The organism is Dyadobacter sp. SRI_021 (assembly GCF_057586235.1).
In genome coordinates this window covers 460,011-517,681 of the sequence record NZ_JBYCZM010000006.1, presented here as the reverse complement: position 1 = coordinate 517,681, position 57,671 = coordinate 460,011, and the positions used below count along the sequence as shown (strand labels likewise).

58 protein-coding genes and 1 pseudogene (2 of these 59 cut by a window edge) are annotated in these 57,671 nt (G+C 48.5%); 37 read left to right on the top strand and 22 right to left on the bottom strand.

Annotated features, from left to right (window positions below):
- The 5 genes from AC2YIT_RS21200 to AC2YIT_RS21180 form a co-directional block, all read right to left on the bottom strand.
- Positions 1–1,362: the 5' portion of a RagB/SusD family nutrient uptake outer membrane protein gene (locus AC2YIT_RS21200; RefSeq protein ID WP_487280512.1), read on the bottom strand. 3 nt of this gene lie to the left of the window's left edge; the window shows 1,362 of its 1,365 coding nt (coding positions 1–1,362); it begins with the start codon at positions 1,360–1,362; the stop codon falls past the left edge of the window.
- 4 nt (positions 1,363–1,366) lie between these two features.
- On the bottom strand, positions 1,367–4,924 hold the full coding sequence (locus AC2YIT_RS21195) for a SusC/RagA family TonB-linked outer membrane protein (RefSeq protein ID WP_487280511.1): 3,558 nt from the start codon (positions 4,922–4,924) through the stop codon (positions 1,367–1,369).
- A gap of 123 nt (positions 4,925–5,047) precedes the next feature.
- A complete protein-coding gene (locus AC2YIT_RS21190; protein WP_487280510.1) occupies positions 5,048–6,220 on the bottom strand; it encodes a FecR family protein in 1,173 nt (390 codons plus the stop codon).
- 66 nt (positions 6,221–6,286) lie between these two features.
- Positions 6,287–6,871 (bottom strand): RNA polymerase sigma factor, encoded by a 585-nt coding sequence (locus AC2YIT_RS21185; RefSeq protein WP_487280509.1) that lies wholly within the window; start codon positions 6,869–6,871, stop codon positions 6,287–6,289.
- 349 nt (positions 6,872–7,220) lie between these two features.
- On the bottom strand, positions 7,221–7,601 hold the full coding sequence (locus AC2YIT_RS21180; RefSeq protein WP_487280508.1) for a hypothetical protein: 381 nt from the start codon (positions 7,599–7,601) through the stop codon (positions 7,221–7,223).
- Between the two features lie 240 nt (positions 7,602–7,841).
- Between AC2YIT_RS21180 and AC2YIT_RS21175 the strand changes: the two genes are divergently transcribed.
- From AC2YIT_RS21175 to AC2YIT_RS21165, 3 genes are all read left to right on the top strand, one after another.
- A complete protein-coding gene (locus AC2YIT_RS21175) occupies positions 7,842–8,645 on the top strand; it encodes a LytR/AlgR family response regulator transcription factor (RefSeq protein ID WP_487280507.1) in 804 nt (267 codons plus the stop codon).
- 206 nt (positions 8,646–8,851) lie between these two features.
- On the top strand, positions 8,852–9,493 hold the full coding sequence (locus AC2YIT_RS21170) for a LuxR C-terminal-related transcriptional regulator (RefSeq protein WP_487280506.1): 642 nt from the start codon (positions 8,852–8,854) through the stop codon (positions 9,491–9,493).
- Between the two features lie 165 nt (positions 9,494–9,658).
- Positions 9,659–9,925 carry a hypothetical protein gene (locus tag AC2YIT_RS21165; RefSeq protein WP_487280505.1) on the top strand — a complete coding sequence of 89 codons (267 nt, stop codon included), beginning with the start codon at positions 9,659–9,661 and terminating at the stop codon, positions 9,923–9,925.
- 330 nt (positions 9,926–10,255) lie between these two features.
- Here the strand turns inward: AC2YIT_RS21165 and AC2YIT_RS21160 are convergent, their stop codons facing one another.
- From AC2YIT_RS21160 to AC2YIT_RS21125, 8 genes are all read right to left on the bottom strand, one after another.
- A complete protein-coding gene (locus tag AC2YIT_RS21160) occupies positions 10,256–10,975 on the bottom strand; it encodes a GNAT family N-acetyltransferase (protein WP_487280504.1) in 720 nt (239 codons plus the stop codon).
- Positions 10,976–11,049: 74 nt separating this feature from the next.
- Complete coding sequence (locus AC2YIT_RS21155) at positions 11,050–11,529, bottom strand: hypothetical protein (protein ID WP_487280503.1); 480 nt, start codon at positions 11,527–11,529, stop codon at positions 11,050–11,052.
- A gap of 11 nt (positions 11,530–11,540) precedes the next feature.
- A complete protein-coding gene (locus tag AC2YIT_RS21150; protein ID WP_487280502.1) occupies positions 11,541–12,071 on the bottom strand; it encodes a hypothetical protein in 531 nt (176 codons plus the stop codon).
- Between the two features lie 82 nt (positions 12,072–12,153).
- Positions 12,154–14,400: a DNA/RNA non-specific endonuclease gene (locus AC2YIT_RS21145; RefSeq protein ID WP_487280501.1), complete on the bottom strand. Its 2,247-nt coding sequence runs from the start codon at positions 14,398–14,400 to the stop codon at positions 12,154–12,156.
- 142 nt (positions 14,401–14,542) lie between these two features.
- The gene (locus AC2YIT_RS21140; RefSeq protein ID WP_487280500.1) at positions 14,543–15,508 is read right to left on the bottom strand and encodes a hypothetical protein; all 966 of its coding nucleotides are present in this window, start codon (positions 15,506–15,508) and stop codon (positions 14,543–14,545) included.
- Positions 15,509–15,516: 8 nt separating this feature from the next.
- Positions 15,517–15,930 (bottom strand): hypothetical protein, encoded by a 414-nt coding sequence (locus AC2YIT_RS21135; RefSeq protein ID WP_487280499.1) that lies wholly within the window; start codon positions 15,928–15,930, stop codon positions 15,517–15,519.
- A 403-nt stretch (positions 15,931–16,333) separates the two neighbouring features.
- Entirely contained in the window at positions 16,334–16,819 is a 486-nt protein-coding gene (locus AC2YIT_RS21130; protein ID WP_487280498.1) for a hypothetical protein, read from the bottom strand.
- A 10-nt stretch (positions 16,820–16,829) separates the two neighbouring features.
- Positions 16,830–17,945, bottom strand: coding sequence for a C10 family peptidase (locus tag AC2YIT_RS21125; RefSeq protein ID WP_487280497.1), 1,116 nt, complete (start codon positions 17,943–17,945; stop codon positions 16,830–16,832).
- Between the two features lie 986 nt (positions 17,946–18,931).
- Here AC2YIT_RS21125 and AC2YIT_RS21120 point away from each other — a divergent pair.
- The 8 genes from AC2YIT_RS21120 to AC2YIT_RS21085 all read left to right on the top strand — a co-directional run bounded on the left by AC2YIT_RS21120 (position 18,932) and on the right by AC2YIT_RS21085 (position 25,010).
- Positions 18,932–19,324: a single-stranded DNA-binding protein gene (locus tag AC2YIT_RS21120; protein WP_487280496.1), complete on the top strand. Its 393-nt coding sequence runs from the start codon at positions 18,932–18,934 to the stop codon at positions 19,322–19,324.
- Positions 19,325–19,335: 11 nt separating this feature from the next.
- Positions 19,336–19,815, top strand: a complete 480-nt coding sequence (locus AC2YIT_RS21115; protein WP_487280495.1) for a molecular chaperone DnaJ — start codon at positions 19,336–19,338, stop codon at positions 19,813–19,815.
- A 145-nt stretch (positions 19,816–19,960) separates the two neighbouring features.
- Positions 19,961–20,179, top strand: a complete 219-nt coding sequence (locus tag AC2YIT_RS21110) for a hypothetical protein (protein WP_487280494.1) — start codon at positions 19,961–19,963, stop codon at positions 20,177–20,179.
- 15 nt (positions 20,180–20,194) lie between these two features.
- Positions 20,195–20,458 carry a hypothetical protein gene (locus tag AC2YIT_RS21105; RefSeq protein ID WP_487280493.1) on the top strand — a complete coding sequence of 88 codons (264 nt, stop codon included), beginning with the start codon at positions 20,195–20,197 and terminating at the stop codon, positions 20,456–20,458.
- Positions 20,459–20,497: 39 nt separating this feature from the next.
- Positions 20,498–22,336: a ParB/RepB/Spo0J family partition protein gene (locus AC2YIT_RS21100; RefSeq protein WP_487280492.1), complete on the top strand. Its 1,839-nt coding sequence runs from the start codon at positions 20,498–20,500 to the stop codon at positions 22,334–22,336.
- A gap of 607 nt (positions 22,337–22,943) precedes the next feature.
- Complete coding sequence (locus AC2YIT_RS21095; RefSeq protein WP_487280491.1) at positions 22,944–23,483, top strand: hypothetical protein; 540 nt, start codon at positions 22,944–22,946, stop codon at positions 23,481–23,483.
- Between the two features lie 415 nt (positions 23,484–23,898).
- Positions 23,899–24,270: a response regulator gene (locus tag AC2YIT_RS21090; RefSeq protein ID WP_487280490.1), complete on the top strand. Its 372-nt coding sequence runs from the start codon at positions 23,899–23,901 to the stop codon at positions 24,268–24,270.
- Between the two features lie 269 nt (positions 24,271–24,539).
- A complete protein-coding gene (locus tag AC2YIT_RS21085; RefSeq protein WP_487280489.1) occupies positions 24,540–25,010 on the top strand; it encodes a JAB domain-containing protein in 471 nt (156 codons plus the stop codon).
- Positions 25,011–25,686: 676 nt separating this feature from the next.
- Here the strand turns inward: AC2YIT_RS21085 and AC2YIT_RS21080 are convergent.
- Entirely contained in the window at positions 25,687–25,971 is a 285-nt protein-coding gene (locus tag AC2YIT_RS21080) for a hypothetical protein (protein ID WP_487280488.1), read from the bottom strand.
- Positions 25,972–26,179: 208 nt separating this feature from the next.
- On the opposite strand from AC2YIT_RS21080, the gene AC2YIT_RS21075 reads away from it, so the two are divergent.
- The 13 genes from AC2YIT_RS21075 (at position 26,180) to AC2YIT_RS21015 (ending at position 39,227) form a co-directional block, all read left to right on the top strand.
- Positions 26,180–26,791: a TetR/AcrR family transcriptional regulator gene (locus AC2YIT_RS21075; protein ID WP_487280487.1), complete on the top strand. Its 612-nt coding sequence runs from the start codon at positions 26,180–26,182 to the stop codon at positions 26,789–26,791.
- 234 nt (positions 26,792–27,025) lie between these two features.
- Positions 27,026–27,442, top strand: a complete 417-nt coding sequence (locus tag AC2YIT_RS21070; RefSeq protein ID WP_487280486.1) for a hypothetical protein — start codon at positions 27,026–27,028, stop codon at positions 27,440–27,442.
- A gap of 113 nt (positions 27,443–27,555) precedes the next feature.
- Positions 27,556–28,473: a toprim domain-containing protein gene (locus AC2YIT_RS21065; protein WP_487280485.1), complete on the top strand. Its 918-nt coding sequence runs from the start codon at positions 27,556–27,558 to the stop codon at positions 28,471–28,473.
- 210 nt (positions 28,474–28,683) lie between these two features.
- A complete protein-coding gene (locus AC2YIT_RS21060; RefSeq protein ID WP_487280546.1) occupies positions 28,684–29,073 on the top strand; it encodes a plasmid mobilization protein in 390 nt (129 codons plus the stop codon).
- Positions 29,061–30,377: a relaxase/mobilization nuclease domain-containing protein gene (locus AC2YIT_RS21055; RefSeq protein ID WP_487280484.1), complete on the top strand. Its 1,317-nt coding sequence runs from the start codon at positions 29,061–29,063 to the stop codon at positions 30,375–30,377. Before AC2YIT_RS21060 ends, AC2YIT_RS21055 begins: the two co-directional genes overlap by 13 nt.
- Positions 30,378–30,390: 13 nt before the next feature.
- Positions 30,391–32,373: a conjugal transfer protein MobC gene (mobC, locus tag AC2YIT_RS21050; protein WP_487280483.1), complete on the top strand. Its 1,983-nt coding sequence runs from the start codon at positions 30,391–30,393 to the stop codon at positions 32,371–32,373.
- A 215-nt stretch (positions 32,374–32,588) separates the two neighbouring features.
- Positions 32,589–32,816 (top strand): hypothetical protein, encoded by a 228-nt coding sequence (locus AC2YIT_RS21045; RefSeq protein WP_487280482.1) that lies wholly within the window; start codon positions 32,589–32,591, stop codon positions 32,814–32,816.
- Between the two features lie 111 nt (positions 32,817–32,927).
- Positions 32,928–33,266 carry a hypothetical protein gene (locus AC2YIT_RS21040; RefSeq protein WP_487280481.1) on the top strand — a complete coding sequence of 113 codons (339 nt, stop codon included), beginning with the start codon at positions 32,928–32,930 and terminating at the stop codon, positions 33,264–33,266.
- A gap of 234 nt (positions 33,267–33,500) precedes the next feature.
- On the top strand, positions 33,501–34,193 hold the full coding sequence (locus AC2YIT_RS21035) for an ATP-grasp domain-containing protein (protein WP_487280480.1): 693 nt from the start codon (positions 33,501–33,503) through the stop codon (positions 34,191–34,193).
- A 3-nt stretch (positions 34,194–34,196) separates the two neighbouring features.
- Positions 34,197–34,994 carry a hypothetical protein gene (locus AC2YIT_RS21030; RefSeq protein ID WP_487280479.1) on the top strand — a complete coding sequence of 266 codons (798 nt, stop codon included), beginning with the start codon at positions 34,197–34,199 and terminating at the stop codon, positions 34,992–34,994.
- Between the two features lie 83 nt (positions 34,995–35,077).
- Complete coding sequence (locus AC2YIT_RS21025; protein ID WP_487280478.1) at positions 35,078–37,627, top strand: TIR domain-containing protein; 2,550 nt, start codon at positions 35,078–35,080, stop codon at positions 37,625–37,627.
- A 252-nt stretch (positions 37,628–37,879) separates the two neighbouring features.
- Positions 37,880–38,242, top strand: coding sequence for a TIR domain-containing protein (locus AC2YIT_RS21020; protein WP_487280477.1), 363 nt, complete (start codon positions 37,880–37,882; stop codon positions 38,240–38,242).
- A gap of 10 nt (positions 38,243–38,252) precedes the next feature.
- Positions 38,253–39,227, top strand: coding sequence for a caspase family protein (locus tag AC2YIT_RS21015; protein ID WP_487280476.1), 975 nt, complete (start codon positions 38,253–38,255; stop codon positions 39,225–39,227).
- Between the two features lie 193 nt (positions 39,228–39,420).
- On the opposite strand, the pseudogene AC2YIT_RS21010 reads toward AC2YIT_RS21015, so the two are convergent.
- The 3 genes and pseudogenes from AC2YIT_RS21010 to AC2YIT_RS21000 form a co-directional block, all read right to left on the bottom strand.
- A pseudogene (locus tag AC2YIT_RS21010) lies at positions 39,421–39,798 on the bottom strand (DUF2200 domain-containing protein).
- Between the two features lie 240 nt (positions 39,799–40,038).
- Positions 40,039–40,521 carry a VOC family protein gene (locus tag AC2YIT_RS21005; RefSeq protein WP_487280475.1) on the bottom strand — a complete coding sequence of 161 codons (483 nt, stop codon included), beginning with the start codon at positions 40,519–40,521 and terminating at the stop codon, positions 40,039–40,041.
- A gap of 39 nt (positions 40,522–40,560) precedes the next feature.
- Positions 40,561–40,821: a DUF6965 family protein gene (locus AC2YIT_RS21000; protein WP_487280474.1), complete on the bottom strand. Its 261-nt coding sequence runs from the start codon at positions 40,819–40,821 to the stop codon at positions 40,561–40,563.
- 818 nt (positions 40,822–41,639) lie between these two features.
- On the opposite strand from AC2YIT_RS21000, the gene AC2YIT_RS20995 reads away from it, so the two are divergent.
- The 3 genes from AC2YIT_RS20995 to AC2YIT_RS20985 are packed head-to-tail and all read left to right on the top strand — an operon-like array spanning position 41,640 to position 44,062.
- Positions 41,640–42,854 carry a hypothetical protein gene (locus AC2YIT_RS20995; protein ID WP_487280473.1) on the top strand — a complete coding sequence of 405 codons (1,215 nt, stop codon included), beginning with the start codon at positions 41,640–41,642 and terminating at the stop codon, positions 42,852–42,854.
- Entirely contained in the window at positions 42,836–43,594 is a 759-nt protein-coding gene (locus AC2YIT_RS20990) for a class II glutamine amidotransferase (protein ID WP_487280472.1), read from the top strand. The genes AC2YIT_RS20995 and AC2YIT_RS20990 overlap by 19 nt, the downstream gene beginning before the upstream one ends.
- Positions 43,595–43,651: 57 nt before the next feature.
- Positions 43,652–44,062 carry a hypothetical protein gene (locus tag AC2YIT_RS20985; protein WP_487280471.1) on the top strand — a complete coding sequence of 137 codons (411 nt, stop codon included), beginning with the start codon at positions 43,652–43,654 and terminating at the stop codon, positions 44,060–44,062.
- A gap of 67 nt (positions 44,063–44,129) precedes the next feature.
- Here the strand turns inward: AC2YIT_RS20985 and AC2YIT_RS20980 are convergent, their stop codons facing one another.
- A complete protein-coding gene (locus AC2YIT_RS20980; protein WP_487280545.1) occupies positions 44,130–44,198 on the bottom strand; it encodes a hypothetical protein in 69 nt (22 codons plus the stop codon).
- Positions 44,199–44,206: 8 nt separating this feature from the next.
- Here AC2YIT_RS20980 and AC2YIT_RS20975 point away from each other — a divergent pair, with 8 nt between their 5' ends.
- The 10 genes from AC2YIT_RS20975 (at position 44,207) to AC2YIT_RS20930 (ending at position 55,286) form a co-directional block, all read left to right on the top strand.
- Entirely contained in the window at positions 44,207–44,344 is a 138-nt protein-coding gene (locus tag AC2YIT_RS20975) for a hypothetical protein (protein ID WP_487280470.1), read from the top strand.
- A 66-nt stretch (positions 44,345–44,410) separates the two neighbouring features.
- A complete protein-coding gene (locus tag AC2YIT_RS20970; protein WP_487280469.1) occupies positions 44,411–45,199 on the top strand; it encodes a hypothetical protein in 789 nt (262 codons plus the stop codon).
- Between the two features lie 535 nt (positions 45,200–45,734).
- Complete coding sequence (locus tag AC2YIT_RS20965) at positions 45,735–47,045, top strand: site-specific integrase (RefSeq protein WP_487280468.1); 1,311 nt, start codon at positions 45,735–45,737, stop codon at positions 47,043–47,045.
- A 445-nt stretch (positions 47,046–47,490) separates the two neighbouring features.
- A complete protein-coding gene (locus AC2YIT_RS20960) occupies positions 47,491–47,643 on the top strand; it encodes a CcmD family protein (protein ID WP_487280544.1) in 153 nt (50 codons plus the stop codon).
- Between the two features lie 1,010 nt (positions 47,644–48,653).
- Positions 48,654–49,646, top strand: a complete 993-nt coding sequence (locus tag AC2YIT_RS20955) for an alpha/beta hydrolase (RefSeq protein ID WP_487280467.1) — start codon at positions 48,654–48,656, stop codon at positions 49,644–49,646.
- Positions 49,647–49,688: 42 nt separating this feature from the next.
- Positions 49,689–50,495 carry an alpha/beta fold hydrolase gene (locus tag AC2YIT_RS20950; RefSeq protein ID WP_487280466.1) on the top strand — a complete coding sequence of 269 codons (807 nt, stop codon included), beginning with the start codon at positions 49,689–49,691 and terminating at the stop codon, positions 50,493–50,495.
- 117 nt (positions 50,496–50,612) lie between these two features.
- Positions 50,613–51,596 (top strand): bestrophin family protein, encoded by a 984-nt coding sequence (locus tag AC2YIT_RS20945; RefSeq protein ID WP_487280465.1) that lies wholly within the window; start codon positions 50,613–50,615, stop codon positions 51,594–51,596.
- Positions 51,597–51,613: 17 nt separating this feature from the next.
- Positions 51,614–52,621, top strand: coding sequence for a hypothetical protein (locus AC2YIT_RS20940; RefSeq protein ID WP_487280464.1), 1,008 nt, complete (start codon positions 51,614–51,616; stop codon positions 52,619–52,621).
- Positions 52,622–52,720: 99 nt separating this feature from the next.
- Positions 52,721–54,802: a sigma-54-dependent Fis family transcriptional regulator gene (locus AC2YIT_RS20935; RefSeq protein ID WP_487280463.1), complete on the top strand. Its 2,082-nt coding sequence runs from the start codon at positions 52,721–52,723 to the stop codon at positions 54,800–54,802.
- 166 nt (positions 54,803–54,968) lie between these two features.
- Positions 54,969–55,286, top strand: coding sequence for a YciI family protein (locus AC2YIT_RS20930; protein WP_487280462.1), 318 nt, complete (start codon positions 54,969–54,971; stop codon positions 55,284–55,286).
- A 74-nt stretch (positions 55,287–55,360) separates the two neighbouring features.
- On the opposite strand, the gene AC2YIT_RS20925 is transcribed toward AC2YIT_RS20930, so the two are convergent.
- The 4 genes from AC2YIT_RS20925 to AC2YIT_RS20910 form a co-directional block, all read right to left on the bottom strand.
- On the bottom strand, positions 55,361–55,711 hold the full coding sequence (locus tag AC2YIT_RS20925; RefSeq protein ID WP_487280461.1) for a YciI family protein: 351 nt from the start codon (positions 55,709–55,711) through the stop codon (positions 55,361–55,363).
- A gap of 138 nt (positions 55,712–55,849) precedes the next feature.
- Complete coding sequence (locus AC2YIT_RS20920) at positions 55,850–56,728, bottom strand: pirin family protein (protein ID WP_487280460.1); 879 nt, start codon at positions 56,726–56,728, stop codon at positions 55,850–55,852.
- An 84-nt stretch (positions 56,729–56,812) separates the two neighbouring features.
- Positions 56,813–56,983, bottom strand: a complete 171-nt coding sequence (locus AC2YIT_RS20915; RefSeq protein WP_454523976.1) for a hypothetical protein — start codon at positions 56,981–56,983, stop codon at positions 56,813–56,815.
- Positions 56,984–57,039: 56 nt separating this feature from the next.
- Positions 57,040–57,671 carry the 3' portion of an SDR family oxidoreductase gene (locus AC2YIT_RS20910; RefSeq protein WP_487280459.1) on the bottom strand. It continues 118 nt past the right edge of the window, so the window shows 632 of its 750 coding nt (coding positions 119–750); the start codon falls outside the window, past its right edge; it ends in the stop codon at positions 57,040–57,042.

Genomic DNA, 57,671 nt, shown 5'->3' with positions numbered 1-57,671 from the left:
TTCCCAACCGGGATTCTGCTCCATGCCATAATCCCTGACCACATAATCCGGGATCGGAAACGTATAGCGTTCGTCGCCTGGCGTTAGCTTATATTGTTTTCCTTCTATTGCTCTTGTCAAGGTTATAGCATATTCACTTTCCTGGTTCAACCTGCGCAAATCGCTCCACCTGATGCCGCGCAGCAGAAGCTCCTTTCGCCTTTCGCTAAGCACGATGAAAAGTGCCTCCTGCTTGTTTTGTGCTCGTAAAGGTTTGAATGTGCCGGCACGATACCGCTTGACGAGCAGTGCGTTCACATCATTCATGGCGGCTGCCACATCGCCCAATCGGGCTCGGCTCTCGGCCCGGATCAGGTATAGTTCGTCTGTTGCCACCCCTGAAAAAGTGGAAGCGATGCCAAAATAGTGCCCGCGAAAGCTTTGTGTAGAATCAGCATTTTGAACAAAGAACAGTCCTTTGCGCAAATCATTGTTACCGTACAGCCCATACAGCACCGGGTCAATCTTGCCACCGGGTTCGTAAAAGGAAAAATAATTGGCTGACAGCCCGCCATGAAGGATTACCTCCCCGTTAAATTGCGGGAAAGGGTAGCGCTGTGCGCTGTCAATCTCATTAAAGTCCATTAAGTGATCATACAGTTGTAGCGCGGAATCCGCGTACGCACCAGCCAGTTCATATTCGGCCATATTAAGATAGCATCGGGCTAACAGGCCGTACGCCGCAGGCCGTGACGCATCTGTTTTGAAACCGGGGATGTCTGGCAAAAGGTGTGCCGCTCTTTTCAGATCCGTTGTTATCCGGTTGTATGTTTCCTGAACCGTTGCCCTTGTAACTACGGTGTTCAGATCAGAGGACATCCTTAAATGTATCCCGGCTTTGGTAAGGCTCTGCGGACCGTAGGGCGGGGCAAAAACCTCTGCAAGGTTTAAAAACGCCCGGGACCTAAACAACAGTGCCCCCCCTTCAATTCGGTTGTGTTCACTGGTATTGTCGGTCGTCGGCGCGATTTGATTGACCGCTTCAAGTACGACATTACATTGCGTAATCTGCTGATAGCCTAAGTCCCACTCAGTCGCCCCATTTTGCCCGGCATAAGGATTACCCCATATATAGCCCCGCTGAAAAGTCTGCTCCTGGGAACGCCAGTCTTCGTCGGTAACGTAGCAATCTCCTGCCGCCACCTCGGCAATACCGCGGTAGTCATACCCGAAAACGGGTGTGCTGTTAAGTAGTAGCCGGAGATCGGCCAGGGTTGTCGGGACAATCATTTGGATATTACGCTTTTCGTCCAGCCAATCCTTCTCACAGCTGCTTAAAACTATCGCCAGCGAAAGCATTAAAAGTAAGTATTGTTTTTTCATTTGATTAGAAATTAGCCCGTATGCCTAATGCAATACTGCGGGGAGTGGGGATCAAATTGCCATAATCCGGGTCAATCCTGTGCCGGTTCGACCGCCAAAGGATTCCGACATTGTTCAGGTAGGTGTAAACTTCCGCCGAACCAATCCATGAACCTTTTTTACCCACGTACTGATAACTAAGCTGGATATCCTGCAAACGGATGTGGTCTCCTTTTTCTACGAGCGCGCTGCTCCGGCTGTAAAACAGATTCCGGGATGAATTGGACGGATAGACCATCGACGGCACATCTGTTTTCGCTTCATCGCCTGGCTGTTGCCACCTAAACGAATAATCGCTGTGGCTGGTATTGTTGGTAATCAGATTGCCGTAATTGACCGATGTTCTCCGGAAATAATAACCCAGCTTATAGCTGATGTTAAAGGAAAGCTGCAATGGGCCGTAGTGAATCGTGTTACGTATCGCGCCAAAGACTGGGGGCGTAGCCCTGCCATGGTACACCAGGCTGTCCAAAGGGCTTTGTAAAAGCGCGCTGTATACATTTGAAGCTTCCCCGTTCAGGTATCCCAGGGGGTCTCCTTTCTCTGCCGAAAGACCTGCCCAACGGTAACTGTAAATACCAAACAGCGGTTTACCCACTATGGGGGTGTAGACTATCGAAGATGCGAGCATGCCGCTGTAGTCGGTAAAAACATTACTTACGTCCGGCTTTAACGAATAGTCTGTGATGCGGTCATAGACATAGTTCAGGAAAAAAGTCATGTCCCAGCCAAAGCGTTTGTTTCGGAAAGCGCTCACATTCAGCTCCACGTCCAGTCCTCTTCCTTTCATGCCCGCAATGTTACCCTTGTAAGTGGCAAAACCGGTCGTTGCATTGAGCGGACCATAACCCATCAAATCAGTTCCCTTTTTCATGTAATAGTCTATGCTTCCCGAAAAGACCTGGCTTCTTGTTTTGAAATCAACTCCAAGGTTGACCACACGGTTTTTCTCCCACCTGAGCTTGCTATTGGGCGGGTTCACCAGCGTAGCATACGGTTGCCTGACCCAGTAAGAATTGCCCGCATAACGCGCGGTGGTAAAGGCTGTGACCGTATTATCGAAATTGCCGTTATAACCATAGGTCGCCCGGACTTTCAGCAGGCTGAACAATACAGGACCAAAGGGCTCCTGCGTCAGGTTCCATGATACCCCTGCTGACCAGAGCGGCACGCCCCGTTGGTTGCTCTCTACACCGAACAAATTGGATTCGTCTCGCCGCACGCTTACAGACAAGGTGTATTTTGAATCGTAAGTGTATGCCGCGTTTCCAAAATAAGACCGGAAGCGATCTTCAGTGCCTGATATTGCCGAAGGCACGGAGATGCTTGCGCTCGAGGTCGGCAGCGTTTGAAATGTCGAATCATAATTTACCGTCGCAAACGATCCAATGCTGCCGTCATAGCCATAAAACAAGGCGCTATATCCGGCTGTGCTCACCCTTCGAACATCGATCCCAGCTAAGGCATTAACTGCATGTTTGCCAAACGCCCGGTCGGCCGTCAGCTGGAACCGGCCATTATGTGCGGTCAGTTGGTCGTCGCTGGTCGAAAGGATATCGCCCAACGGAATATTTCGGACGATACCGCTGGCAGTCACCTGCGAAAACCTGTTGATCATGTTTCGGGTGTAGTAGCTTTGCTGGGTCTGCAAATTCCTGTACGCCGTTTGTTGTCCCTGGTATTGGTACCTGAGCTCCGCGCTGACTCCCGGCAACAAGGTATATTTGACACTGCTATTGACCCGGTTGGAGCGCTGCCTGCTGGACTGATCTGCCAGTGCCAGCTCTTCCAGGGGCCTGTATGCCCAATCCAGCAATCCGCCTGCCGTAGCCCGCTGCTTGTACGAAGTACGGTAGTCCTTGATGATCTCGGTGGCGTTACCCTCGTCATCAGCAAGCCGGGTATAGGGAAACACTTCCATAGAGCTGCTTGCTCCAAGGTTCTTTGCAACTTGGTTAACCTGATTTTTGCTTTGGGTGAAGATCAGATTTACCGAGGCTTCCAGGTTTCGGACCGGCCTGAAAACATTGTTCACATTCAGCGAAAAGCGTTCATAACCGTTACCCTTTTGCGCTGCTATATTTTTGTCATACCCGGCCGAAACAAAATAGCTGTGCTTGTCTGTTCCTCCGTTCAGGCTAAGGGCATATTGCTGGTTAACCGACCGCTGGTACAGGTACTTATCAATGTCATTGCGCACATCGTATTTCCTGAGCGCGTCGATTTTTTCCTGAGCCTGCGCTTCCGTAATACTACCCGAGCGCTGTTCAGCCAGAATCTCTGCCACCGGGGAAACCGGTCGCCGGGTTGTCGTGTTTGCCAGGTCGGAGTTATATTTCCCTTTTGAGAACAAGTCTGTTTCCATGTCGATAAACTCGCCCACCGACATTTTCGGGAGATAGAATTGATCAGGCTTGCCGCCCACCGTAACGTTACTGTTCACTGCAACTTTAGGTTTGGTGTTCCAGTTCCCTCTCTTGGTCGTAATAACGATGACGCCGTTTCCGGCCCTGACGCCCCAGATCGAAGCCGCCGCCGCGTCTTTCAGGATCGATACGCTCTCTATATCGTTAGGATTAATGCTGTTTATGTTTCCCTCGAAAGGAAAATTGTCTACCACGATCAGAGGTTCTTCGTTGGCAAGGATCGTACTGCGTCCCCGGATGCTCAGTTTCGTTGTACCTGTCCGCTCGTCAAATAGCAGCGAAGGCACAATCGCTTTCAATCGTGACAGTACGTCCGTACTGACCTGACGGTTGTAAAGCTTGTTGTCCACGAAACCAAATGACCCCGTCGCCCGCTCGGCCGGGACCAGCTCAAACCCCGTGTTCAGGATCGCAACTTCGGCCAGTTTAAGATTGGCTTCTCTTAATGTAACGTCTATCTGGCTCCGTCCCTGGACCGCAATTTCTGCCGGCTCATAGCCGATCATACTGAAACGCAAAACAGATTCCGCTTCGATACCTGAAAGCTCGTACCAGCCCTGCTCGCTGGTGATCGTTCCAGTCCTGGTCCCCTTGACCAGCACGCTCACACCGGGCAGCGGCGCGCCCGTAGAATCCCTAACGGTACCCCTTATACTTTGCCCTGGGTCAGGCTGCGGTTTCGTCGCTTTTGGCTCTGCGGCCTGCCTGGCTTTCGGACTCAGCAGGATCGTCTTGCCATCGATTTCGTAGTTGAAAGGCTGCTGCTCGAAGACCCTGGGCAGTAAGCTTTCCACGGTCACGTTCTTGGCTTGTACGGTAACCGGCCGGGCCTCTTTGAGCAGGGCAGCATCATAAAGGAAGGCATAGCCGCTTTGCCTGCCAATCTGCTCGATCACCCTTTCCAGCGGCTGGTCTTTGACCGAAAGGCTGACCTTCTGCGAGAAAGTCTCTGCCGCCCGCGTGACGGTAATGACTGTCAGTAATAATAGAGTGAGCTTCACCGTCCATAAATGTTTATGTGAAGATTTTGTTTGTAAATGCCAGGAAGGCGGGTGCAATACGCCCCTTACATCCTTGACATGCGTGTCAGAATGCATAAATTTGCATGGTTAGGTATTTGACTTATTGGTTTCAGACATTCCCATAGCTCACAAGACCTGACCCGCCGGAAGTGTTGCAAGCGCTTCCGGCTTTTTTGTCCTGGAGCTGTATCGTATTGCTTATCGCTCCATAAACAGCCTCCTTTCTTTTATTTGAAGTTTAACCCCACTTGTCTTTTCGATCATCCTGATCAGCTCCGACAGCCTGACCTGCCGCGGCAAGGTTCCATTAAATTGTTTGTCGGGAATACCCGCCGTATCCACTTCCACATCATACCAGCGGCCGATCTCCCTGAGCATCGCTTTCATATCTGTCCGCTGGAAACGGAACTGCCCCTGCTTCCAGGCCAGGGCGGCCTGGGCGTCCACCGGTCGCGTGGTGACCATGGAGCCCTGTACCCTTGCCTGGCTGCCCGGCGAGAGCAGACGGGTGCTGTGTTGTCTGGTTTCCGTTACGCTTACCGCTCCTTCCAGAAGCGTCGTGATACTCGCCCCCTCCTGCGGGTAGGCATTGATATTGAAATGCGTGCCCAGCACCTTAATCTGTTGCCCAGGGCTTTCGACCAGGAAGGGGCGCTGCTCGTCTTTGGCTACTTCAAAGTACGCTTCCCCGGTAAGCTCGACCAGCCGCATCTTATCGCTGAACTGTACCGGGTAACGCAGCTGCGTGGCCGCATTCAGCCAGACTTTTGTCCCGTCCGAAAGCGTCAGCCGGTAGGTTCCCCCGTTAGGCGTGGTCAGTGTGTTGTGAGCTGATGCCGCCTGCTGCTGATTTGCAGGCGCCTGGTAACGCAGCCCTTCGCCTTGCAGGCTGTGGATCGTTACCCCTGCATCGCCGCTTATCTCGTCTTCGAGCTCATCGTCCAACCCGATCACGCGGCCGTCCGAGAGCGTCAGCGTAGCCTTGTCCGATGCGGGCGCGGCGTCGTTTTGTGCCAAGGCTTGCTCTTGCCGGCTCTGTTCCCTTTCTTTTGCCAGGAAATAGCTGCCCGCAGCACTGCAAAGCAGTATGGCCGCGGCAACCCGGAAAGACCAGTGGCGGTAAAAAGGCCGCTCTTTTGTCCGCTGCTTAATGCTGCGAAACACCCGGGCGTCAAGCCGGGCAATGGTATCCCGCTGTATGTGCTCGTCGATTTCCACCGGGGATTCCAGCGCCTGCCGGATCAAATCGGTAAGCTCGCCTTTATTGCTCTCTTCGCCAAAATATTCAAGGATGCGCAACACATCTTCCGCCGAATGATGATCTGCCAGGTAACGCCGGAACACGGCCCGGATGTCTTCGTATTTGTCCAAGTTCTATCCCTTTTTCTGCTAATACGTCTGGCAGAAAAAAAGTAACGGTTCCCTTTTGATTTTTTTTTAATCGGCCAGCTGTAACGATAGCCAGATGACCAGCGGCAAGCTGCTTCTTAAAAAGTAGCCGCGCAAAAACTGGTTGGCCTTGACCAGGTGTTCATTGATCGTTGATCTGGATATCCCCAGTATGCTGCCTACCTCATCGTAACTTTTGCCTTCAAGTTTGCAGAGGATATAGACCTTTCGCCGCTGAGGCGGCAACAGTTCAACCGCCGCCCAAAGCAGCTTCCTTTCCTCGGCTGCCATGAATTGTTCCTCTACATGGCTGTAAAACTGTTCTGAAAATGGAGTGTCCTGTATCTGTAACCTGCGGTCCCTGGCAGCTCTTCTGAAAATGTCGTATACCATATTGGTACCGATCCGCGTCAGGTAGCCTTGAAACCGTTGTTCGGGATCGATACTCTCCCTGGTATCCCAAATTTTCAGGAACACATCATGGGCAACGTCCTCGGCCTGCTCCCGAGATTTCAGCATCCTGACCAAATTGGCAAACAGCGGCCGCTTGTACCGGTCGTATAACAGCGCAAAAGCCGCTGAATCCCCATCCTTCAGCCTGGCTATCGTTTCCTTTTCGGTTACTGGGCTCATATTCTCTGCTGCATGTTAGGATCCGGATCTCTTTATCGTTCAAGTTAAGCAACCGCGCGCTTACATAAAACAGCACCGGCACGTTTATAAAAATCGTATCAATACTTACCCAAAAAATTCAATAAGGCTCTAAAACAGAGGGCGTAATTCCCGGCGTATCGCAGTCAATCGTCTGGCTTCCAGCTCAAAATTATAGCCGGGCCGTTTTAGTCAGGCCCGGCTATAAAGCACTATTACGAACTATCCTATCTATGTAGCGATAGATATGAGCACACGAAGCTAAGCATTTTCCCATGCTATAAAACTGACCTTCGTCAGTTTTAGCTCCTATCCCGTTGTAGCTTAAACGTCAGGCATAACGTATCTGGAACCGTAATGTTCCCGTCGCCGAAATCCCCGTCGCCTCATTGTAGCTCGCCGTGATCAGGTTCCCCGAATCCATCCATTTACTGATCCGCAATTCCGGTGCGGTTTCTGTTGGGTCCAGGTAAACAGGGAGCCGGTTGGCAACTGCCATGCCCACGTTTGCCGCCAGATAGGCCACATAAACCTCGTCCATCCCGTCCAGGTAAGTGGTCTGGGCGGTGTCCAGGGTGAAATTTGCCTTGACCCAGTCGCGGAAAATAGTCCGGATCAGGTCGGCTTCGATCAGAAGACTCGCGTCCGGCAACGCATACAACTCAGCCGTCTTGGCGGCAACGCCGTCGCTGGTAAATGGTTGTTTAGCCATGGAGTGATTTGGATTAATTGAATAATAGAATCAGGTAAGTAGATCAATTGTATCTATAAGTTACAAATTGACTTGTAACTATTCAAGCATTTTCGCTTTTTTGCGTAGTTGTATTCTTACATAGATGTAAAGTCAAGCTACAAAATAGCTTGTAGTGAAGTTGTTAAAGTCTTTTGTCGTTTGATTGGAATGCGCTTGAATAGTTCTGTTGCTCTTAGGTTATCTACTTTCACATCCTGTTTGCCCCACTTGTTTGCGGCCCTGGTCGGCGCCAATATCATTGTACTTTTTGGGGTTAAGATCACTTTCCTGGAGGCATTGCTGCATCCGGAGTATTACAAAGCCATGGCCGGCAGCCTTCCCATTGCGCTGCTGCTGGTCGCCTTTGTTTCCTTTGTAACCCGTAAACTGGACGCCCGCTGGCGCTGGGCTGTAAGCCCCCTGCATCGCGGCCTGGCGCAGCTTGCCTTCGGCCTGCTGCCCGCTGCATTGGCCGCATTCCTGCTGGCTGCCCTGTACTTCCGTATCCGCGGCGTAAGTATCCTTGACACGCCCTACCTGCGTTTTGACTTCCCGGTCATCCTGCTGCTGATCGCAGTGATGAACCTGCTGTTCGTCATCGAATCGCTGTACAAGGCCTTTACAAGGAATGTGGAAACAGAAAAAGTGCCGGTTAGCGAAACCGTCGCGGAACCGTCGTTGCCCGCCAAGCAGGCATTAACCGTCTATAAAGGGAATCAGGTGCTACGCTTGCCGCTTGCCTCGATTGCTTACCTGGTATCGGAGGATGATTACCGCTACCTGCACACTTTTGAGGGGGAGAAATACCTGGTGTCCCAGACGCTCGATGAGCTGGAAACGATCTTGCCGGTTGCGCAATTTTTCCGGGCTAACAGGCGGCTGATCTTGTCCCTGGAGGCGTGCAGCCGTTACCAGGCCATAGAACATGGCAAGCTGCAAATTATTACCGACCCGGCGTTGCCTGAAAACCCGGTGGTAAGCCAGCGCAGGGCAAAAGCCTTTCGGGATTGGATTGATCAATGATTATACAGGATTAATCTATTTTCAACACAATTTATTAGCCGATAGATGACAATATCAGTTGATTAAACCATAAAATAAGCTACTTTAGTAAACCTGGGGTGACTATCCCGGGATAGTTCGAAATTTCGTGGTAAAGTTGAAAGGTTCGGACTATCATTATGTACGGGAATTCCCAATCCTGACAATCGAGCACCCTTTCTCAATCCATGAAACATATCCTGCATGGAGAGCATTTTGCCGTAGTGCGGCATGCCACCCAATCATTGTTGAAAAAATACTTACCCTCCTATAATTATCATCCGGCAGCATCTGCCCCGATGCTCCTGGACTTGCTTGCAGGCCGAAAATACGACGTGGTAATCCTGGGGGATTTCCCCCGGCAAAGTGAATTGATCACTGCCGTTAGGCGGATACGGCGCGCGGCCCCCGGCACGCGGGTCTTGGTCTTCAGTCAGGCACAGGAAAGTCTTTACGGCCCACATTGTTTGCAGAGTGGGGCTGCCGGGTTTATCTCGAAACGTTCTTCGACCAGGCAACTCGCCGAGGCTCTGAAAGTTGTCTTAACAGGAAACAGGTATATCAGTAGCGCTTTGAAAAATCATTTGCTGGAATACACCCTGCTGCACAACCTGCCAGCAGACAACCCGTTGCTGGCTTTGTCGGTCCGGGAAATCCTTGTGACCGACATGCTCTGCGAAGGAATGTGGATCAAGGAAATTGCCGGCAAGCTCGGTCTGAAAACCAGTTCGGTAAGCACATACAAGAAAAGAATCTTTAAGAAGCTCAACGTACAGACTTTGCTTGAAATGTACTGCAAGGTGCAGGAGTTGAAAATACAGGGCCTATGACGTTTACCAACACCCGTTAAACCGGTCTGATATTTATGCGGGTCTGGCCCTCCGGTTCCACCCCGATAATGACGCAGATCATTTTTTCTTTGTGACCTTATTGCGAACATCGGCCCCTCAAGCCATACCGTTTTATGGCTGTATTAAACAATCGGAGTTCGTATAATGATATTGGAAGAAAAAAAGAAACTGTACCGGGACCGTTTCCCGCCGGTATTGGCTCAACGCATGTGTGATCAAATGGACACTTTTCATATTATACGCAGAACCAACAGCAACGGGCACCTCGCATTGTTTTTTTGCAAAAACATCAGTCATACCGCCGAAGGTGGGCGCTTCTGGTCTGAAATCGCCGAACTGTACCTGAACAGGCAGGATCCTGATCTGATCGAAATCCATGAGCTGTTTGCAAAACATGCTATCCAGGTCTGACTTTCGAAATTGCAATGCCGGTTTTCCTGATCATGAAGTCAGTTATTTCTTTTGAAAAGACGGTTCCTACCCTGCGGCAGTACAACCAAATTCACCTGTACCTGGACAGTAACAACGCCGACTAGATCTGCACGGAGCAGATCCTGGCCTTAGCCTGCATGTCAAAGACGAACGCTACCGTTATAAAGGTTTCCAGGACGTCAATGACTTTCTGTTAACCAGCAATAGATCCAGGCTCCTTCACAGGCGCAAAGGGTTACGTCCAGGTATTGACACGCTCCTTGTTATCAGCCAGCGCGATTTCATCGGGCGGGGTAGCGCCGTATGGCTTTACAATGAGCTAATGATGGCGCAGTCACCGAAATAGATACCACCTTTGGCAAAATGCTTTATTTTACCTTCTGTCCGTGTTGCTCCCCGGGCAGACCACCGGATCTGCCAATCGGGCCGGCAGGGAAAAATTATCGGTAGGGCTAACAGCCCTGTTTGATCATCGACAGCAGGTTGCCAGCGATAAATAGGTTGCGTCTCCCTGATACGGTAGGGTTCCTTATCCCATACTTCGATCAGGTCTCCGTCGTGCCCGCTTCCTTTCTGAAGGAGCTGCTGATGCCGGGCAAGTATTTTGTAGAGATAAGCACCCTCGTCGTGTGCCCTATCATCGGGGAACCTTGCAAATCCTTCTTTTATCCAAAATCTTTCCGACGCTGCCGGCCGGCAGTCCAGCAAGATCATAACGATACCTTTCCGGGCCAGGTCTTCCTCCAGGTGATGTACAATGAGCGTTCCGAGACCTCTCTGCCGGCAGTCCGGATGGATTTCCGCTATGCTGATCGCCGCAGTCCGCTCTGATTCATACCAGGTGACAAATCCAATCGCGGCATTACCGACAGTTGCAACAACCATCTTCCCAAGCCGGTAAGACTTAACGATTATATCCCAGTTGCAGTAAAATCCAGCGCCCGTCCTGTCTTCAGCGGCAAGCCATGCTTCTATTTCCTGCAAATGAGAAGCAGTGGGGTGAAACAATATTTTAGTGTCTGTAAGCATTACGGAGTTTAAGTACGAAAACTAAATATAGTATTTTCCTGTCCTTCCGTATCTGACGAAGGCAGTCAGGATTACTATTTTTTCCCGACAAGGTCCTTTACAAATAACAGGATAACGCCCCCGAGCTTAGCCACCCAGGAAACGGTCACCAGTACTGCGGTTGTTTGTACGGAGGGGTGAAAATTGATCGCCCTTTTTTCTCCAAGGCCAAGCATAGCGTCCACGGTAAAGCCGGACAGAGCGATCAAAAAGCCGATCAGGCCCAGCTTTGTCGGCCAGTCCTGCGTCAGCTTAAAGCAATAAAACCGAAACCAGGTGCTCTTATCGACACTGACCTCTTCATCCTCGCTCGCTTTTGACAACCACGACCGGGATATCAGGACGTGATCGGTACTACCAAGCGGCCTTCTTTCGATTTCCAATACAACTGATCCCAGCTTATGACTGATCCTGGCATATTTAAAACCAGAAAGCGCTGCATGGGCAACTACCGCATTGAATTTTCCGACAGGGCTCCCGGCAGTGGGACTATTATTGGAATGGCGCATTTTCATGGTTCTGTCTGCTATTGGTCAGCTATTTTGTCGCTGAGCATGAAAAGAAAATTCGGAAAAGCGGACTCACCCCTTGAACCCTTATCCGCGGGGAAAGGAAGCTTAGCCATCAGGACGGCAGCGGCGATATATAGCCCTTTGGCGGCGGGTCCTGCTTGCTGGAGCTCGCGGTCAATTTCCGCATTTCCCCAGGAAACACGATTATTATTATCCTCCATGAGCTGGAAATAATTCGAATACCCAGGCATCCTGGACTGGAACTCCTGCAGATCCCTGAATTTTCCGCTTCGGTTATCCCCTGGTAAATCCGGGAAAGCGCCTTTGAAGCGGGTGAGCATTTTGTTTGAGCCTACTGAAGATGCTACCAATGCGCTGCCCGTTAGCGCCGCCGTATGGCAAGTAGCGCATACGTATTCCAATACTACCGTATCATAAGAGGCATGCTGGTCACAGGCAAATGCCTGGCAACGCCTGCAACATCCGAGCGGATCACCTGCCGATCCAGCTCCGCCGTGTTTACACCAATAACATTCTGCCGCCATGGTTAGTTAAGATTTATAATTTTCAAATTATGTTCAAGTATGCTGCGTGGCATTGACAACGCCCATTTCCCGATCACGGCGCTTATCTGGCCTCTTTCCCTTTCAACTGTCCGTAGGTTTTCAGCACGCTGATGCGGTTGTTGCCGCCAATACTTTCCGCGCCCGATGCGGCAAACGTGTCAAATTCCGCCAGGTTGGAAAAGCTAAGTCCTGTCAGCTCTTCCAGGTAAGCTACCGAACAATGATACTCGGCAGGCAGCTTATCCGGGAGCCGGTCCAGGCTTTCGGCTCCCGAAGGAGTCTCCGCTATATCGAATCCTGATTGTTGCAGCAGCTTGCTTTGGTCGGCAATAATGGCTGTGGCCTTCAACGTCCCATCCTGGGGCCATACCACAATTTTCCAGAACGCTTTGGGAATTTGAATGTAGCCTCCCTTCGGATCTTTGTCTGTAAACACAGGTCCGCTGAAAACCGATACACGCATGTTCTCGTCATCGCTTGTGTTGGTGATCCAATCTTCGACACCTGCCCATCTGGTCTTCACCGGGTTGAACTTGAAATGCTGCGGGGCGCAGTTCAAAAAGTGAAAGGTATCTGCCTGCCCTTTTATTGCCCTGGCTGCTGTACCCCAGGAAGGGTCTGTACGTTTCACCAGGTGTCCGCGTTGAAATACCTTCATTTCATCGTATCCGGTATACAGACCATCCTCGCAGACCTCATCGTCCAGTATCCGGTTGTCCTCATACCATTTCTCCCTTCCTTCCGCACCTTCCTCCGACATGGCCTCGGGTCCCCGGGTTACCTTACCAGTATCGCGGTTAATCTTCACTACAGAGGCCCCATCGATATTGACCGCCGTAAAAAAGGCCAGTCGCCGGTCTTTGTTCATCACTACGCTGAAGTGCTGGTATTTAAACTCGATATCGTCTGTCCATTGATTTTTTGCCGCCGCTGCCTTCTGAGCATCATTAAGCTGCGGAAGCGGAACAGGTATGCCAAGAAAAGCAGCAAAGTAGCCTTTCCTGCTTTTGTAGTCCTGGTCAGGGACCAGCTTTTCTGCGCCGGGTAAAGCTTGCTGCCCTTCGGGTGCAGCCGTGGTGGCGACGGCGGTGGTATGGGGCTGTCCGTCCCCCAGGCTTACGGTGATCGTCAGCGGCACAGTAAAACTCCGACTGTTGTTTTCCATGGGTTGTTTATTTGTAGGTTGAAGAAAGTCTTTGTTGAGTGGCGCAGCGGGGACGTCCGGTTTACGGACCGCTTCCCTGTTTGGGTCCGCTACCGGTCTGACAGGAGCGGGAACGACCTGCTGATCGCCGGCTTTAATGATATTGCTGGGTAAGTGGGAACGGATGGCCAGCGCATCCGCAAGTACCGTCTGCATCGGTGCATTCAGGCCCGTCAGTGCCTTCAGGTACCTGACTACCGAGCTGATGCGGATGGCCTCGTTGCCGGATTTGGGAAGATCTTGTACCTGGTCGGTCAGCGCCCGGTAAGGCTCACCCCAATGGTGTAATCCGATCACCTCCCAATCATCGTTGAACACAGGTGCGCCCGACGAACCTGGCTCGGTGTCCGAGCCATAGATTAATGTATTGGGCGTTCTGGCCAGCAAATGATTTTCGCGGACCACAAGCTGCTTGGTCCGTCCCTGAGGGTGCTGAATGCAGTTGACATACATGCCCTTTATGTGCCGGTCCGTAGACTCAAATAAAGGCAGAAAGCCTATGTCTTCTTTTGGCAATGTCCCCAGGACACGTTCCCCGACAGCGACTATGGTGAAATCCAGATCATCCTCGGGTGCGGTAACGAAAAAGGCGCCAGGATCTAACCGGAATCGTGAGGTCGGTTGCGGTACCTTCCGGTAATCCTCCTCGTAATTGAATTCCAGTAAAAACTGCGCACAATCCTCAGGGTTTGGAATCACATGGTTGTTAGTGACAAAAAGCGTTGGCGAGATCATGAAACCCGTACCCTGTGGGTCCCCGTCATCAAAAATCACCCGGGCAACAGACTTTGCCGCTGCCTTAGCCAGGTCCAGAAATGCAATGCCCATAAAATCCACCGTATTGCCCTGGATGCTTTCCGCCTTTCGCTGCTGATCCGGTGCTATGGGTAAAGATTCCACGGACTGATAATCGGCAATCATGCTAGCCACTTCGCCTGACACCGGTATTTGCTTTTGAATGTATGCGACTTTACGGGTTTGATCATCCTCTGCCTCGAGTGGTTTTCCTTCCATAATTTTTTGGTAGGAATTGCGCTGCTGTTCGAGTGTGGCTGAAAGGCGGTTCTCTAAATTGGCTTTGCTCTGACCGGTTATCGATTTCATAGTACAGATGTAGGTTGGTAAGGGTTCGTCGTTTCCCAGATAAGTGACAATCTATTCTAAACTAGATACTTAATGGCCCATGTAAAAATATTTTGTGTTAACGGTATATTATATATGTGATGTCACGGATTCAGGCCCTATCTCACAATGCCACATTGACGCTGATCAGCCAGAACTGCTGGTCCTCCAACCCTTTTAATGGGTCTGAGCCCCGGTTATAGGAGCCGCCCAGAGAAACCTTGAGCGGTTCGGTGATCACATACCAATCCAAGCCGCATTTGAGCAGGTCCGTATAACCTTCCTTGCCTGCGCCCTCCACCGTCTTGTTGATCACATCCCATCTCCCCGTATAACTCGCCGTCAATTTCAGGATCGGCTTATGGATCTTATTCTTTCGGTTCCAGGCTACGGCAGCCTGTGCCGTATAGATCGGCCGAAGAATAAATCCGGTCCCCGAATCCGTCTTCGTTTGCAGTACCTGCTGCGCCTGCGCCCCTGCGAAAATGGAAAAGAATTCAGAGATTTGGTTATCCGCCTGATAAGTGTTCGTGTTCCAGTTGATCCTGGATTTTTCAGTTGTCCACGAAAACAGAAAATTACCAGCCGCCGAGCTCTTCTTACTGACCCGATCATAGTTGTATTTAGGATCGAATGCCACAAAGAAAAGTGTCTTTCCGTCTCCCGTCGCCGCAAAATTCCAGGTCCCCTGGTAGCCCGCCTCGAAGTTGTCCTGCTTCTTTTCGGTAAGGGTGTTTTTGTGGTACTCCACTTTCAGCTTTGACGTATAACTGTTACTATAAAGCCAGTTGGCAAAATCCAGCCGTACGTTCATGCCCAGGTTGATCAGGTAAGAGGACGTATCCTTCCTGGGAAGTGTTAGCTGGAATTGGGCCGGTTCGGCGCGCTGGTCTGCCGTTTCCATTGACTGTCCGATCTTAACCTTCTTGGTAACCCACTTCACGAACTTGGAAGGGTCGTTAACCTCTGAGTCCTTCTTCTCATGGCCGATCACAGCCATTTGTTCACTGATCGGCTTCAACGCCTTTTTTTGAGCATACACGCTGATCGAGGCTGCCGACAGCACCACCAACAAAATTGTCTTTCTCATCGCATTGATCATTTTGTGGCCTTAGTCACCAGATCGATGCAGTCCTGCACCGTCTCGCAATCCATGACATCTTTCAGGTCCACTTTTGCCGAAGGCTTTCTCTTACGGGCGATTGCTACAAATTTTTTGGTCAGCGAAATGTATTGCATATCCGTGAAGCCAAACGATGACATTTTCTCTTTGTTACTCAAACTTGCCGGGTCAGGATTGTTTTGCCCGTCTGTTTCCAGGATCGCAATTTTCACTTCAGTTTCAATGGTCGTCTGTATCGCCTCAAAGGAGGCCATAGCTATCAAACGCCGGGGCCTGCGTTTTCCTACGCGCAACGGTCTGGACTTTTTGTTGTTGTTCTTCCTTTGAAGTTTACTGATCAACTCGCGAAGCCGGTAAGGGGATACTCTTGATGACTGGGGACGTGCCATAGTGTAACTGATGAGGTGATTGAAGGTTCGTTGCTCAAAGATCTCAAAATAGGTCTGAAAATTACCGCGTATTTCTACCTGTTTTGATCGATGCAGTTCAACATTTCTTATCACCTTTTCAATGGACTATTATTTCATCTGCATCGTCGCTAATGATAAGCGGTAAAACAAGTTGCGGGCCTACGACAGCACGTCAACAACCGTTTGCTACCGCTCGCCTCAGGGATCATGAATTGAGCGTTGTGATTATTATACGTCTGTCCCCTCCTATCCTTTACAGGCACCGACCAGATTAACGAAAATCGCCCGGCTGTTTGGCCGGGCGATTTCTATTAGCTCAGGTTAAAATTTATTGGTTCGCGATAAGCATAAACTCCCCGGATCGAATAAGAGACAGCGAGCTTCACGGAATTACCAATTCGAATTTTCGCCATCCGTCAGAAGAAGCCCATACCTGGCTCCCGTCAAGCCACAGCTTCTCGCATGAAACATTCGAGGGATTGGAATTATACTGGCTTTTTATCTCGAAGGTCTTATTTCCATTAATTTCAAGGTAAGTAATCGTTTCGCCGTTTGAACTTCCGGCCGTATAGGGAGTGTTCAGGTAAACCTTCAGGAAATAACTATTCGCATCCTGAATAATGCGGTACCCGCCCGGATAATCCAGGTTAGGCTCGTTATACAAGACTTTTTGTCCGTTTACCAGGTAGTAAATCTTGAAGTCCGAAATAGAGGACGAATTTCCAGGGTTCAAAAGATCTGCGCCGTTTTCATCTTTGAAGACAATATCAACATCCGCTCCGACATTAATTCCTACCGGCTCTTCCGTTTCATTGTTACAAGCCAAAGCAAGCAGGGAAACGATCATGATGTAAAAGATAGCTTTCATGTGATAAAAATTAAAGTTTGATTCCGATTACCATCATTTGATTCGTACTGAAATTCCTTCCATTGGGATTGGGGGTAAAATAATTTCCGTTCCAGGCTCCTGCCCAGCCCCAATTCATATGCATGCCATTGGGGTAAAGATCCCCAGTACACAAGTAATAGTCAAGAAACCCGTCACACACCCAGGCATGCCCGCCGACCGTAGCATCGAAACCGGATAAGATCACCGGCCTTCCGGCTCGCAGTTCGTTCTTGACAGTATTAACGTTATAGGATAAACTTGAAATTCCCGTAGAATACCCGTAACCCACCAGGGTAGCACGAATGGATGCCTGGCTCGACCAGGTTCCGCTACAGTCAAAAATTGCGCCATTGTTATTAAAAACGTCCCGCATCAGCCTTGCTGTTTCCGCACTTGGCGTGGTGTTGCTCATACTGCTCCAGGTAAAGGTACCAGGAAAACTGTAATATCGCATGACTTGGGAGATCGCAACCGGAACACAACCAACAAAGGCCAGATTACACGGCGTACATAACTGGAACGGCATATCGTTATTATACCCACATTCCTGGCCCCAGGTAGTATTCAGTAAGGGAGCAATGTACTCATACTCATCTTCACATTCGTCAATCGGATCGTCCGTTGTCCGGCTTCCTTTTGTTACCTGCGGATATGCCCCCTTCTCGAATTTTTCCCATAACGCGGCTATTCTTTTATCCTGTAAATTTTTAGCCTTAGCCTCGCTCACTTCTGTTTTGTAGAAATTAATCATATTCCTGACACTGACCGGCAATTGCTTATCCAGAGGAAAATCGCCGGTGTCGGCATGCGCCAGGATGGGGATCGAATTCCGGTCCGCCGAAACAATGGCAAAGCCGCCTTCCTGGTAAGTAATTACATAAAATAATGCATCTCCGCGCTCGCCCTTAATTGTCGTTGACATTTTGACGGTCTTCTCTCCCGCTGACGTGCGGGCATTTGAAACACCCTTCGATTTGTCAAGCGGGGACATTGCGTCAAAAGTCCTTGCCACCTTCAATGCAATTTCACTGCTTACCGGCTCAGATTCCTGGGAGGGTGCAAAAAAGCTGTCCTTTTCATGTTGACATGAGGCAAAAACAAGCAATACCCACACAATTACAATGTAAATCCTTTTCATATTCTTTATACGGATTAGGTTTGTCCTAAGTAAGGTATAAAAAATGTACACATTAGGTTACATTAATATGTAATTATTTTTTGGGAAACAAATAATTGTATGATTTTCCGAACAAGATAAAGGTTGGAAACAACGCAAAATTATTCTCTGATAACTATTCTATATCAGAAATGTCCGACCACAACCTACCTTATTATGGCCTTTCATTAAGTAGCTCTTTTCGATATCCTTTCTCCTGGCTATCCATAAATTGATGAGTTGCGAAATAGCCTGCGCAAAAAGTGTAATTAGATGCGGCAAACATATAAGATGTTGTTACAGCGCAGCCAAAGTCTTTTTCTTTTAATCGTAAATAGCTTTCTCTCCTATGGCAACTCCTTACCGGAAAGCTTTGCTACGGGCCTCGCGCCGGTAAGGGCCGGGCTCTTTGCTCCAATCTTTTCTTGCCGGAAAAGGATTTCCACGCCGATCCCTGTTGCGTTTCTACTGCCGATGTTATGATTTCAAAAGGCCCCTGCAGTGCCTTTGCTTTTTTTATGTCCTCTGAAAAAGGAAAGAGGCATGGCTTGTAAAAGCCCTTTCTCCCGTCCAGCCACCCCGCTCTGCTGAAGCGGGCAAAGCCACTTTTAGCCAGTGTTGTGGGCGGTGCTGCTTCCGATTGTTTTCTCCGAAAAATAATGCTGCCGCCCATTTGCTGTCAATGGCTTTCGCGGCTGATGCTCCCTCGCGTGCCTTCCAGGCCCGGCTCAGTCCGCTGCCTTCCACGGTCCATTGCCTGCAAGGCGGCCGCATTGAACATTTTCCTACAAAAAAATCGAAAGGAAATGAACACCACCCACAACATAACACTGGCTAAAAGCGGCAGCAATGCCGGCCGTCAGGGGGAGAGCGGGGCGGCCCCGGCCGGGGGAAAGACAATTTTTCGCAATTAAAAAAAACAAAAAACACAGATCATGGAAATCACAGGAACAGTAACCAAAAAAGCAGTAGTAAACGCGACAACATCAGGTAAACAAGTGATCAATTTCACCATTGCAGTCGGTGACGGTTACAAAGCAAAATCCGGCGAATGGGTCGATAAAACGCAGTTTATACAGTGTGCATACTGGCGCAGTACATCGGAAGCTATCATTAAAATGCTATCAAAAGGCGCAACTGTTCAGCTGTTCGGCAGTTTGGAAGCCCCGCAGGTTTGGACAGATAGAAACGGCAATCCCCGCGCATCGCTGGTCTTTCGCACCGCTAACATCAAACCGATCCGCAAACCTAACCAGCAGCCACAGGCCACGACCACGCCAACAGCAGCAGGGACAACCAACACCGAGAAAGACGATCTGCCATTCTAAAAAACTGCGCTATGAAATTCTTTAAAGACTGCACCACCCTTGAACAGATCAAGGCTTTATATAAAAAGCTGGCATTAGAGCACCACCCCGACCGGGGTGGTGACACAGCCACCATGCAACAGATCAATACAGAATACGCTTTTGCCTCAGCCAGTATCCTGAAAGGGGCCGGACTGTCCAGCGAAGAAACCGAAAATGAACTAAAATTCTCAAAAGATTATCAGGCCGTATTAGATCAGATCATACACCTGCCCGGTATCATTATCGAACTGGTGGGCCTTTGGATATGGGTTACCGGCAACACTTACCCGGTACGGGCTACCCTGAAAAACGCCGGTCTGTTTTTCGCTCCCAAAAAACAAGCATGGTATTTCCGGGCTGAACACTTAAAGGAATTCCGGGGAAGTAAGAAGAGCCTCGATCAGATCAAAACAAAATACGGATGCCAAACCGTAAACACTACCAACGGCACCTACAAGGTCCTTAACTAAACATTTCTTAACGATTAAAACCACAGAACATGTTACCCGTGCTCCGAATTGACAGCGAAATGATGCTGCCCGATACCGATCAATGGCAATTGCGCTTTCATATCCAAAGCTTTCGATCTTTTGTTTAACCCCTAACACCCAAAACATGAGCCAGTTCCACGAAAAGACAGAACGCAAAGCCTTACTCCTATTGGCGTGTACGCTCCGGTACTTTGACCGTTTGCATGGCCTGAAAATGACCACGATGGACGATTTTGATGCATGCGGGGCAAGAAACCTGATCCGCTGCATCATTGAATCCTCCGGTTATAAAGCCATTACCCAGGACGGCAAACGCACAAGGCTTGTAAAGACCATTCGCTAACCAAATCTCAAAATCATGTTTCTACTATTTATTGCCACCGTTCCGGCGCCCGGCGTCCCGGTGGCCGGAACGCTCTTTGTCCTTACAGGCTTTGCTGTCCGCCTGCTGATCGGTAAACGCCGTTTTGAACGGCGCGGCCTCGGCGGCTTGCAGCAGTTCCCCAACTATTGGGCTGCGCTGCTGGTCACCCTGCTCGAATGGCTGCTTTCGATCACTTCCTTTGCCATGATCCTATTCGGCATACTGCTGCTTTGTGTGCATTGGTATAACCTGCCATAAAGCAATTCCCCAATCGCTTACACTTAAACCAAAACAAATATGAAAACCGTTAAAAGCAAGGCTGTGCGCAAGCAGCCCAAACAAACCGCGCCCGTTGTTGAAAACGAAGTCCCCCAACAGCCCGCTGCCTCCTTTGAGTATATCGCTATTTCAGACATCGATATCAGCCCGTTGAATTATCGCAAATACTTTGCGCCGGGGTCATTGGAGGCGTTCGCCGAGAATATCGCCGCATTGGAACTGATTTCTCCCGTCACACTCCGGCCTATGCCTACCGGCGGCCGTTATGAACTGGTCGCAGGGGAGCGCCGTTTCAGAGCGGCAAAAATTGCAGGCTTGCAAACGCTGCCTGCAATGGTCAGGCCGTTAACTGACCAGCAGGTCATGGAGATACAGCTGGCCGAAAATATCCAGCGTGAAAACCCGCACCCTTTCCATGAGGCGCAAGCGATCGAACGCTTGCAGCAAACAGGGAAATCTATTGAAGAAATCGCCGCTCGGTTGGGCAAATCCAAATCCTTTGTCTATAGCCGGACGAAACTTTCCGGCCTGATCGAAGTCATGCAGGACATCTTTTTGGCTGACAAGATCACTGTGCAGGAAGCATACGAAATTGCAAGCTTATCACCGGCAAGTCAGCACGAATTTTACGAAAGCTATTGTACTGAATGGGAAGAGGAATATTTCGAACTGCCGGGAAGCTATGCGATCAACCGTTTCCGGTATGATCTGACGCGCGCGCCTTTCGATATCAAAGATAAAGAACTGGTGCCCGAAAAAGGGGCCTGTACAAACTGCCCGTTGAACTCGGCCACTTTGAAAACATTATTTCCGGAAATGGCAAAGCAGGCTGTTTGCAGCGGTGCGGATTGCTATCAAAATAAACGTAACAAACACTATCAAAAGCAGATCGAAGATGCAGCCCTACAGTTGCCGCCACAGGCCCTGATCTATGACAACTCGCACTTTTTCGTAGAAGTAACCGGCATCATTGATAACATCGAGAACCTGAAAGACCTGCCACGCTATACAAAAAGGTCTGTCTCTGAAATCAAAGCACCTGTGCCCCCGTCAAGAGATGATTATATGGAGGCAGACGAGCAGACCGAGTATTTCAACGAGGAGGGCTATAATCATGCCCTTGATGAATATAACAGTCGATTGGAAGATTATCACCAGCGGATCAATAGCGGCCAGACCCAATCCGGTTTACTGATTACCCAAGACGGTGTCCGCTTTATGCTGTTTATGCCGCCTGAGCAACAGGAGGCATACAATGAGCAACAAACCGTTCAGCTTACCGCCAAAGCGGTGCAGGGAGCGATCAAAGACGGGACGGTTACCGCTGAAATGATTGAAGGCGAGATTAACCGCATCCTCACAAGAGAAAAACGCTTTGTCGAGATCGACGAGGGAAAAGTACAGTCAAACATCCATAAGGGCTTTATGGATCAGTTCAGCCAGCCGGAAAACAATCAAGCACTTACCCAGGCCGACCATGTAGCTATGCGCTTGATCGTCTTTGAATCATTGAGCTATTATTCGAGAAATAAAGTGCAGGAGGCGCTGCATATTGAAGATCATGATTTAGGGCAGGAACAATTTTACCAGACCTTATCCGGGCTTACCGAAGCTCAGTTTGCCTACATGGTACGTATGGCTATAGCCCAAAGTACCAACAGTAACGAACCCGGCAATATCCGGGGGTGGTGCCTTTTAGCAGTTGCGCGCGAGGCAGGTTTTAACGTAGATGCCGTCCGGCAGGCGCAGCAGGAAATAGCCGATGAACGTTGGCAAAAAGCCGAAGCGCGGATTAAAGACCTTGAAAGAAGAAAAGAAAAGCTTCGGCAGAAATCCATGCTCACCCAAGCAGTATAGGTAACAGAGGGTTAAAGTCAGCCTCCCGGCACCAATGCCGGGAGGTCTGCGTGACCCGGTTCTTTCTTTGTCCTGCGGCAACAAAGAAAGAACCAAAGAAAGTGCCGCCGCGCCAGCTGTATCCCCTGGCTGCGCCCGTGGCGCGGGAAGCGGAGCGAGCAGATCAGCGCAGCTTCTTTCTTTCTTTTTTAATCGTGCTGCCCTGATCTGCTCGCGGCATGTTGGATGGTTTCTCCCATGACGATACTATGACTACTGATCGGCAGCGTAGCGTCGTTTTAGTTATTGTCCAATCAAAGATGCGCCCGCCTATTGCACCGGGCATTATCGTATTCGCCCTGCCAATTATCAAGATTCCTGTCAGACTAGATGCTTATGCGCTTCACTGATCTGGATTATGCTGTCTCAGATTGAGATAGAGAAAGTTAAGACACTCCTGTGGTCGCAAAGTTCGGCTGCCAGCATCGGGGCGGAAAAGGAATTTCCGGCATAAACACAGGGGGCTCCTGCAATAGCTGTCATTTATTCCGTTCCTGCTTTTCCTTACTCGCCGCCAGCCGGAAAGGCAACCATAATCAATTTCTTAACTTATAAAATCATTCTGATTATGGAAACCAGAAACAGCAAACGCGACCAACACATCAAAGGCCAGTTTGTCGAGCAGCATGTAAAGGCAAACGTCACAACAATCGTTGAATACATTCTCAATGCAGAAGATTCCCATGCACCCTTCCGAAGGAGTGATCTAGCCAGTTGCTATTGTTATCGTGACAGTGAAGGAAGCTTTTACTCTGCCAAGGAACGTGTCTGGCTCATTGATGATTACACAGATCAGCTGGAAGAACTTCTGGCCTGTGACTCAGCTGACTTGGACGCCAATGATCTTGCGAACCGGGATTGGCTGGAACACATGATCGGAGAACTGGAATCTGCAACGCCCCATTGCATGGAACCGCTCAGCTGGTGGCTGGTCTCCGAGTGGCTGGCAGATCGCCTGCGGTCCAATGGTGAAAACGTCCTTAGCGACGGCATTAACAACTACTGGGGCAGGCTCAGGGCAGGGCAGGCGATTAAAATGGACGAAGTGATCCATAACATCTGCAAACAGATCGGCATACTGGAAGGTCAGCCCAATGAATGGAAGTAAGCAAAGGGGCTCAGGCCCCTTTTTTGTTCGTGCCTGAATGCTAGTTACGTGCACTTCAATGTTGCGACATAGAATGTATGTTGATCAATTTCAGAATAAATGCCGGTCACTTTGGGCCGGCATTTATGTATTACCCCTCTCCTTGATAATAACGTACTTGTCTGATACGAATATGGGAAATAAATTCAGAAATGTAACTGTCGGTTAGCTGTTTGTTAATGATTCGCTGAAAAGAAAATTCCCGGCAACTTCTTCCCGGGAATTTTCGCACTTACTTTATATTTTAGGCATAGCATTATATGTACTGCAATATACCTTCAATTAATCAGATATTTCCTTGAAATGGGTTAATCCATTGCAATTCTCATGTGACCAATGGTTATATTCAAACAGGTCTTATTTTTTCGTTCCGGCTATGGCAGATTCAAAGATTTTCTCCTGTTTGATCATCGACGATTGGGATTCGATGCACATCATCCTGACCGATCTATTGAAACCCCATAGGCGCGTCAGGATTGTGGGGCATTGCTTCAACACCCTGGACGCGATCGAAATGATCCACAAGAAGAAACCGGATTTTATTTTCCTGGATATCGAGAACGCTCCTTACACCGGCCCTGAAATGCTGACCAAAATACCAGCGCAGGATTTCAAGGTAATCATTGTTACTGCTGATCCGTTGCTGCTTTCCGCCCCACCAGATCCCAGGATTGTTGCCGTCCTGCCCAAATTTATCGATCCGGCTGAATTAAGGGAAGCGCTGTCCGGGATTATTTCACGTGGGTAGCCTCGTGCTGACCGGCATTTTAGCCTATTCCTTTCTGTAATCACTGATGCATTTATTTTCCCCGGACTATTTCTATGTACAGTCCTACGTTACTGCATAACCATGCCGCCCAAGTTCGGCGACCGGCATCGGAGCGGAAAAGGAATTTCCGGCATAAACACAGAAGGCCCCTCAATAGCCATCCTTTATTCCATTCCTGCTTTTCCTTGCTTGCCGCCCGCCGCAGGACGGCTCCATAATTATTTCTTAACTCCTAAAACAGAGAAATTATGGAACAGGGTAAATTCGAACCTGAATTCTTCAACATCCCCGAAATCAAAATCAGCTACGAGCCAGGATTTAAAGTTTCGCTACGGCCAAAGGTCGCAAATTCGCAAACGGCGGCGGAAATACTCAGGCAGTGCTGGGACGCCGGCAGCATCCAGCTGCAGGAAAGCTTCAAAGTGATGCTGCTTAACACCGCCTGCAGGGTGCTTGGTATCTACAACCTTTCACAAGGCGGGATGAGCGGGACCCTGGTCGATCCGCAGCTGATATTGACGGTCGCTTTAAAAAGCGCAGCCACGACATTGATCCTTGCCCACAACCACCCGTCAGGGACGCTCAGCCCCAGCCAGAACGATATCAAACAGACCAACAAGGTCGTTCTGGCAGCGGAGCTGCTGCAAATAAGAGTGGTCGATCATATCATCCTCACCGCAGAAGGCTTTTACTCCTTTGGTGACGCTGGATTGTTATAACCAGCAAGAGGGGCAACCCCTCTTATTTTTTGCCCTGCCTTCATCCTATTTCAGTTCTGCGAGAACGATCAGCGCTGCAAGCGAAGCTAAGCATTTGCCGAAGTGCATGAGGTAGGACCCATGCCCCCAAAGTAAAGCTCCCCGCTACCATTTTCACCGATACAAAAAATATCCCTGTCAGACGGCAGGGATATTTTCCACACAAGTAAAGTGGTTTTTTGTTTGCTGAACCCGACCGGCCGAAGGAACGCTCATTACCCCAACCAGGCTGGAAGCAGGAAACGCTTTAAAATTGGGGAAATAAAATGAGCAAGCTATGCTGCACCTCAAATAAATCTGTACAATCCTGCGCAGAGTAGTAACGTATAGAGGCCGTTAAATGCTCATCGGGCAACATCATCGGTATAACAGGCGCGATGCAAGTCACAGGGCCAGACACCATTGGCGGAAATAAAGGATAAACAGCCACGCTCATTGCGCAGCCGGGTTCTTCCTGCTGCAAGGACTGCCCAGAGTACAGGAAAATCTGGTTATCTGTCTTATCGTTGCGAATGCTCCACGAAATCGATAAATTTACCTGTCTTATTCAGATACATAGGTATGCTAACCTAAGTAATCCGGGGCCGGATAGGTCCCGGATTCTTTGTTGCCCAAGGCGATTCAGAGCAGCCCCTGATCAGTTCCCCTGAAAGGCTACAAGCTTTTTCCGGAGCTCGGTGAGCCCGGCTTTCTCCAGGCAATCGCCGCTGATGCTGAGCAGCTCGGTAATCTCTTCTTTGCTGGCAGCCAGCGCCACACCAACAGGGTTCAGCTGCGCCTCTTTCAATCCACGCTCGATCACTTGTGCCAACAGCAGTACTTGCTTTCTGCTGATCCGCAGATCCAGCTTGACAGTTTCGTTCATGCCCGGGATACTCATCAGCGTATCGTACAGCTGGGCCACTTCTTCATTTGTCATCATACCCCTCGTTCGTTTATTTGATCAATCTACACAACGGCAAAGATAAGCTTCCAGACAACAGCGCACCACTACGGAATTTGGAGTGGTTAGCGCTCTGCGAAAATCGTAACGGTCATGCCTATTTATCCACCAGTTTTTGTAACTTGATATTACTTCAATGAGCAATAAGACAGGTGTGAAGTATATTGTTAGTCCAAACCTACGAGTTATGGAATCCACCCCGCATCGGAAAATAAAGACACGCAACAAGGAAAGGACGAAGACAAAAATCCTCAAAGCCGTTGGGGAGATTATTGAGCAGGCAGGTACCGAACGCGTCACCATTGCAAATGTTTCCAGGAAAGCCGGTGTCAACAAAATTTTGCTATACCGCTACTTTGGAAATATCGGCGGCCTGGTAAAACATTATTACCTGGGTAGATTACCTGGCCATATGGCCGTTTCAGACACCACGGAAACCGTTAAGGTTCCCGCGCACAGCGAGCTAAAACCGCAACTGGCTCAAACATTGCTGGACATGTTAGATGACCTCCGAAGTGACGATGCAATAAACAGCCTGTTCAAACTGGAATTCCAGACCCGGCAGGATTTCTTGCCTCGGGAGCAGGCCGAACAAGTCGCCCACATACTCGCGAAGGCAAAACAGCAGCCGGGAAACCGGGATGCGGGCGCCCAAGCTGCATTGCTCTGCGGCGCATTGTATTTTTTGGCCGCAATCGCCGGTCACCCGAAGCCGCTGGTCGGTATCGACTTGCGACAGGAAGACGCCTGGCGGCGTATCCGGCAGGTCGTCAAAGACATTGCCGCCAGCCTTACCTAATCTGTATACGGCTGTGGGGCGATTATCCTCTTCCTCTGAGTTTTCATTACAAGGCAGGTAACTTCTTCCTCCCGCGAATTGCCATGCAGCGATTGGCAGGCCCCAATTATACAATTCTGCTATTTTCTTTTAACCAGCTAATAAATCGAATTTGCACCGATAGAAAAAGCAGGCAAATCGTTGCACTTCCGCCTTGAATTGGGGTAATTGATAATACACCAAATGAAAAAAGTGATGAAAAAGGCCGAACACTTTAACCTGCTTCCCAGGCAGTATGCCAGTTGGACTCAATTTTTTCTATCCATGGATCTTGCCCCGATAGTCGGCTTCTCGGCCATCCAGGAGGATGCCGGATCGATCGTATTCGATATGGCGCAGCTGCCTGGCAGTAACGGGGAATCAAAAGGCAAGCTGGAAATTGAATTCGAATTTTTCAAGGCCCGTCTTTTTGATGAATTCCTGACTTCTTCCGCCCTCAACCGCGATGTGTGCGACACACTCGCCCGGGCAATCAGCGCTCATCCCGACCGGGTTGACAAAATCCGGCCAGTCAGGGATGCCATGAGCGAGATCCTGCTCATGGGGGAAGTAATATCCAGGGCAAGGGAAAACCCGCCAACCTTATTCAGCTGGCTGAGCAACCTGAACTAACCTTTCCCGGCCTGCCTGCACCACTACAGAATTTGGAGTGGTAGCAATGCTTCTGATGTGACACACTACTTTCGTAGCGCAAACTGAATTGTGAAACGAAAATTTTGTGCAGTATGGATTTCAGAAGCGACCGGCTTTCGATTACGGAAGCCAAACAGATCGACCTTGTCGATTATCTCTCATTATTGGGCTTTGAGCCCGCTAAAACCAGAGGCGCCAGTTACTGGTATCACTCGCCGTTGCACCAGGAGAAAACACCTTCCTTTGTGGTCAACCGCAGCCGGAATATCTTTTATGACTTCGGTATCGGAAAAGGCGGCAGCCTGATCGATTTCGGGGTAGCCTTTCACCGGTGCACCATTCCCGGATTATTACAACTGCTCTCACAGGGCAGCTCCACTCCTATCCAGACCATTACGCAGCCTGCGCCTTCGGAAATTGATCCGGCCGAAAACAAGATCACCATCACCCACGTGATGCCCCTTAGTTCGCCCTCACTTTTACGTTACCTGGGCACGCGCCGCATCCCGCTCGGTTTGGCCCGGCAGTACTGCAAAGAAGTCCGGTTCGAGAACGGCGGTAAAAATTACTATGGTATCGGTTTTCAGAACGACACCGGCGGCTACGAAATCCGCAATCCCTATTTCAAAGGCAGCAGTGCGCCAAAGGGTGTCACCACCTTTCGTAACGGAGGCCAGCGACTTGCCGTGTTCGAAGGGTTTATGGACTTTCTTTCTTACCTAATGTTGACTCCGGAGCATAACCGCCTGAACACAGATTACCTGATCCTTAATTCCCTTTCCTTTTTTGAAAAATCAATTCCGATGCTGCGCGGCTATAAAAGCTGTCACCTGTACCTGGACCGGAACCCGGCCGGACAAAACTGTACCCGGCAGGCCCGTCGCATCCTGGGCAGACGTGTCAAGGACGAAAGCTACCGGTTCCGCGGCAGTGAAGACCTGAATGATTTTCTTTTAAGTGGAAAGCCCCTTCGTCCCTTGCGGCAGCATAAAGGTCTGCGTCCAGGGTGAGCCTCCCTCCCACTTTTTATTGAACGGGTAATGCCACCTTCTAATCAGAAAGCCTGAAAACAGGCAGGGGTTTTCCTGCTGCGCCGAAAACGGCAAGATGTAAAAATGTTTCACATTTTGGCCTTTGGGCCTTTTTGGGGCGCCCTCCCTCCGTAGTCGGGGGCGCTGCCTTCTATGAAGTTTATTGTTTAACCGTGAGCATGATTTGTGATGAAAGACCAAAACAAAAAAAAGATCCGACACCTGGGCATCCGCTTGAACGAGCAGGAATATGAGCAGATCGCCAAACTATTTTCCCAAACCTCCGTAGCCTCTGTCAGCACCTATGCGCGCAAGATTTTGCTGCAAAAACCAGTCACCTTTTTAGTGCGCAACCAGTCCGAAGACGAGATGATCGCAGAGCTCACCAAGCTGCGCAGCGAGCTAAACGCCCTGGGCAAAAACTTCAACCAGGCCATCAAAAAACTCAACGCGATGCGGCATGTGAAGGAAATGGAACATTGGCTGGTGGTCTTTGAAATCGAGCGGCGCGGCATCGAAAAGCATGTCGCAAAGATCGAATCGGAGATCAAAAAAATGGCGGAAAAATGGTTGCGGTGATCCATTACAGCCGCAGCATCCGGGCTGTTCTTAATTACAACGAGAAGAAGGTAGAGCATCAGGTAGCTGGTTGTATCGATGCCGTAAACTTTCCGATCAGTGCCGCCGATATGAGCTTTCAGCAGAAGCTGGCCTGCTTTCAGAAACGCAATACGCTCAATGAAGCGGCGGAGATCAACACCGTTCATATTTCATTGAATTTTGCGCCAACCGAAGTGTTTACCCAGCAGCAGCTCAGCGAAATCGCACGCGATTACATGGAGCGGATCGGCTTCGGGACACAGCCTTACCTGGTCTACCAGCACAGGGATAGCGGCCATCCGCACATTCATATCGCCGCAACTGCCATCAAGCCGGACGGTAAAGTACTGCCCCTTCACAACCTGGGAAAATACAAATCCGAACCGGCACGCAAGGCCATTGAAGAGCATTACAACCTTGTTCGCGCCGAGGACCACAAGCGCGGTGTTTTTCAGATCAAAGCGGTTGATCCGGCAGTTGTCCGGTATGGTCAGTCCGATACCCGCAGGGCCATTTACAATGTGCTGGCAGCTGTGCTCAAACCTTACAAATACACCTCGCTGGCCGAGTTGAATGCCGTGCTGAAACTCTACAATGTCGCCGCCGAACCAGGCGCAGAAGGCTCCCGAACAGCCAGCCACAAGGGGCTTTACTACCGGGTTTTGGATGCCAACGGAAGGCCTGTCGGGGCGCCGGTCAAAGCCAGTTTGTTTCCTGCGTGGCTGCCGGAAAAGCCCACATTGAAGGTCATCGAAGGCCGCTTTGCGGTCAATGACGCCATGCGCCAGCCCGATAAGAAAAGGATAAAATCAACTATCGATTTTGCCCTGGCCGCCGCCAACAAACCCTCATTTGCGGGCCTTGTCAGCCAGCTTAAACGTAGTGGCATCGCCACTGTCACCCGTGAAAATAATGAAGGCAGGATCTATGGGATCACCTTCATCGACCACAAGACCAAGGCCATTTTCAATGGCAGCGACCTGGGCAAGCAGTACACGGCGAATGCCATTTTGAGCCGCTGCGCGCCTATTCCGGAGCGCCGTAGCCAGGGCCTGAATATCCCGGCATCCCGTCTGGCGACTGACAAAAATCCGCCCCGACAACCAAATGCAAATTCTACTGCTTCCGCAGGTTTATCCCAGCTGCAACCCGTTACGGACAGCAGCGGAGCAGGCGGCCTGCTCGATGAGCTGATGCGCCCCGAATATGGCGCAGACCATGTGCCGTATGAGCTGCGCAGATTAAAAAAAAGAAAGAAAAGAAAACAATCCAGAAGACTTTAAACAAGCAGTTATTATGTCACAGACAGGAGAGAATGATCAGGCGCTGAGGAAGATATTAGACATGACCCGCCTTATTTCGGTAGTCCTTTTAGGGCTGCATTTTTATTACTATTTCTATGCTGCATTCAAAGGTTGGGCGCTTGTTTCCGGCTTCTCGGACAGAATCCTGACCAGTATTTCGGGAACCGGTTTGTTCAGCCATTTCGTGGTTTCAAAAGTCATTGCCGTAGGCCTGTTATGCGTCTCGCTGATCGGCTCGAAAGGAAAGAAAAGTGAAAAGCTGGGCTTTAAAAAAGCATTCACCTTCCTGGTTTCAGGGCTGATCGTTTACTTTATCAGCTATTATTTGCTTTACCTGTACTTACCTATACAGGGTAAAGCAGTGCTGTATTTTGCGGTAACAGGCGCGGGTTACCTGTTGGTTCTGAAAGGCGGCACGATCTTTTCCCGGATTATTACCGACCGGCTGCGCAAGGATATTTTCAACACCGAAAACGAAACCTTCCCCCAGGAAGAAAGGCTCTTGACGAACGAATATTCCATTAACCTGCAGGCGCGCTACCGGTTCAAAAACAAGCTCCGCGCCTCGGTGATTAATATCGTTTCGCCCCAGCGCGCGTCGATCATTTGCGGCAGTCCTGGCGCGGGCAAGACGGCCTACGTCGTAAGGCAGTACCTGCTCCAGGCGCTGGGCAAAAACCGCCCTTACACGGCCGTAGTATATGATTTCAAGTTCCCGGACTTGTCTCTGATTGCCTATAACCATTGGCTGAAAAACAAGCATCGTTACCCCGGATCACCGGGTTTTTATGTCATCAACTTCGATGATCTGGCCCGCAGCAACCGCTGCAATGTCTTCGACGCATTGGGCATGGTAGACATCACCGATGCCACCGAATCGGCCCGCACAATCCTTTTGGGCCTCAACCGCGAGTGGCAAAAAAAGACCGGGGACTTCTTCGTGGAGTCAAGTGTGAACTTTGTTACCGCCGCGATCTGGTTTCTCAGAAAATACCAGGACGGACAGTTCTGCACACTGCCGCATGTGATCGAACTGATCCAGACCGAGTACGATAAGCTGTTCACGATCCTGCAGACAGACGAGATCAGCACCTTGGTGAATCCCTTCATCAATGCCTATTTGAACGATGCCGTAGAGCAGCTCGAAGGACAGATTGCCAGCGCCAAAATCGCCCTTGCAAGACTGGCTTCGCCTCAGCTTTACTACGTGCTTTCAGGCAACGATTTCACACTTGATGTCAACAATCCCGAGCATCCCAAAGTCGTTTGTTTCGGTAACAATCCGCAAAAAACACAAACGTACGGCGCCGTGCTTTCCCTTTATTTGAACAGGCTTTTAAAGATTATCAACCAAAAGGGAAAGGAAAAATCCATGCTTGTTTTAGAAGAATTCCCTACGATATCGCTTGATGTGATTCCCACTATTGCTACCGGCAGGTCCAACAAAATTGCCGTCTGTCTTTGCATCCAGGATGCCACCCAGCTCCGCAAGGAATATGGCCGCGAGCAGGCCGATGTGATCATGAACACGGTCGGCAACATCATTTCCGGGCAAGTCACAGGCGACAGCGCCAAACAGATCAGCGAGCAGATCGGCAAGATCATGCAGGACCGAGAGAGCCTGTCTATCAATAGAACCGACACTTCGATCAGCAAGTCCCTGCAACTGGAATACGCCGTGCCGCCTTCCAAAATTTCCTCGCTAAGCTCTGGTGAATTCGTCGGTCGTGTAGCCGATACTCCCGATCAGAAAATACAACTCAAAGCTTTCCATTGCGAGATCAGGGCAGACTTCGAGGCGATTCAAAAAGAGGAAGAAGGCTACCAGCCGATCCCGCTTATACGCCAGGTAGATGAGCAAATGGTGATCAGAAACTACCAGCAGATCAAGCAGCAGGTCGCCGACATTGTCCAATATGAAATGGAGCGGATCACCGGCGATCCGGCCCTGGCATGGCGGATCGTTAGTAAATAAGAGTCAACCCACGCAACCGGCAAAGCAAAAGATGCTTTGCTGGTTGTATAGAAGCCTCTTTTTTATTAAACATAATTTAAGACGTATATAAGGGCGCGGTCGCTAAATTTGCCATAAACTGCCCCTGCAATGACAACCAGTTACCTACAGGCAAAAGACCCTGCCAACCCGATTTATGCGACTATATTTTACGGCTTGATCCTCCATTTACTTTAATGGCGATCACCGATATTGACGAACAAGGACTGGCTTCCGCCGAAGACAAGGTCTGTAAAATGTATTCGATAAGGGGAAAAACCTTTCAGCTGACGGCGATGCACGTTAATGACGGCCTATCCGAATATTACCTGGATACCCAGGAGACGTTAGAATGGGTACTGGACGCCGCCTGGGAATGGTACAATACGCCCGGGAGGCCAAGACTTCAAATAAACGAGCTTTAAGCCAAATGCTCTTCGAAAGGAGATCAGCTATTCCTATTTTTCGGGTAAATCTTTTTTTTTAACTTGTGCCCACGAAGTACTTAGCAAAACCTTTCTGTAAACCCTTTCTCAATGAAGCCGTTCATTTTCCAATTTATGGAAGCTGGCTTGTCCGAAGCTCCCGACTATTCGACGATCGAATATGACAATGATCTGAATTTAAGTGTGGATCGCAATACAGGTTTACCTGCGATCGATTTCCTGGCGATGGATACCGAGACATTCACAAAAACGGGAGGCGAGGGAGCCGACAGCGACAAAAGCATGAGTGTAGTCTCATTGGAAACTCAGACGATGACTTTTGTTAACAATGAAAATTCAGATAGCGACAAAGACATTTCCTCCATCCGCGCGCTTCTAGACACTACGACGGCCACACGCTCGATTGAAAGTAGCGATCAGGACAGATAAGCAGATATTATGATTTTGATCGTTACGCACAAATCTGATTATACTGCGGATTATCTGATCAACATCCTAAATAAAAGGAAAATTGAATATCGGCGCCTTAACTGTGAGGATATCCTGCAAATAGACTGCAAAATACAGTTAGGTACTGGGCAACACTTTTCCTTGCTTGGATGCGACAGAATACATGCCGTATGGTTCAGAAGGACCAAATTGCCCGATTTAGGCTCACTATCCATGTCGCAGAGACTCTATGTCCTTCATGAGACTGAGGGCCTGATCGGCAATCTGTTCGAGATAATAGACGCCCACTGGTTAAGTTTGCCTAACGCAGTTTATAGAGCAGAAAATAAGCTCCTTCAGCTGAAAATGGCGAGACAGCTGGGCTTCACGATACCCGATACCCTCGTATCCAATTCCAAGCACGATGTAACAACATTTTTTTCCGAGCACAACTCGACAATTGTTAAACCACTAGCTCAAACCCGACTGGATGAACAAGGTCATGCCCATTTTATTTTCACCAGCGCAGTTTCTGCTAACCATATCCAGACGCTCGACGAATACGATCTGACACCTTGTATTTTTCAGGAAGAAATTGAAAAGGATTACGAAATTCGAGTAACAGTAGTGGGTACAAAGGCGTTTTCTGCGGCGGTGTACTCTCAGGATGACGAAGAAACCCGTATTGACTGGCGAAGAAAAAAGCTAAAATTTGAACGCGCCACCATACCACCGGAACTTGAAGCGAAATGTATCTCCCTTGTTGACCATCTCGGTTTACAATTTGGCGCGATCGACATTATCAAAGGAAAAGACGGTCGGTATGTCTTCCTCGAAATTAATCCGAACGGTCAGTGGGTGTGGATAGAGATGGACACCGGTCTTCCAATTTCAGAAGCGATTATTGAAAACTTGTTGCAAAGATAAGGTATGAGAAAAATTCTGAATCATTTTGGCATACGATATCAACACCCTGAATCAGCCCCATATGACTACAACTATAAGGACTATTCTGGCAATGCATTAACCGACGGTGAGTTGGTTCAGGCACATCGGGATTTCCTCAAATCTTTGGAGGATGAGGAAGTTAAGCGCCTTGAAGTGCTGGAATCCAAAACGTCGCAGATGGTTTCGCAAACGGGTATTATTTTCTCGCTCCTAAGCCTCTTTGTACCACTGTTGATTGAAAAGGCCGAAGACCTGGCATTATGTCTAAAAGTAGCATTCTCCTTTCTCTTAACCTTGTCTTTTGTCTTTTACATACTTGCCATACGAAATGCCCTCAAAAATTTCGACATAAAGAACTTCATCTACTCAAAGCCCTCGCCGGGAAATGTGCTCAAATACCAGGACAAACCCAAGGCTGAGTTTCTGGCCATTGAAGTTCGCGATCTGCTTTATAGCATTAATCAAAACACAGCAACAAACAACAAAAAGGCAACAAATCTTATACATTCATACAACTCATTCAGAGCGGGAAATTTGGTTGTCGCTATGCTGGTTATTTCGTTCTGCGTCTCCTTTCTCCTTTTCTCAGCCGGGAAGAAGAAAGCAAATGAAGTGCACATGATAAAAGTCGAAAGTATTGACTCGTTGGGGCCCGAAGTCATCAAGCAGTTAAAAGTGAATTTAACCCAGCCTAAACCAAACGTGACTGTAAAAGGTAGCGTTGCAACACCACCGCGTAATGACAGTACTAAACATCAGGAGGGACGAAATACCCGCTAAATGAACTATGAGATGGGCATCGCCATTCAGCATCAATCTAAGTCCGAGGCAAACCAAGCACAACAATTTGAATATCCACTTTCATGAAGACATTTATCTCACATACCCATCAAGACAAACAACTTGCAACCGATATAGCTGGCAGATTTACGGGCGAAAACGTCTGGTTTGATACGTGGAACATGGATTCAGGGGATATCATTCTCAATGAGATTGAACGGGGCATCGACGAAGCTAAGAACTTTTTATTGATACTGTCTAGAAATTCAGCTAAAAGTGACTGGGTTAAGTATGAACTTAACATGGGCATCCTGAAGTACCTTAAAGAGGAGGATTACCGGATAATCGTCGCGAAAGTTGACGACGTTGAGGTGCCCTTAAAACTCCAAGCATTCCATTATATTGATGTATCCAGAGCAACAGACCCTGCGGCTGTCATTTTCGCTCAAATAACCAAAATACATTCTTCGACCAGTCCAAGCTATAAGCGTCAGTTTGTTAATCGAAATCATGAAATCGGTTCAATCGAAGATGCATTGTATGACAATGACATAAAATTCATTTCCATAATCGGTCTGTATGGTATTGGGAAAAAATCGCTTCTCAGAGAAGCATTGAAGAGGGTGGTTAGTAACTCTCGCATGGTAGAATTGACACTCTCCACCGCCCATTTTGGTTCAAGGTTGACGTTAGAGCTCTGCTCGAGGGCTGGAATTGAGCTTCCGCCCGACGGAGCGAGCAAGGAGATTCTTCGGAATTCCAACATTATGGCTGTTGAAACAATCTTAGGCAGAAATGATTTTCTAGTTCTAAACAAAATTGAAACGCTGCTAAGTGACGAAGGGGATCTTCAAGATGATATTAGGGAGCTCATTGACCATTTCAAGGACGTAGATATTTTACGGAAAGTACCAATCTTTTTACTCTCGACAAGATGGCCCAACTTCAGATTCATCCCCAAAACCGATCATTCCGTTATCAGAATAAATGGTTTAACCGATAAACATCTGACTAACGTCATTAGCTCAGAAATCAGCAGAATAGACCCGGCCGCCCACTATCCAGTAGAGAAAATAAGCTCGATTGCTGCCCTATTACACGGCTATCCTCTGGCAGCAAAATTGGCTGCCCCGCTCGTTGTCAAATATGGAACAGACTATCTTTCTGCCGATTTTCGCCTGCTCCAAAAGCTCAAAATAGATATAGCTGAAGAAATAATTTCAAAGGTTCAAATTACCGACAACGAAACCGCGATTCTCGAAGTACTTGCGATTTTTGGACATCAACTTAAAGCAAAATTAATCTCGTCCGTCACGGAACTTGATGAAGATTCACTTTCCAAATCGATTGAAAATCTCGTGTCACTAAATCTTTTATCCTCCGACGGGAAAGGGTTGCTGTTACATCCCCTTATCAGCGACTATTATCATAAAGCCGCGAGGGGTAACGGGAAATTTCAAGTATATGCTGAGCAGCTTTCGAATCTGTCAATTGAGATATTCAAATCTCTGAAACCGACTGATATTGAGTATGTATATTGGCTGACAAATGCGTGCAGAATGCTCTTCTACTGTAATCGCCTTAGCGAAGCACACCTGTTACGAAGTGATCTAATAGGTGAATTAAAAGATGCCGCTATCAAACTCTATCATGATTTGGAATACGGACGATCACTGGAGCTATGTAACGAATTTCTTGCTACCGTGCCAAAAGATAAAGACATCTTATTTATAAAGGCGAGGTGTCTATCCAGAATGGGCATAAGGGAAGATTCAATTCTAATTCTAAAAGAACTTCTCACAAATGAATCAAATAGATATTTGAAGGCAAAATTCAATTTTGCTCTTGGCAGGACAATCATCGAAAACAGTCAAAGGGAAGACAAGAGAGATTCAGATCTTGCCAAAAGGTATCTTTTGAAATCCATTAGTCTTAATGAACATGAAAGTGCACTTCAAAGTCTGGGAGAGCTTCTTTTACGTGAAGAGAACTATGCAGAAGCCGAATCATTTATCGAAAGAAAGTTGGATTTGTCTCCGGCGGACCCATTCGCTCTCAGTGTCTATTCCGAAATTTTATGGCAAACAAACCGAAAGGCTGAAGCTATAGAAAAGATAACAGACGCACTTCGATACAAACCGAACAGTGCAAATTTCAATTTCCGCGCCGGCAGATTTCTTCTGGAATCTGACCGCCCACTTGCCGCCTACGGATTTTTCACAAAAGCTGTTAATAACGATGAGACCTATCTAGATGCTCGGCTTTCACTGTGCGATGCCTGTGTTAAACTTGACCGCTTTGAAGAGGCGAAAGGTCATTTAGCATATTTAAAAAGTAGGGTAAAAAAAGACAAACAGGCAATTCTCGACACCATAAGTGCAGGTTATTATTTAAAAGTTGGGGAGATTATGGAAGCCGAAAATGCCGCGGATCGTGCTTTGAGATCCGAACGAAACGTAGTTACTTTGGGCCTAATGGCTAAAATACTTCTTCATAAATCGCGACAAAATAAGCAAAAAGGGCTAACCCTAATATCAGAGTCAGACAAACAGAGGGCAAACGAGTTAATTAAAGAAGGACTCGAGTTAGACGGCGCAAACACTCAGCTCAACTCAATGCTAAGTCAGACTTGAAAGCCCTGATTTAAATTTAAAAGAAGTCGTATCAATAAATTATATAATGGAAGAAGAGCAGCATTTATACATTCTTCGATCCTAAGTCATCCACAAATTCAGTTTTGCACCTTTTCAAAGTGGATTTTATTCTACAAACGGCCATTAAATCACAGATACACAATAGCACCGCTCAATAATAAAAACCTGGACGCCAATTGAAAATAATTAATTTTACATATCAACTCTCCAATATTGTTAAACACTTTTCCTATGAAAACTATTTTTATTGCATTTGCAATTGAAGACGAGCGGCAAAGAGACTTCCTTAAAGCCCACACCAAATTGCCGCACTGCCCGTTTGAGTATATCGACATGTCCGTTAAGGAGGCCTATGACTCGGATTGGAAGAATAAGGTACGTACTAGGATCAAACGGTCTGACGGTATTATCGCTTTAATCAGTAAACATTCACTGAGCTCCTCTGGTCAGAAATGGGAGATTGAATGTGCCCGAGAGGAAAGGAAGCCGATTCTTGGTATCTGGGCATATTCTGAGGACCGGACAGCTGTAAGCGGGGTCAACACAAAGTCATGGTCCTGGGATACTATTCAAAATTTCATAGCTAATCTCTAAATTTTCCGTTATGAAGGTGGCTCTAATCATTGGAATAGATTATTATCCGCATTTGACTAACTTATTTGGATGCGTTAACGACGCCTATGGTGTAAAAACAATTCTTGAGCGGAATGATGGAGGTAGCGTCAATTTCGATTGCAAATTGCTTACCGCAACAGCGAAAAACAGCGCAATTGATCGCCTTGAATTAAAAGATGCCATTCACGACTTGTTTCAGAAACAAGCAGAAATAGCTTTGCTATACTTTGCCGGTCATGGACATATCGAAGCCACAGGCGGTTATATTTTAGGCAGTGACGCCAGGCGAGGTGACGAGGGATTGAACCTTTCGGAGATACTGACCTTGGCAAACAATTCTCCGGCTAGGAATAAAATAATTATTCTCGACAGCTGTCACTCCGGTATCGCTGGTAATCCCCCTGGGCAAAACGACCTTGCAACTCTTTCTGAGGGTCTGACAATATTAACAGCTTCATCTGCGGAGCAATACGCATCCGAAGAAGATGGAAGTGGAATCTTTACAACTTTGCTTGTAGATGCGCTCAGCGGCAGTGCTGCAAATTTAATGGGCGACATTACTCCTGGAAGTATTTATGCACATATAGATCAATCATTGGGAGGCTGGGAACAAAGACCCGTTTTCAAAACCAATGTAAGATCCTTTGTCTCTCTAAGGCAAGTTTCACCCGCTATTTCAATAGAGGACATTCGTCAGATAGCGGAACTGTTTCCAAATCCCGGGTTTGAATTTCAGCTCGACCCCAGCTATGAACCTCAAAATGAGGGCCGAACCGCAGAAATGCCTCTTCCGGACGACGATCATACAAGGCAGTTTGCTATTCTCCAGAAATTCAACCGGCTTAACCTTGTTAAACCTCACGGAGCTCAACACATGTGGCATGCAGCGATGGGTAGTAAATCATGCAAATTGACCGCCTTGGGAGAACACTACCGGCGCCTGGTTGTAAAAAATCGAATATAAACTTCTCTTGTGGCGAGGAGAAGGATTTATCTGAACAAGAAAGAGATGCGGTCACAATATTTTGATTTACACTCATTTACAAAATGAGTAATCTTTTCTCAAGCGATGAACTGTAAATTCGCATGTGGTCTATACGATCACATGCGAATTTCCTTTTGCCCTAATTTAACGCGGCATACTTTGTACGGTCTTCTTACCTGGTTACCTGTGAGCCACGTAGAATCTTCTCCATTTTTTACCTTTCGCCAGTTCATCTACCAACTTGTACAAATACGTGACGCGTTGAGTCAAAGCGTCCTTGATATCCTCCACACGGTAGCCACAAATCACTCCGATAATCAGATATGCATTTGGGTTCAACGAAGCATGTTGGAAGAATGCCTCAAAAGTTACTTTCTCCTCTATTAGTTTCTGCTGCTTAGTGCTATCGAAGCCAGTCAACCATTGTATAATCTGATTCAATTCTTCCTTTGTTCTGCCCTTTTTCTCCACCTTTGCCACGTACACCGGATAAATCGAGGCAAAAGTTATCTTTGCTAATACGCTAGTCATGTGCATTGGAACTGTTCATATCGATTTATTTTAGGGTTTAGTCCTTTACTTGTACTCTGGTCGTAAACCACGGCATGATCACTCTGTCATAGTAGAAAATGTCCCGGTTTCATCAAAATAACGTGGAACGATCTTTAAGACTTACCTTCAATTAGCTGCGCTAAATAAGAGTTGTTCACACGCTAAAATCCAAACGATAGAGGATCAACCCATCAGGCTTGAGCCCTATCGGCTGTTGGGGATACTTTCCCCTTTCGGCCTACGCTTCTCCGAGAGGGTGACCGATCTCCCAGATATGCCCGAACGGATCTTTTAGTTTTCCAATCTTCCAGAATTCTTCTGTTCTGACTGGGCATATCTCTATGGCCCCGGCAGCCAAAGCCCCAGCGAAAACCAGGTCGGGGTCGGCGACTGTCAGAATAAAACGGACGGGGCTAGCGCCGATTGTCTTGGCGCTGTAATTATCAAATTCCGGCTCTTCGTCACCCAACCAGAATTCGTTTCTATCAATCGCCAATTTCGCAATTACTCTTTCCCCTTCATATCTCTCTAGTTCCACCGCCCCAAAAGCTGCAATGTAAAATTTAATGGCAGCAGTCGCGTCATTGACTACCAAAAACGGGGTAAAACCGATTTGTCCATCCATTTTGTTGTGCGCATCATTTATATATACCCAATCGATTGAACAGGGGAACAGTATCTCTACCATCGACAACCGTACGGAAAAAAGGTAGAACGTCATATAAATATAATAAAGCTACCGCATGATTGTATACCGTCGCTATTGTCCCGGTGTGCTGACCAACTGATTTTTTACGGCTTGTTCCAATTGCAGCAACCGCTTCAGTGGCGGGTTAAACCAGTGTTTGGGGTTAAAGCTTGCTGCAGCAGCCAGTTCCAATTTGATGAACGTTGGAATGTCCCGGACAGTCATCGCTCCTTCTTTCCATTCTTTGAACAATATAGGTGTAGTTTCAAAAAATGCTTTCAGCCGTGCTATCTCGGCTACTGCTTCCGGATGCTGTATTTCTTGTTTGAGCATATTGCAAAGGTAATCAAGCCCTAAACAAGTGCGAGAGTCAAAAACCCTCTGCCCAGTTCCATTCCGTTGGCTGTACTGTGAGCGCTCTCCGTTTACTGAATATCCTTCGCCGCTGTCATGCACATTCGAAAGGCACTCTTACCTATTATAACGGATCGCGTCTGTGCGTTACCGTTAGCTGACGGCAAAGCTTGTATTAACCTGTCGCGACGAGTGGAACAAAGCGCCCAAACTTGTCTCAGATAGCAGGTCCTAACCTGATTTCCCCGGGGCATTCCCTTCGCTCAAACCCACCAAGTTTCCCGGATTGATCGCCACCGTCCTGTGCCGGCATTCCTTGTCCGCTACTTCCTGTTTCAATGCATCAAGCAAATATACTTCCTGGCGCCGAGCGTCCGAAAGTCTGCACCGGCGCTCTGGCGCCGGCTTGCCGTGGGTTTGAATAAAAAAATCTCCACCTATTGGTTTTTGCCCCTTCGGGGAGTGCCATGTGGGTAGTATTTTTTACCCAAAACTTTCTCCCGCCTCTGCCAGTAAGGTTCATTGCACCTGTTTGAAAAAGGCTGCCAGCGGCCATTTCAGACCGGCCACAATGACGGATGGCTTAGCAACCGAGTTGTTCCAGTGGTGCGTTTCCTGAGCGAATGGGTTGCCCGAAAAGCAAATAGCTAAGTACGTGCTCGGTATCTGAGACAGCGGGTTGGTCGACTTGTCCCAACAGTTCGCTACCGGATCAAAAATCAGCGTCTGCCGGTATGCTGCCGGCACTGATGAGATCCAGCAGATCGAAACGCTACACACTCTTCAAAAATTGGCTTATGGACAGAGAGCTATTGTCACTCGTAAGAACAAGTATTTCAGACGGGTACTTGCCCGAAAACTGGCACGAGAATAAAGACGATGTCATCCAAACTTACACCGGGTATTTATCCTTATCAAATGATTGCGTCCTGGTCGAGAGCGACTACTATCACCAGGAGAAGGATTCAGATGAGTACGTATTTGATAAAGTTGACCAGGAACACATCTTATACAGTAACTGTATAAGGGTTCTTTGTGGCTTAGAAAAATACTTTTATACCCATGAAAACCACAGGCGAGACTATTTCCTGCACAGAAATGAGTACTATGACGAAGATGGCCTGCAAACTTATGATCTGGTACGGATGGTTGACGGAAGCATCGTCAGCCGCGACGACGTCTATTATTGGGAATCGGACGGAGAATACCACTGGGACCCGGAGGATAACGATGAGTTATGGACATATCACGAAGGGCCATGCCCTCCGGATTATCGGAAGGATCAGGTGAGCCCCGGCATAGGTTTTGAAATAGAAAAAGGCGGAACCCCGGAATTCTGTGGATTTTACAACAAGTATGACCTGTTCGATGAAACAGGTTGTGTTATGGAAGAAGACGGCTCTGTAGACTGGGAGCTGAAAACCCCGGTTTACCCATTATTCTCCGAGCGGATAGAAAATAAATGGCTACTTCAAATTGAACAGGCCATCAACTCCGATAACCATAACGATGCCGGAGGACACATCCATCTTTCACTGCCTCCCAAACCAGGATGGCAACTGTTCGACTACTGCCGGCCATACCTTCCACTGTTCATGTCGATGTATCCCAACAGACTTGAAAGCAATTACTGCAAAGGCAAACCGGAACTTCAACTAAAGCGGAATGGTGAAAAACACCAGGCTATAAAAATCTGGGACAACAGGATAGAACTTAGGTTCCCGGCTAAGGTCTACGATATGAAGGCCCTGGTCTTCCGGTTAAACTTCTGCCGGCTAATGATTGAAAAGGATTACAAAAATATCCTTTCAGCCACACTGGCTGCCTTCGATAAAAACACGAAACTGTCCAAACTGGTCATGGAAGTGTATCAACGGAAAGAATTGGACCTGCTTACAAGAGTGATACATGTTGCAAAAAAATACTTCAATACGGACCTGCTGAAGGAAAAGACTATAGAAACCCTGCTTAAAAACCTTAAAACTAAAGAATCATGTGCATCGCAATCTTAAACCTGGAACACACTATCGACGAAAAAACATTCGCCACCTGTTGGGAGAATAATCCTGACGGCGGCGGGCTGGCCTATATTGGGCACCGTCAGTTGAAGATCATTAAAGAAATGGATTCGGTCGATAGGATGTACCGCAATTACGCTGATATAAGAAAACATAACGATCTTCCAATGATCGTCCATTTCAGAGTAGCGACTTCCGGAAAGATAGATGAAGACAACTGCCACCCATTCGAAGTTAACCCAGAGATCGTAATGGCCCACAATGGCATATTGGAAAATGTTACGCCTTCGCCGACAATGAGCGATACCAGGGTCTTTATAAAAGAAGTGCTCGCGGGTCTACCCGAGGGCTTTCTGTGGAACCACGGCATCCATCGGTTATTGAGCGGGTTCATAGGCACCTCGAAATTGGTGTTCCTTGATAGGTATGGCATGTACCGCATTGTCAATGAAAATCTGGGCCATTGGGATAAACATCACACAAACTGGTTCTCTAATTATTCCTATGAAATGCCAGATCAGAGTACGCGATATTGGGACAAAAAACACCAGAAGGGACAATTTGCTCCTTCCCTCCATCACCGGAATCACTCGCTTTGGATGGATGATCAGTGGGGTATGTGTCAAAGCTGCGAAAATTGGGTTGAATACACCGAGCTCAGTCATGACAACTACTTGGACGTTATTATCTGTCATGATTGTCAACGCTACTACTATCAGAGTCATCAGCCTTAGCTCCGCATTCTTTCACATTCCCGCCCATCCATTTAATCAACGCTTAAATACACAACAATGGCACCAGGCTATCACATGTTTTACGCCAACGTCGAGGGCAGTCGCCGCCAGGCCTCAAATGACCGAACCACCTACTTCCTCGGGGGATTCAAAGGTGATCACTTTGCCGATGACCACTTCAAACAAAAAATGGATCGGATTCAGCGGATTCTTACCAGATGCTACGGAATTTCCGGCTATTCGTATCATTGGGTTCCCCTGAATATCAAACCGTATAAGCCCAGGACAAAACAGCAGCGATACGACACCGCTGTAAAGAAAGCGGCCAAAAAACACTCGCAAAAAATCGATGAGATAAGACGATCGGCAACATTGTTTGCCGATCACTTCATCAGGGAAGAAGAAGATAGGCTGTCGGTCCGTACGGCGCTCCTGAAAGAACGATATGGGATTCGAGCTATAGGATAAGGGATAAGTCAGGCGAGTCCCTAGCTCATCCCCTATCAACCACCGGCGCAAGCCAGCGCAATTTGTTTCAACAAACAGTGACCACTACTTTTCCGATCGCCTTCCCTGTCTCCGCATAGCGGTGGGCTTCCGCGATCTGGTCCCATGGGAAACGCGATCAACCAGCGGGATGATTTTCTGTTGTTCCACCAGTTCGCTTGCTATGGTTTGGAGTTGATGTCCGTAAACCAGAACGAGCAAATGCCCGCTATTGAGCATGCCATGAAAGTCGTGTATATTTGATTAAGCAGAAGATTTGTCAATGCATGTGTTGTAGGGAAAGATTGAATACCCAATCATAACAGAATTATGAAAAATGAAAACGTAAAGGAAATAGGAGTTTCAATAGCCAAATCCATCTTTTCTTCGATTCCTTATGCAGGCCAGGTCTTGAACGAAGTAGCCTTTGATTATAGAAGCAGGATCAAGCAAAATAGACTAAATCGATTTACAGAACTTCTGGCCGATTTTTTTAAAGATGCACAGCATATCGACCTCGACCAGCTAAAAACGGAAGAATTTAGTGATCTTTTTGAATCTGTGTTGAAAAAGGTCACTCAAACAAAATCTGAAAGCAAATACAGACGGTTCAGGGATATATTGCTTAGGGAAATACTTTATCCAGAAAATAATATTGATAGCGCTGAAATCTATCTCGAATTGGTCGTGAGCCTGTCAGAAATCGACATTATTATCCTAAATCAGCATAGGTATTTTGGCAATGAATACCAACAACAGCAGGATAAATATCATGAAAATCTTGGCGAGCTTGTATTAAGTAGGGAGAGGCTTCAAAAAGAGCGCGAGAATTCTGAAAAGGGATATCCAAATAATGTCACCTTTTATGAACAAAAAGTCCTTCGAATCGAACAGGAAATTGCCTTTTTTGAAGCTCTGAAGGAACAATTGGAAAAATACAGATCGAATAGTTTCTACAATATTACAGAAAGTGATTTCCTCTACAGCAAACAGGTATTGTATTCTAAGGGCTTATTGATAGATTCTGGCATTGGAGGAATTGATACCAAGGCCTTTGATCGCATGTCAATTACCGATTTTGGAAAAGAGTTCATTTCGTTTATCGCTGCTGCTCAGTAATCCAGCATATTCCGCACCAGGAAAAATATCGCCAGTTTCTTATGCCGCTGGTAGATGCTCCGAGTGTCTGGCGTCCGTCGCCATTGTAGTACCTCAATTCCGATTGAGCTTGCTGATTTTCTCAAATAATCCGTACCTTTACAAAGCACAAAAAAGAAGCTCTTCAAAACAATTCAAATCAAGTCAAAGAAAATGGGACCCCATCTGGGACCCCGATTTTTTGAACCTTCGAAATAAAGCCATAGGCGCGCATTTCATAAAGATTACGTAATCCCAGCGGGATCACTGAAAGCGCCTCAAAGGGCGCTTTTTTGTTTCAAATTGTTCTGAAAATCAGCTTGTTTCAAAATTTTTGAGTCATTCCTGATCAAAGTAACCTATCCGATTCGGTTACCGTTTCGGTTACCTATACGATTTTCTAAATTAGGTAACCGAATTTCCGAAAATAGCTTGTGTGATGTGGTTTTGAGGAAATCGATGCGTCGCCTGCGGGAAGTCCCCGCAGGGAACATTAGATCACTTAAAAATGTGAAGGATGAAAAGCAATCAGAAACTTTCGATCCTCTTCTGGCTATTTAAAGCCAAATCAACCAAAGACGGCAAAGCGCCAATTTATGTCCGGATTACCATCGACGGGCTCGATGACGAAATCTCGCTCGGCAAAAAAGTGCACCCCGACGACTGGTGCAACCAAACCAAAAAGGTCACTGCCTCAGGCATGGAGGCCAAACTGATCAACCTTGCCATCGATCAGGCGCGCACCTCACTCACTTCCCAGTTCATGGTGCTGCAATCGCAGTTTGAATGCATCACGCCTACAATGCTCAAAAACGTCTTCAAAGGCAAACCTGTCGAAGATAAAGACGATGCTCCTAAGCAAGGTTTAAAGAAGCAGCAGACCCTGCTTCAAGCTTTCGACGAACACATCGAAAAATTCGAATTGATGGTCCAGCGCGGGATGCGTTCGGACAACACACTAAGGCACTGGCGAAAACTTAAAAGACACGTTACCGCTTTCATCAAGTTTCAGTACAAAGCATCTGACCTGAATTTTTCAGAGTTATCTGGTCTGTTTGCCGAAGAGCTCTACGAATACCTGACGCTCCACAAGCCCAAACCGCTCGCGGAGGTGTCTGCTCGTAAGGATGTAAAATGGACCAGGCAGATAGTGAAAATCGGCGTCAAGAAGGATTTCATAACGCGCAACCCGATGGAAGGTTTCAAATGCTCCGGTGGCGACGTCGAGGTAATTCCATTGGAGTTCGAACAGGTGGAGCGAATCCACCGAAAGAAATTGCATGTTGAAAGACTGGCTGAGGTGCGCGACGCTTTCATCTTTCAATGCTTTACCGGTTTTGCTTACCAGGACATTTATGGTCTCACTCGTGATAGCATAACGCTCGTGGGTCCGAAGAGAGAAAGGTGGCTGGTTCGGAAACGAGGCAAAACGCAGGTCGGCGAAATGGTACCGATACTGCCGATTGTAGAAGAGTTGATTGAAAAGTACAAGAACCATCCCTACTGCCTTGCCCACGATAAACTTATTCCAGTGAACAGTAATTTCAGGTACAATACCTATTTAAAGGAGCTGGCAGACCTCTGCGATATCCGTGACATCACAGGAAGTATCAGAAGGCTTGACACTCATGATGCCAGACATTTCTTCGCGGATATGATGCTGAATAATGGCGTGCCCTTGGAAGATGTGAGCAAGATGCTCGGCCATAGGAACATTCGGACGACTATGCGATACTGTCGAGTGAGAAAATCTCGAATCAGCGAGAATGTAGGAATAGTTCGGGAGAGGTTATTTACCAAAACTGGCAAGCTTCGCCAGGCTTCATAAAAGTTGACAAAGCCAGCTGACTCGGCGCAAGCAATTTAATGCTTATCGCCGGGTCAGCTGGAACGTTTTTGTGTGTGGAGATCTCAGAAGAATCACTTCGAGCACCCCAAATTGCGCTTCTCTCGCTTAGAAGTGCCCTTTCACTGTTTTTGAAAATGAGAATATATTCCTGATTCAGTTCAGACCGAAACATTCGGAACCTGGTTTCAACCAGCATGATCAGGACAAAAGCATTACAATGATTATCCGGCCCGCATTTATTGGATTTACCTTGTTGGACCTATGGATAACCCAACTCCGGTTCAGAATGAGAAGAATCAAGAAAGTACTTGAAGAGCAGGATGTGAATCAAAACACAAACGAAACATCCCTGACCCGATGAAAGCATTTTCCAAACGCGTTTCCAAACTGTTTTTGCCTTTATTAGTCCAATTTCCCTAGTGGGCTGTCGCAATCCCAGGGACCAGTGTCTGATTTGCTCCGCCAGGACGGCAAATTATGGGTCGTTATCATAGTTATTACAGTCGTTTTCACCGGACTTATCTATTGCATAGCCGGAATGAACCAACGGATAAATTGGTTGAAAAATGGCCGCTAATTTTTAATGAAGACTGACTTAGAAAATATCCCTCCGGTTGAGAAACTGAATACTTGCCACCGCGTCCAAAACAATAACCATTAGGCTTATCAGCAGGTATGAATAGCGCCACCTTCCCATTTAACACAGTTCCCGGTGATCTCACTGAACATAGCAGGCGAGTACGGACACGAAGCAAAAAGTTTTTCTCCCGTCTTCCATTAACGCGATCTATAAAAGAAAATTAGCGAAACTTAAAAGTGGATCTCACGGATTGCTAGGGATTTTAGATTCATTATTGCCAATAGAACCCGATTTAGGAACCTCTTACATATCTTCTACCTCAGCCATTTGCCCATGTGCGATACATTGTAATGACCATGTCCTATTGGGGATGAATTTTATGAACCCTTGATCTCATTTTGAAATCCCAGAACCTGATTCGACTCAGTGTAGAGACTTCCTAATTTGTAAATCTCGGAAAAGTCGGTTCTCGAAATGTGCTATCCCACGCTCATTTGCCGCGTCGGCAACTGTCAACGGATCCGGTAGAACCCGACGCCATTGTACAGACGTTCACCAGTAACCGCACTGTATTTAGCGGCAAAGCAAGTGATTGCACGAAATACCGTTAGAAAATTCAGGTTTGCAATTTATATATCACTGTAAATCAGCCTATTGAAATACTGGCACGAGCCTTGCAATTTAAACTATCTGCACGGCGGATTCACTGGTGATACATTTCGAAAGTCCTAACGTGGCAACATCAAGACGAAAAGTCAATATCGATTTCAAACGTCTAGTACAATCTCGTTTGACATCAAGACTTTGCAGAAGATTTCCCCTTCATCGAAACGAAGATGACGGGTGCCGGCTCACCGGGGGCTGCTGTAAGAGGTGTGCACTTTCCACACGTTCATGCATGTGACAAACCAACGTCGGCGCGCCGTTCCCGCGAAGTCCGATCAGCAACATGGTGATTCAATGGATGGGAAATTTTCGGGATTAACTAAAAAATGATGTAGAAAAACATGAAGAAGAAACAAAAAAAGCAGTCCGTGAAGGACTATGTAACGGACCCTAACCTGTCCAAAGAAGTCAGGGAATTTCTGAAAATCATCAACACGTCCGGCGGGCCCGCGCTTGAAACGCTTCCGCTTTCCGAAGCGCAGGCCGGCCTCTCCAAGGCACAGGCATCGGTGAAGGTGGATGTGTCAGGCGTGACAATAGATCTGAAAACCATTACCATCGACGGGTACACGGTCGACCTCCACATCGTCCGTCCAGAAAATGTCAGTGACACTCTACCGGCGTTTATGTTCATCCACGGCGGCGGCTGGATACTTGGCGACTTCCCAACGCACCACCGGCTGGTCCGCGACATTGTGCTCGAATCGGGCATGGCGGCCGTATTTGTCAACTATTCCCGCACCTCAGAAGCCCGCTATCCGCAGGCGATCAACGAAATCTATGCGGCCACGAAATGGGTTGCCGACAACGGGCACTTGATTAATGTAGACGGCAGCAGACTAGCCATTGTAGGCAACAGCGTGGGTGGCAACATGAGCACCGTTACTTGTCTGATTGCAAAGGAGAAAGGTGGACCACAAATCCGACTTCAGGTGATGATGTGGCCTATTGTAGATGCCAACTTTGAGACAAAATCTTACCGAAAATTTGGAGAAGATCGTTTCCTGAGCACCTCGTTGATGAAATGGATGTACGATCTCTACATCGAAAACCCAGAAGAGCGAAAGGCCATTTACGCCTCGCCGCTCCAAGCCACTTTAGAGCAGCTGAAAGGCCTGCCACCGGCACTCATCCAAACCGCCGAAAATGATATTCTTCGCGACGAAGGCGAAGCCTATGGCCGCAAACTCGGCGAAGCCGGTGTGCCTGTAACCATTGTCCGTTACAATGGGATGATTCACGATTTTGGCCTGCTGAACGGTCTGGCCACCTTGCCCGCCGTTCGTTCGCATATCCGCCAGATCGGCGCGGAGCTCAAAAAGTACCTGGCCTAATATCATTGGTGTTCAAAAATCAACCCTAATCCAGTTAAAACCATGTCAAAATTTAACTCAATATTCATCGGAGTGATAGCTACGGCATTCTTTGCATTCGTTTCCCACCAACAGATCGAATTGCACCGAAGGTCCCAAGACCCCAAAAAGGGCGTCAAAAACATCGTGCTGGTTCACGGCGCATTTGCTGACGGGTCGAGCTGGTCAAAAGTAATCCCGCTTTTGGAAGCGAAAGGCTTCAAGGTGACTGCGGTGCAAAACCCGCTTACCTCGCTCAACGGCGACGTAACTGCCACCAAGCGCATTATCGCTATGCAAAACGGACCGGTACTTCTGGTGGGACACTCGTGGGGTGGCGTGGTAATCTCAGAGGCCGGCAACGATCCGAAAGTAGCAGGCCTCGTATATGTAGCCGCGTTCGCACCGGACAATGGTGAGTCGCTCAACGACGTTGCTAAAACCGCGCCCCCCGCACCAGGTAACGAGCAAGTCCTGGCCGATTCCGCCGGCTTTCTTTCCCTCACGCCCAAAGGCATTTTCGAGGATTTTGCGCAGGACCTGCCTTTGTCCGAGCGCAAGCTGATCCTGGCCGCTCAAGGCCAGTGGGCTGCATTCACAACAGGCGAGAAAATAAGCACGGCTGCCTGGCGCGAAAAACAGTCGTGGTTTATTATAGGCGGAAACGACAGAATGATCAACCCCGTCTTGCAGCGCAGATTGGCGAAAAAGATAAATGCGCAGTCCCTTGAACTAAATTCCAGCCACGTGCCGATGCTTTCGCAGCCTGCAAAAGTAGCCGCGTTTATCGCCAATGCAGCCAGCAATGTGGACAGTAGAGGGTTGGAGTAGAAACCCGCGTGCATTTTGCGGCTGCGGCTTGGCCGGCGTCGCAGAACCGGAGAGGATTATTAGTTTTTGAAAGCTACACAACTATAAAACACGATGCATATAGGTAAATCTTATCGATTGAGCGAATTTCTCGTCTGGACGCGACGGAATACGTACATACTCTTTTTTCTGGGGCTATTTCCGGTGATCATTCATGAAATATGGGGCCTAAAATGGCTGAATGTCCCTTGGCCGGTGGTCGCACTTTTGGGTACAGCGACAGCATTTACAGTAGGTTTCAAAAATACGCAAACCTACAATAGGGCAGCGGAAGGGGCGCGGCTCTGGACGGATATTCTGAGCCTAAGCCGTTTTTGGGGCACCATTAGTGTCGATTTCCTAAATAATTCCGCGCAAAGCAAGGAGTTGATCTACCGCCACATCGCCTGGCTCACCGCCCTGCGCTATTACCTGCGGGAGGACCGGGTATGGGAGAGCAACGAAAAGAGCCATAACAAAGAGTATCAGCAATTTTTTAATATCCCCGAACGCGTACAGTCGGTCGAAACACAGCTAAAAGAGCTTCTGTCGGCCCACGAGCTGGAACTTGTACTGCGGTCACGGAACAGGATGGGCAAAATACTCGCGCTGCAAAGCAAAACGATCAAATCGCTGACCGATCGCGCGGAACTGGCTGCGCCCCAGTATGCCGCAATGCAACAGATGATGAAAGATTTTTATGCCGTGCAAGGCAAATGTGAGCAGCTCAAAGATTCGCCCTATCCGCGTCAGTATGCGGTGATCAACAACATTTTTGTATGGACGTTCTGCTTCATGTTGCCGTTCGGGATCGTACATGATTTTGATCTGCTCAACCAGGTCGTCGACGCCCCCCTACGTGGGTATATGGCGTGGGTGACGATCCCGTTCAGCATGCTCATTTCGTGGATGTATATTTCGCTCGAACAGGTGGGCGAGAGCACCGAAAACCCTTTCGAAGGAAGCGCGAACGACGTTCCGATCTCGCAAATTAGCCAACAGTTGAATATAGAACTTCGTGAAATGCTGGGCGAGCGCGAGCTGCCCGAGGATTTGCAGCCCTACAATAACATCATCCTTTAAGCCAGAATCAAACGAACATGGAAACACTTAGCCCCGAGATTATTAACCCAGCTCCGATCCTGACTGACCTGAAAATGCACTTGAAAGAGCCAACAGTGTCACAGCACATGTACCTGCGTCGCCCGACGGCAAGCGGTTCTGCGAATTTTTCCATATGGGACTTCGGTATCAACGCTTTGGCTGTACGTGAATCGGCCTTGCCAGAGGTACTGCAACGGATGGGTATCCGCAGCCTTACACTAAATGTTACACAAGATCTGAGCCCGCTCCATCGCTTGAGCAGCAACATCCCGCATGCCGGTAGCGAGGAAGACAATTGGCGCTATCTCATGAGCGACACGGTGACGAATGTGTTGAAGCCGTTTGTAAGGAACTGTTGTGCCATCGCATTCGATGACTGGGCCAGCCTTTCCGGGGCCTCCGGCCTTTGGAACAGCCTGTTGCAAGGCACCGTCCGTTCCGTGGGCATCCACAGGCCTGAATTCATCTTCTACCTTGGTGACCCTTTCACCCGAAGCTCGTTCCAAGTGGAAGAAGCGATCGGTATCATTGCCGATTTTTCGAAATTCGGGCGAGTTACCATTGCACTGGACGAAGATGAGGCTATTAAACTCTGGATGGTGTTGAACGGCGTGCATGAATACGGCATCGTTGTAAACCAGACTTTTCCCGATTTGAAAAGGAAATTCGTTTCCATTTTCCGATCCATCAATATCGATCGTCTGCTTGTGTATTCGGCCATGCAGGCGATGCTTTTCTCCCAGCATAGCCAGTTACTGCTGGCACGGAAAAAGGTGGCGCCTAGTTTTGAGATAGCACCCCAGGCCCGCGAGCATTTCATAGAGGGCTTCTGCATGGGCCTGGCCCGAGAAATGGACATCGTCCGATGCCTGGCATTGGGGCTCATTGTTTTCGGTTCGCGGAGCGAAAATGGGCCGAGTGCTACCCGGCAGGAGCTTTTCGACTACATTGATCGGTGGATGGACGAGCTTCAACAGCAGGAAATCATGTATCTTTACCAGTAATATCATCAATCATTGGGAAAATATATTTCCACAACGACAGGTTAATCAAAGCGGGAATGAGCCGTACCGCATAAGAGACTTGTTGAAAGGCAACCTGCTATGCTTGGAAACGAACAACTTGTGGAGAGGGAGCGGATCAACGAAGTCCTGCTTGAGTTGAGCAACAGAATGGTGAAAGTCCGTAACCGGAAAGACCTGTTGCACGTCATCAATTCGGCTTTGCGAAAGGTGATCAACTTCACAGCCTCTGTCATGACGATCCTAGATGAGGCGCGCCAGACCTACAATGCTTTTCTGACAGATCCGGAGTCCAAGTCCAGGGATTACGACGCCTATAAAGAAGCGATTTCCAAGCCTTATCCGGTGGCAGATGGTATCTACGACTTAGCGGCAAAATCGGACAGGCCCGTATTGTTCAATCTGCAAAATTTTGATGTCGATCACGGGCCGCTATGGTGCAAGCTGCATTACGAGGCTGGTGCGCGGGAGATGATGATCAAAGCGCTGCCGGGCGAAGATACACGCAGGCATAGCCTCATTCTTTTTTCCGATGAAACGGGTACCTTCAATGAAAGCGCCGTCCAGATTATCGAGCGCATTTCCAGCCAGTTATCGACGGCAGCCAGCAACATCACCGCCAACGAGGAAATTCTGAACCGAGAAAGCGAAAAGTCTTTTCTGCTCAATTTCAGCCAGAATATCGCCGCCGTGCGAACGAAAGAAGAACTAGAATCGGCCATTTCCGAAGCCCTGCAGCATCTGCTTGGCACCCGGCTCGCGATGATTCGGATTATCGAGGACGACGGCGAGACATTGACCCCGTACTTGTGGGATATATCGCTTTTCACCCCCGTAATGGACCTGTTTGACCAGCTTGCCAACCGCAGGGCCACGGTGCATGAATATTTCTTCGCACAGGTACTCGCCAGTAAGGAGCCCATCGTCATTGATATCGCGGAGGAGGAACGGAAAGGCAGCAGCCCGGCTTACGTCGATTTCTGGAAAAAGTTGGGGCTGAATTATGTGTACGCTTCGGCCTTGCGCGTAGGCGAACAAAATGTCGGGACGATGTTTTTCCTCTCCGACCAGCTTAATCTGAATGTGCTGAAAGGTCTTTGCGCGCAAATTTCCATCGCAATTTCAAATATCCTGGCCAATGAAAAGCTACACGCTTACAAACAGCTGCTTGAAATTGAGAACGATCAGCTGAAAGAACAGATCCGGACGATCTACAACTTCTCGGAGATCGTCGGCAGCGGCCCGGAAATGCAGGATGTGTACCATTTAATGTCGTTGGTGGCCGAATCGGCTTCTACGGTACTCCTTCTTGGTGAAACCGGCACAGGTAAGGAGTTGATCGCCCGTGCCATTCATAATGCCTCGCCGCGGAAGAACAAACTGATGATCAAGGTCAACTGCGCCGCATTGCCAGCCAATCTGATTGAAAGCGAATTATTTGGCCACGAAAGAGGTGCGTTTACGGGAGCGGTGGAGAGGCGCATCGGCAAGTTCGAGTTGGCCGACCGTAGCACTTTGTTTCTCGACGAGATCGGCGAAATGCCCCTGGAAGCGCAGGTGAAGCTCCTGCGCGTTTTGCAGGAAAAAGAGTTGGAAAGAATCGGCGGAAAAACGACCATTAAGGTAGATGTGCGCGTTATAGCCGCAACTAACCGCAACCTGGAAGAAGAAGTGAAAGCCGGCCGGTTCCGCTCCGACCTCTATTACCGCCTCAACGTATTTCCTATTGTGCTCCCGCCGCTCCGCAATCGCCGCGACGACATCATTCCGCTGGCGCATTTTTTTGTGGATCGGTGCAATAAAAATTCAGGCCGGAAGGTGACCGGCATCTCGCCCAAAGTCATTCAGGAACTGCAAGCTTATCCCTGGCCCGGCAACGTCCGCGAACTGGAACACCTGATCGAGCGAAGCGTTCTGCTGAGCAACGACGTGGTTATCCGGGAAATCCATTTGCCCAAACAACAGCCGGAAGACAAGACATTGCCAGTCCTGCCCACACAAACGCTCTCAGAGGTGGAGCGCGCCTACATCATAGAGGTTTTAAAGCAGTTTCAAGGCAAAATTTCTGGCCCGGACGGCGCCGCAGAGTTCCTCGATATTCCGGCTACGACGCTTCATTCCAAAATTAAAAAACTGAAAATCAGTAAGGCTGATTACTTCTGAAACGAAAAAATTTGCCGCTGTATTTCGCCTTTGTTATCGTCAAATGCCTAAATATCGCGGCAATTCACATTGCACCTTTTCCGTAACTCCTTTTTAAATAACCAGTTGGATATTTGGCACAGCTCTTGCTGCATTGTATGCTCTGACCATGACCACATATTAACGAATGGAGTTCTTACTGGTTTTTAGAAGGAATCATCAAAGCGCTATTCCGCCATTGGAAGAGGAAGAATTGATCATGTACCGCAAGCATTGGCAGGACTGGTTTCTCAGCCTGGCCGCACGCCAACGACTCACAAGACCGGTTCAACGGTGGGATGCGGGCGGCATAGCGGTCAGCAGGGAAGAAGAGGTCAAAGTCGATGTCACCGTTCAGGGGTTAATCTTCATCGAAGCCAGTGATTATGTCGAGGCGGTCGCCGTTGCCAGGGATTGCCCGATCTTGCTCCTGGGAGGGATTGTGGAGATCCTGCAAGGTAAATAAACCTTAACCTAACTTCTTAAACCTGAACGCCCCGTACAAAGCTGGGCGTTCAGGTTACTAATAGACCGTCGGAATTATTGCACCGGCGGTATCGCCATCCGCACCTCCACTGATGCGCCGAATTCGATAATAGGGCAACCACTGGCGATCTCCACAGCCTCGTCGTAGTTTTCGGCCTGAATCAGAAACAACCCACCGATCGACTGTTTGTTTTCTACAAACGGGCCTTTGATTACCTCATTGCCTTTTTTGATCACGCGACCGTCCATGTCCCATCTTTTTGGGGGAGCCGCTAAACGACCTTTTGCACCGATACCGGCCACCCAATCCTGGTATGGCTTGACAGCAGCTTGCATTTGCGCAGCAGTAGGTATCGGATCTGAGCTGGTAATGTCTCTGTGGATTGCAATCAGAAAATCATTCATTGTTTAAAAATTTAATTGGTTAATAAAAAAATTGAAATAAACGATCATTGGTTGATCAATAGCGGCTTCCGATGTATGGAATATCGCAAGCTTGTTTCGGAGAATAGTGTGCGGTAATGCCGCATGTCAGGTTGAATTTTATGTAGCTAAAACAATGGTTCTGACATTCCCTTCGATCCGGATAAAACCCATCCGGCCCTCTTCGAAATCTGAAATGGCCTTGCCAAGCTCCTCTTGCGAACCCATGGCCATAGCGCCCGCTGAGAAGATCGGCTCGCCGAGGGGCTTGCCGCTCAGGAAAATGATCCTGGCATCGGAAACAGCAGTTAAGAGCAGTGTTTCCTGCTGATCAGAACGCCCGATGGCCACCACTTGGCCCATAGCGATATCCCAGGATTTGTGATCGTTGGCTAAAACGGCCTTCCCGGACATGACGTAAATGGTCGCGGTCCAGCCCGTCGGCAGATCATGCCTGAACGCACCGCCCGATTCGATCGCAATATCAAGGAATGTCAGACAATCGGGCGTTTCGATAGGATTGCGGATTGCGTCCGTATGCCCGGTAACTACCTTCACCGTCGCTCCGTTGTGGCTGCTCACAGGCATTTCGCGGCTGTCAATAAACAAGGCCTGTGGTAGCTGCTGCTTTCGGCTCGCGGCCGTATTTAGGAATACCTGCATACCGTGTACGCGAGAACCTTCCGGCACGGGAAACTCCGTATGTACGACACCCCGGCCCGCCCAGGTCCACATTAGACTGCCGGGTGAAATCATGATGTCCGTCCCGGACGAATCGAGATTGTGGTAATGGCCGGAATCTTCAAAAAGATAACTCATTGCCGACATACCTGCATGAGGATGGGGGCCAAAGACATCAGCCGTCAATTCGAAATGGTCGAAACCGATCAATGGGTCCAAAAGTCCATTGAAATGGATCGAGCGTACTTTCCGGGTAGCAAATTGCCCATCACCCGAACTAACGGTTTGAAATACTTTGGATACCTGTAAATGCTTCATGACTAAAAGGAAAAACTGTGCTAAACGATCCGGACCGTCCGGAATGCGCCAGGTAGGGAATGCAGGCTGTCTGCCTGCGGGTGGTTACTCGTCATCCTCCAGCGGCTGCTCGTGCATCCGGAGCGCATCGTCCATGAATTCGCTGCCTTCGAAGGTATGATCTTCATGGTGGTGGGTCTCCGTGGAAAGTATCTGGACTCCGTGTTTGTAGTCGTCGTCGCTGTTATCGTACATCATGGGCATAAACAAGTTCATAGCCGTAGTTGTTTTGGTTTAGAAATCGGTTAATAAATGAACGCTCACTGTGGATGTTACACGTTGGTCGTTTTAAACCAGTCGGCGAAGCTCACTAAGCCCGTGCGCGCATCGCCCGCAGGAAGTAGTACCACGTCCGAAAGCAGCGCGCCGTAGTACCGGGCCTGGCTGTCGGTCACCACCGAGCGGGTGTCACCTTTGAGGTTAAGGAACTTCTGAACGAGCTCCGCAAGACGGAAACGTTCTGGGCCGGCAATCTCGACAATTCCGTTGTGGGGTGTGTCGAGCGCAACCTCTGTTACAGCCGCAGCCACATCATCTGATGAAATAGGCTGAACATAGGCTGCCGACAGCCGCACGATCTGCCCCTGGGTGGCCGACTGCGCAATGCCGCCCAGAAACTCGAAAAACTGCGTGGAATGGACGATGGTATAGGGTATACCCGACTCTCGGATGAGCTTTTCCTGCGCGATCTTGCCACGGAAATAGCCGCTTTCCGACAGCAGCTGCGTACCTACCACCGACAATGCAATGTGATGTTTCACGCCCGCCTCCTTTTCCGCCGCAAGCAGGTTGGTGCCCGAGGTTGTAAAGAAATCGAGCACGGCCTGGTCTTCGAAAGAAGGTGAATTGGCAACGTCTATCACAATGTCGGCGCCCTTCAGCGCCTCCGCCAGTCCTTGGCCTG

Bases quoted from the DNA above. Each gene is read 5' to 3' on its own strand.
- AC2YIT_RS20935 (WP_487280463.1), top strand. From the start codon at position 52,721: ATGCTTGGAAACGAACAACTTGTGGAGAGGGAGCGGATCAACGAAGTC.
- AC2YIT_RS21140 (WP_487280500.1), bottom strand. From the start codon at position 15,508: ATGAGAAAGACAATTTTGTTGGTGGTGCTGTCGGCAGCCTCGATCAGC.
- AC2YIT_RS21030 (WP_487280479.1), top strand. From the start codon at position 34,197: ATGAGAAAAATTCTGAATCATTTTGGCATACGATATCAACACCCTGAA.
- AC2YIT_RS21020 (WP_487280477.1), top strand. From the start codon at position 37,880: ATGAAAACTATTTTTATTGCATTTGCAATTGAAGACGAGCGGCAAAGA.
- AC2YIT_RS21160 (WP_487280504.1), bottom strand. From the start codon at position 10,975: ATGCTTACAGACACTAAAATATTGTTTCACCCCACTGCTTCTCATTTG.
- mobC (WP_487280483.1), top strand. From the start codon at position 30,391: ATGTCACAGACAGGAGAGAATGATCAGGCGCTGAGGAAGATATTAGAC.
- AC2YIT_RS20955 (WP_487280467.1), top strand. From the start codon at position 48,654: ATGAAGAAGAAACAAAAAAAGCAGTCCGTGAAGGACTATGTAACGGAC.
- AC2YIT_RS21055 (WP_487280484.1), top strand. From the start codon at position 29,061: ATGGTTGCGGTGATCCATTACAGCCGCAGCATCCGGGCTGTTCTTAAT.
- AC2YIT_RS20975 (WP_487280470.1), top strand. From the start codon at position 44,207: ATGGGAAACGCGATCAACCAGCGGGATGATTTTCTGTTGTTCCACCAG.
- AC2YIT_RS21065 (WP_487280485.1), top strand. From the start codon at position 27,556: ATGGATTTCAGAAGCGACCGGCTTTCGATTACGGAAGCCAAACAGATC.
- AC2YIT_RS21130 (WP_487280498.1), bottom strand. From the start codon at position 16,819: ATGAAAGCTATCTTTTACATCATGATCGTTTCCCTGCTTGCTTTGGCT.
- AC2YIT_RS21080 (WP_487280488.1), bottom strand. From the start codon at position 25,971: ATGATGACAAATGAAGAAGTGGCCCAGCTGTACGATACGCTGATGAGT.
- AC2YIT_RS21165 (WP_487280505.1), top strand. From the start codon at position 9,659: ATGATATTGGAAGAAAAAAAGAAACTGTACCGGGACCGTTTCCCGCCG.
- AC2YIT_RS21085 (WP_487280489.1), top strand. From the start codon at position 24,540: ATGGAACAGGGTAAATTCGAACCTGAATTCTTCAACATCCCCGAAATC.
- AC2YIT_RS21005 (WP_487280475.1), bottom strand. From the start codon at position 40,521: ATGACGTTCTACCTTTTTTCCGTACGGTTGTCGATGGTAGAGATACTG.
- AC2YIT_RS20930 (WP_487280462.1), top strand. From the start codon at position 54,969: ATGGAGTTCTTACTGGTTTTTAGAAGGAATCATCAAAGCGCTATTCCG.
- AC2YIT_RS21180 (WP_487280508.1), bottom strand. From the start codon at position 7,601: ATGGCTAAACAACCATTTACCAGCGACGGCGTTGCCGCCAAGACGGCT.
- AC2YIT_RS21105 (WP_487280493.1), top strand. From the start codon at position 20,195: ATGTTTCTACTATTTATTGCCACCGTTCCGGCGCCCGGCGTCCCGGTG.
- AC2YIT_RS20920 (WP_487280460.1), bottom strand. From the start codon at position 56,728: ATGAAGCATTTACAGGTATCCAAAGTATTTCAAACCGTTAGTTCGGGT.
- AC2YIT_RS21015 (WP_487280476.1), top strand. From the start codon at position 38,253: ATGAAGGTGGCTCTAATCATTGGAATAGATTATTATCCGCATTTGACT.
- AC2YIT_RS20995 (WP_487280473.1), top strand. From the start codon at position 41,640: ATGGACAGAGAGCTATTGTCACTCGTAAGAACAAGTATTTCAGACGGG.
- AC2YIT_RS20925 (WP_487280461.1), bottom strand. From the start codon at position 55,711: ATGAATGATTTTCTGATTGCAATCCACAGAGACATTACCAGCTCAGAT.
- AC2YIT_RS21035 (WP_487280480.1), top strand. From the start codon at position 33,501: ATGTCGCAGAGACTCTATGTCCTTCATGAGACTGAGGGCCTGATCGGC.
- AC2YIT_RS20990 (WP_487280472.1), top strand. From the start codon at position 42,836: ATGTGCATCGCAATCTTAAACCTGGAACACACTATCGACGAAAAAACA.
- AC2YIT_RS20915 (WP_454523976.1), bottom strand. From the start codon at position 56,983: ATGAACTTGTTTATGCCCATGATGTACGATAACAGCGACGACGACTAC.
- AC2YIT_RS20970 (WP_487280469.1), top strand. From the start codon at position 44,411: ATGAAAAATGAAAACGTAAAGGAAATAGGAGTTTCAATAGCCAAATCC.
- AC2YIT_RS21195 (WP_487280511.1), bottom strand. From the start codon at position 4,924: ATGCATTCTGACACGCATGTCAAGGATGTAAGGGGCGTATTGCACCCG.
- AC2YIT_RS21045 (WP_487280482.1), top strand. From the start codon at position 32,589: ATGGCGATCACCGATATTGACGAACAAGGACTGGCTTCCGCCGAAGAC.
- AC2YIT_RS21120 (WP_487280496.1), top strand. From the start codon at position 18,932: ATGGAAATCACAGGAACAGTAACCAAAAAAGCAGTAGTAAACGCGACA.
- AC2YIT_RS21110 (WP_487280494.1), top strand. From the start codon at position 19,961: ATGAGCCAGTTCCACGAAAAGACAGAACGCAAAGCCTTACTCCTATTG.
- AC2YIT_RS20985 (WP_487280471.1), top strand. From the start codon at position 43,652: ATGGCACCAGGCTATCACATGTTTTACGCCAACGTCGAGGGCAGTCGC.
- AC2YIT_RS21170 (WP_487280506.1), top strand. From the start codon at position 8,852: ATGAAACATATCCTGCATGGAGAGCATTTTGCCGTAGTGCGGCATGCC.
- AC2YIT_RS21040 (WP_487280481.1), top strand. From the start codon at position 32,928: ATGAAGCCGTTCATTTTCCAATTTATGGAAGCTGGCTTGTCCGAAGCT.
- AC2YIT_RS20950 (WP_487280466.1), top strand. From the start codon at position 49,689: ATGTCAAAATTTAACTCAATATTCATCGGAGTGATAGCTACGGCATTC.
- AC2YIT_RS21060 (WP_487280546.1), top strand. From the start codon at position 28,684: ATGAAAGACCAAAACAAAAAAAAGATCCGACACCTGGGCATCCGCTTG.
- AC2YIT_RS21150 (WP_487280502.1), bottom strand. From the start codon at position 12,071: ATGGCGGCAGAATGTTATTGGTGTAAACACGGCGGAGCTGGATCGGCA.
- AC2YIT_RS21090 (WP_487280490.1), top strand. From the start codon at position 23,899: ATGGCAGATTCAAAGATTTTCTCCTGTTTGATCATCGACGATTGGGAT.
- AC2YIT_RS21185 (WP_487280509.1), bottom strand. From the start codon at position 6,871: ATGAGCCCAGTAACCGAAAAGGAAACGATAGCCAGGCTGAAGGATGGG.
- AC2YIT_RS21095 (WP_487280491.1), top strand. From the start codon at position 22,944: ATGGAAACCAGAAACAGCAAACGCGACCAACACATCAAAGGCCAGTTT.
- AC2YIT_RS21075 (WP_487280487.1), top strand. From the start codon at position 26,180: ATGGAATCCACCCCGCATCGGAAAATAAAGACACGCAACAAGGAAAGG.
- AC2YIT_RS21115 (WP_487280495.1), top strand. From the start codon at position 19,336: ATGAAATTCTTTAAAGACTGCACCACCCTTGAACAGATCAAGGCTTTA.
- AC2YIT_RS20965 (WP_487280468.1), top strand. From the start codon at position 45,735: ATGAAAAGCAATCAGAAACTTTCGATCCTCTTCTGGCTATTTAAAGCC.
- AC2YIT_RS21070 (WP_487280486.1), top strand. From the start codon at position 27,026: ATGAAAAAGGCCGAACACTTTAACCTGCTTCCCAGGCAGTATGCCAGT.
- AC2YIT_RS21025 (WP_487280478.1), top strand. From the start codon at position 35,078: ATGAAGACATTTATCTCACATACCCATCAAGACAAACAACTTGCAACC.
- AC2YIT_RS20940 (WP_487280464.1), top strand. From the start codon at position 51,614: ATGGAAACACTTAGCCCCGAGATTATTAACCCAGCTCCGATCCTGACT.
- AC2YIT_RS21100 (WP_487280492.1), top strand. From the start codon at position 20,498: ATGAAAACCGTTAAAAGCAAGGCTGTGCGCAAGCAGCCCAAACAAACC.
- AC2YIT_RS21145 (WP_487280501.1), bottom strand. From the start codon at position 14,400: ATGAAATCGATAACCGGTCAGAGCAAAGCCAATTTAGAGAACCGCCTT.
- AC2YIT_RS21000 (WP_487280474.1), bottom strand. From the start codon at position 40,821: ATGCTCAAACAAGAAATACAGCATCCGGAAGCAGTAGCCGAGATAGCA.
- AC2YIT_RS21155 (WP_487280503.1), bottom strand. From the start codon at position 11,529: ATGAAAATGCGCCATTCCAATAATAGTCCCACTGCCGGGAGCCCTGTC.
- AC2YIT_RS21135 (WP_487280499.1), bottom strand. From the start codon at position 15,930: ATGGCACGTCCCCAGTCATCAAGAGTATCCCCTTACCGGCTTCGCGAG.